Below are 57,671 nucleotides of genomic sequence, written 5' to 3' on the forward strand. Positions count from 1 at the left end.
ACGATCTCACCCTGCACATGGGCTACAGCTACGACACGCCGGCATCCGGCGCGCGCCATATCATGCGTCTCATGCCACTCTCGCTGACGAACCGGCAGCGGCTTGTCGCAGGCTCGATCAGCATTTCGCCGCAGCCGGACGAACAGTCGCATTTCGTCGATTTTTTTCAGCATCCGGCAACGTCCTTCCTGCTGCGCTCGCCGCATGAAACGCTCGATATCCGCATGCAGGCCCGCGTCCAGGTCGAAAGCCAGGTCATATCGGCGGATTTCTCGCCGTTGCTGGCGGATCTGCCGGACGAGGTCTCGGGGATCTGGTCGCTCGATCCTGAATCGCCCCACCATTTCCTTGGCGACAGTCCGCGCCTGACGGAAACCAAGGCGATCAGCGAATACGCAAAAAGCTGTGTCCAGCCATCGCTGACCGTCATGCAGATCGCCTATGCGCTTTGCGCCCGCATCAACAAGGATTTCACCTACGATCCGGAAGCGACGACCGTCGACACGACGCCGCTGGAGTCCTTCAAGTTGAAGCGCGGCGTCTGCCAGGACTTCACGCATGTCATGATCCTTGCGCTGCGCAGCCTCGGTATTCCCGCCGGTTATGTCTCCGGTTTCCTGCGCACCATCCCGCCGCCGGGCAAGGAGCGGTTGGAGGGCGCTGATGCCATGCATGCCTGGGTCCGCGTCTGGTGCGGCGAGATGGCCGGCTGGATCGAGCTCGATCCCACCAATAATATCCCCGCTGGAACCGACCATATCGTCGTCGCATATGGTCGCGACTATGCTGATGTCGCTCCCGTTATCGGTGTGCTCAAGAGCTATGGCAGCCAGCGTTCCGTGCAGGCAGTGGACGTAATTCCGCTCAAATAATCCCGAAACTGGAAAAAACAGCCAGTTGCCGACAATTTTACACACTGGCTTTAGCGGCCATTAAAGTCATCTGGTCCATGAAGAGCCTGATAGGGCTCCTTTGAACCGGTGGACATGATGAACACCCTGCATTCGCTTTTTGATCGCCTGCGGCGCGACCGTGGCGGCAATTTCGGTATCATGACGGCCATCCTGCTGCCTGTGCTTATCGGCACTGCGGGCCTGGCGATCGACTACTCGAATGCGATCCTCTCCAAACGTACGCTGCAGGAAGCCACGGATGCCGGCGCGCTGGCGGCCGCAACCGCACTTGCCAACGGAACGGCGACCAACGCCGCCGCAGCCGAGACCATAGCAAAGGATTTCGTCAGCGGTCAGATGGCCAATTATCTGGATACCTCGGCCATGGACAGCATCAAGGCCGGAACGAGCGTCAAGGTCGATACCAGCACGACAGCAACCAGCAAGAGCTATAAGGTAACGGTCAACAGCTCCTATGCGATCCCCACCACGCCGTTAATCGGCGTTCTCGGCTACAAGACAATGAATATCGGAGCCTCGAGTTCGACTTCGAGCGGCACCAGCGATACCAAGACTGCCCTCTCGATGGAACTTGTGCTCGACCAATCTGGGTCGATGGGCGACAAAACCTCAACTTGCGCCACCTATGATGGCACGAAATGCAAGACTTACGTCATTAAGATCGATGCATTGAAGAAAGCAGCCAGCGCTCTCTTCACGGCATTGAACACCGCCGATCCCGACCACAACCTCGTGCGGACCGGTGCGTATTCTTATAACAACGGCCTAATCTACAAAGATGCGAAAAAGACCCAGATTAAAAGCATGAGTGGCATGGTTTGGGGCACCGCTACGACCTCGACCTATGTTAACAGCATTACCGCAAGCGGCGGTACAGATGCGGCAGAGCCGATGAGGCAAGCGACTCTTTCAATTGCCAAAGCCTCGGACGGTTCGGATGTCGAGAGTCAAGCGCACGCAACCAAGGACAACAAAATCGTATCCCGCTATATTATCCTGATGACCGATGGCGAAATGACCGGCAACACAGGCGTATGGCAAAAGACATATGACCAAAATGTTCGTGACCAGTGCGACGCTACCAAGCTCGCGGGCATCAAGATTTTTACCGTCGCCTTTATGGCTCCGGACAAAGGCAAGCAACTGCTCCAATATTGTGCTTCGCCGGGCGGCAACTATTACGAAGCCGAAACAATGGAAAATCTGGTAGCTTCCTTTACCAGCATTGCAAAGGAAGCAACCAAAGCTCTTACCCTGCTTACAAACTGACCGCCGCAGTCATAATCTACCGCAGCAAAAAGCCGCTCCGGAACAAACCAGGGCGGCTTTTCGTTTAAACTTTATTCGGCCCATCAGATCGGGAAAACCGATTGAAATCAAGTCCCTTGGGCCTGTCGAATATGAAGGTTCCGCAAATTTTTCGTTTGCCCAATTCCCTTGTTGCAAGTGCGTGATAACGGTGCATAAACTGCCCTGTCGGTGCAAGCGACAAATCGATTGAATCAGGCGTAAGATACTGTAACCAAATCAAAATTGGCGAGACCTGACATGAATACTGTTTCGAAGCCGACCATCCTCTCCCCAGCTCCGCGCAGTTCCCGGCCAGAAATCCTCGCTGAGGAAATTATCGAGCGTCTGACCTACCGCATCGGCAAGGATGCCAAGGTCGCAAAGCCGCATGACTGGCTGACCGCAACCATTCTGGTGGTGCGTGACCGCATCATCGACAAGTGGATGGAATCCACCCGCAAGGTCTACGAGACTGGCGCCAAGCGCGTCTATTACATGTCGCTCGAATTCCTGATCGGCCGCCTGATGCGCGATGCCGTGTCCAACCTCAACCTTATGGAAGAGGTTCGCGATGCGCTGGCGTCGCTCGGCGTCGATGTCACCGTCATTGCGGGCCTCGAGCCCGATGCAGCCCTCGGCAATGGCGGTCTCGGCCGTCTCGCCGCCTGTTTCATGGAATCGATGGCCACTGTTGACGTGCCGGCCTATGGCTACGGCATCCGCTACGTTCACGGCCTTTTCCGCCAGCAGATGGCGGACGGCTGGCAGGTAGAGCTCCCCGAAAACTGGCTTGCGCACGGCAATCCCTGGGAATTCGAGCGCCGCGAAAGCGCCTATGAAGTCGGATTCGGCGGATCGATCGAAGTCATTGCCGGTCATGATGAACAGCCGCGCTATGTCTGGAAGCCGGCCGAGCGTGTCATCGCAGCAGCCTTCGACACGCCTGTCGTCGGCTGGCGCGGCAAGCGCGTCAATACGCTTCGCCTCTGGTCGGCACAGCCGATCGACCCGATCCTGCTCGACGCTTTCAACGCCGGCGACCACATCGGCGCGCTGCGCGAGAGCAACAAGGCCGAAAGCCTGACCCGTGTGCTCTATCCTGCAGACGCAACGCCTGCCGGTCAGGAACTGCGCCTGCGCCAGGAATATTTCTTCTCGTCGGCCTCGCTGCAGGACATCCTTCGCCGTCACCTGCAACAGTATGACGACTTCACCTCGCTGCCGGACAAGGTCGCGATCCAGCTCAACGATACCCATCCGGCAGTCTCCGTCGCTGAACTGACCCGCCTGCTCTGCGACGTGCACGGCATGGACTTCGATACGGCCTGGGATATCACTCGCCGTACCTTCTCCTACACCAATCACACGCTTCTTCCTGAAGCGCTGGAAAGCTGGCCGGTTCCGCTCTTCGAGCGCTTGCTGCCGCGCCACATGCAGATCATCTACGCGATCAACGCCAAGATCCTGATCGAAGCGCGCAAGGCGCGCAATTTCTCCGATACGGAAATCCGCTCGATCTCGCTGATCGACGAGAACGGTGATCGTCGCGTACGCATGGGCAACCTCGCTTTCGTCGGCTCACACTCGATCAACGGCGTCTCGGCGCTGCACACCGACCTGATGAAGGTCACGGTCTTTGCAGACCTGCACAAACTCTACCCTGACCGCATCAACAACAAGACCAACGGCATTACACCTCGCCGCTGGCTGCAACAGTGCAATCCGGGTCTCACCAATCTGGTGCGCGAAGCGATCGGCGATGAATTCCTCGATGACGCCGGAAAGCTGCGTGCACTCGACAAATTTGCCACGGACCCGAGCTTCCAACAAAAATTCGCCGCCGTGAAGCGCGCCAACAAGGTGGCGCTATCCAATCTCGTCGCCAGCCGCATGGGCGTGAAGCTCGATCCGTCTGCCATGTTCGACATCCAGATTAAGCGCATCCACGAATACAAGCGCCAGCTCCTCAATATCGTCGAAGCCGTTGCGCTCTACGATCAGATCCGCTCGCATCCGGAGCTGGACTGGGTGCCGCGTGTAAAACTCTTTGCCGGCAAGGCGGCACCAAGCTATTACAACGCCAAGCTCATCATCAAGCTCATCAACGACGTCGCCCGTACCATCAACAGCGACCCGTCGGTCCGCGGCCTGCTGAAAGTCGTTTTCGTGCCGAACTACAATGTCTCGCTTGCGGAAGTCATGGTCCCGGCCGCCGACCTTTCCGAGCAGATCTCGACGGCCGGCATGGAGGCATCAGGCACCGGCAACATGAAGTTCGGCCTGAATGGCGCGCTGACGATCGGCACGCTCGACGGCGCCAATGTCGAGATGCGCGACAATGTCGGCGAGGACAATATCGTCATCTTCGGCCTGCAGGCCGATGAAGTCGCCAAGATCCGCAGCGAGGGCCACAATCCCCGTGCGATCATCGAAGGTTCGCGTGAGCTGTCGCAGGCGCTGGCCGCCATCAGCTCCGGCGTTTTCTCTCCCGATGACCGCAACCGCTACACCGGCCTCATCGACGGCATCTATTCCCACGACTGGTTTATGGTCGCCGGCGATTTCGATGCCTATGCTGCCGCCCAGCGCGAGGTCGACCAGATCTGGACCAACCAGTCCTCCTGGTACCAGAAGACGATCAACAATACGGCGCGGATGGGCTGGTTCTCGTCCGACCGCACGATCCGGCAATATGCAGACGAGATCTGGAGAGCTTGATGAAGCCGCCGAAAGCTGCCCCTGAAGTGAAGCTTCCCTGGGAAATTTCGGCAGACGAAATCGCGGCAATCTTCAGTGGATCGCATGCCAATCCCTTTGCCGTCCTGGGCGTGCACCAGGCCGGCGACACCTTCATCACCAGGTGCTTCCTTCCAGGCGCTGAAGCTGTCACGGCAATGACGCTGGATGGAACACCGATCGGCGAGCTCCATCAGCTCCATCCTGACGGTGTTTTCGGCGGGCAGATTTCCGTGACAAAACTCCAGCCCGTTCGTTATCGCGCCCGGCGCGCCGACGCCGAATGGGCAGTGACGGACCCATACAGCTTCGGCCCTGTACTCGGGCCGATGGACGATTACTACGCCAGGCAGGGTTCGCATCTCCGGCTCTTCGACAAGATGGGCGCCCATCGCATCAAGCATGAAGGCGGGACCGGCATCCATTTTGCCGTCTGGGCACCGAACGCCCAGCGCGTTTCCGTCGTCGGCGATTTCAACAATTGGGACGGACGACGTCATGTCATGCGCTTCCGTTCCGACAGCGGCATCTGGGAAATCTTTGCTCCCGATGTTCCGCTTGGCGTTCCCTACAAATTCGAAATCCGCGGTCAGGATGGCGTCCTTCTGCCGTTGAAGGCGGACCCCTTCGCCCGCCGCAGCGAACTTCGTCCGAAGACGGCCTCGGTGACGGCTGCCGAACTGGTGCAGGATTGGCAGGACGAGGAGCATCTGAAGCACTGGCGCGAAACCGACAAGCGCCGGCAACCGATCAGTATCTACGAGGTGCACGCGGGCTCCTGGCAGCGCCGGCAGGACGGCTCCATGCTGTCCTGGGACGAACTTGCCTCGAGCCTCATCCCCTATTGTGTCGACATGGGCTTTACCCATATCGAATTCCTGCCGATCACCGAACACCCCTATGACCCCTCCTGGGGCTACCAGACGACTGGCCTTTACGCGCCGACCGCCCGCTTCGGCGAGCCGGAAGGTTTTGCCCGTTTCGTCAACGGCTGTCACAAGGTTGGCATCGGCGTCATACTTGATTGGGTGCCCGCACATTTCCCGACCGACGAACATGGTCTGGGCTGGTTCGACGGTACCGCGCTTTACGAACACGCCGACCCGCGAAAGGGCTTTCATCCGGACTGGAACACGGCGATCTACAATTTCGGGCGCACCGAAGTCGTCTCCTACCTCGTCAACAATGCGCTCTACTGGGCCGAGAAATTCCATCTCGACGGCCTGCGTGTCGATGCGGTCGCATCGATGCTCTACCTCGACTATTCGCGCAAGCACGGCGAATGGATCCCGAACGAGTATGGCGGCAATGAAAACCTGGAAGCGGTCCGCTTCCTGCAGAATCTCAATACCCGCATCTACGGCGAGCATCCCGGTGTCATGACCATCGCGGAGGAATCGACGTCCTGGCCGAAGGTGTCCCAGCCGGTCCACGAAGGCGGCCTCGGCTTCGGCTTCAAGTGGAACATGGGCTTCATGCACGACACGCTGAGCTACATGAGCCGCGATCCCATCCATCGCAGGCATCACCATAATGAGCTGACCTTCGGCCTGCTCTATGCCTATTCGGAGAATTTCGTCCTGCCGCTGTCGCATGATGAAGTCGTGCACGGCAAGGGTTCGCTGATCGCCAAGATGCCCGGCGACGACTGGCAGAAATTCGCAAATCTGCGCGCCTACTATGCCTTCATGTGGGGTTATCCCGGCAAGAAGCTGCTCTTCATGGGGCAGGAATTCGCTCAATGGGCCGAATGGAGCGAAAACAAATCGCTCGACTGGAACCTGCTGCAATATCGCATGCACGAAGGCATGCGTCGCCTGGTGCGCGACCTCAACTTCACCTACCGCAGCAAGGCAGCACTCCACGCCCGCGACTGTGAGGGCGACGGCTTCGAATGGCTGATTGCGGACGATTACGAGAACTCTGTCTTTGCCTGGCTGCGCAAGGCGCCCGGCCAGAAGCCTGTCGTCGTCATCAGCAACCTTACACCTGTCTATCGCGAGAACTATTCGATCCGGCTGCCTTCGCCGGGGCGCTGGCGGGAAATCCTCAATACCGATGCCGACATCTATGGGGGCAGCGGAAAAGGCAATGGCGGGCGCGTGCAGGCCGTCGATGCCGGCGGCGAGATAAGCTGCTCGATAACCCTGCCGCCGCTGGCGACGATCATGCTTGAACCTGAGAATTAGTGACTGGTGGGAGGAGAAAATGGTAGAAAAACGCATTCAGCCACTTGCCCGCGATGCAATGGCCTATGTTCTGGCCGGCGGTAGGGGAAGTCGCCTCAAGGAACTGACGGACCGGCGCGCCAAGCCAGCCGTCTATTTCGGCGGCAAGGCGCGCATCATCGACTTCGCATTGTCCAATGCCTTGAATTCCGGCATCCGCCGTATCGGCGTCGCCACGCAGTACAAGGCGCATTCGCTGATCCGCCATATGCAGCGCGGCTGGAACTTCTTCCGTCCGGAACGAAATGAAAGCTTCGATATCCTGCCAGCCTCCCAGCGCGTCTCCGAGACGCAATGGTATGAAGGCACCGCCGACGCCGTCTATCAGAACATCGATATTATCGAGGATTACGGCGTCGAATACATGGTCATCCTTGCCGGCGACCATGTCTACAAGATGGACTACGAATACATGCTCCAGCAGCATGTCGATTCCGGCGCTGATGTAACGATCGGCTGCCTGGAAGTACCGCGCATGGAAGCGGTCGGATTCGGCGTCATGCATGTCAACGAGAAGGACGAGATCTTCGCCTTCATCGAAAAGCCGGCGGACCCGCCGGGCATTCCTGACAAACCGGATTTCGCGCTGGCCTCGATGGGCATCTACGTCTTCCGCACGAAGTTCCTGCTCGATCTGTTGCGCCGCGATGCGGCCGACCCGACCTCGAGCCGAGACTTTGGCAAGGACATTATCCCTTACATCGTCAAGAACGGTAAGGCCGTTGCTCATCGCTTCGCCAAGTCCTGCGTGCGTTCGGATTTCGAGCACGAGCCCTACTGGCGCGACGTAGGGACGATCGACGCCTATTGGCAGGCCAATATCGACCTGACGGCCATCGTCCCCGCTCTCGATATCTATGACAAGTCCTGGCCGATCTGGACCTATGCCGAGATCACTCCACCGGCGAAATTCGTCCATGACGACGAAGACCGCCGCGGCTCGGCAACCTCGTCCGTCGTCGCCGGCGACTGCATCATCTCAGGCGCAAGTCTCAACCGGAGCCTTCTCTTCACCGGTGTCAGGGCCAATTCCTTCTCCAAGCTGGACGGAGCGGTCATTCTGCCCAATGTGAAGATCGGCCGGCGCGCGCAGCTCAAGAACGTTGTGATCGACCACGGTGTCGTCATCCCGGAAGGTCTTGTCGTTGGCGAGGACCCAGAACTCGACGCACGGCGCTTCAGACTGACGGAAAGCGGCATTTGCCTGATCACGCAACCGATGATCGACAAGCTGGATATCTGACTTATGAAAGTTCTTTCGGTCTCGTCCGAAGTCTTCCCTTTGATCAAGACAGGGGGCCTTGCCGATGTGGCAGGCGCCCTGCCCATAGCCCTCAAATCCTTCGGCGTTGAAACCAAGACCCTCATGCCCGGCTATCCCAGCGTCATGAAGATGCTGCAGAACCCGGTCGTCCGCCTGGAGCTTCCGGATCTGCTCGGCCAGCCGGCAAGAATATTGGAGGTGGAGCATCAGGGTCTCGATATCCTCGTGCTTGACGTTCCAGCCTATTACGACCGCCCCGGCGGTCCCTATCTCGATACGACTGGCAAGGATCATCCGGACAACTGGCGCCGTTTTGCCGCCCTGTCGCTGGCAGGCTCCGAGATCGCCGCAGGTCTGCTGCCGGGCTGGCGGCCTGATCTCGTGCATGCTCATGACTGGCAGGCCGCGCTGGTGCCGGTCTATATGCGCTATTACCCGACGCCCGAGCTGCCGAGCATCCTGACGATCCACAATATTGCCTTCCAGGGTCAATTTGGCGCCGACATCTTCCCCGGCTTGCGTCTGCCGCTTCATGCCTTTGCCACCGAAAGTATAGAATACTACGGCACCGTCGGCTTCCTGAAGGGTGGCCTGCAGACCGCCACGGCCCTCACCACGGTCAGCCCCTCCTATGCCGATGAAATCCTGACCTCTGAATTCGGCATGGGACTGGAAGGTGTCATCGCCAGCCGCCGCGACGTGTTGCATGGCATTGTCAACGGCATCGACGCCGACATCTGGAATCCGGCGACCGATCCGGTCGTCCACACGCATTACGGCCCGACGACGCTGAAAAATCGGCTCGAAAACCGCAGATCGATCGAGGAATTCTTCCATCTCGACCATGACGATGCGCCGATCTTCTGCGTCATCAGCCGCCTGACCTGGCAGAAGGGCATGGATCTTGTCGCAAGCACTGCCGACAGGATCGTCGCACTCGGCGGCAAGCTCGTGGTGCTGGGATCCGGCGAGGCAGCCCTCGAAGGCGCGCTGCTGGCCGCCGCCCATCGTAATCCCGGTCGTATCGGCGTTTCCATCGGCTACAACGAGCCGATGTCGCACCTCATGCAGGCTGGCTGCGACGCGATCATCATACCCTCGCGCTTCGAGCCTTGCGGTCTCACCCAGCTCTATGGACTGCGTTACGGCTGCGTGCCGATCGTGGCGCGCACCGGCGGTCTCAACGACACCGTCATCGACGCCAACCATGCCGCACTTGCGGCAAAGGTGGCGACAGGCATACAATTCGCACCCGTAAACGAAGAAAGCATGCTACAGGCACTGCGCCGCGCCATGCACCTTTACGCGGATCAAAAAGTCTGGACCCAATTGCAAAAGCAAGGCATGAAGTCGGATGTCTCTTGGGAGAAGAGCGCCGAACGTTATGTTGCCCTGTATTCAAGCCTCGTCTCGAAAGGCATGTGAGCTAAAATGATCAAGTCCGTTCCCTCCACGCCCTATCAGGACCAGAAACCCGGCACCTCGGGTCTGCGCAAGAAGGTTCCCGTCTTCAAGCAGCCGAACTATGCGGAGAACTTCATCCAGTCGATCTTCGATTCACTGGAAGGCTATCAGGGCAAGTGCTTGGTCATCGGCGGCGACGGACGCTACTACAATCGCGAAGTCATCCAGAAGGCGATCAAGATGGCCGCCGCCAATGGCTTCGGCAAGGTCATGGTGGGCAAGGGCGGCATTCTTTCGACACCGGCAGCCTCTCACATCATCCGCAAGTACAAGGCTTTCGGCGGCATCATTCTCTCGGCCAGTCATAACCCTGGTGGCCCGACCGAAGACTTCGGCATCAAATACAACGTCAACAATGGCGGCCCGGCGCCGGAAAAGATCACCGACGCGATCTTTGCCCGCTCCAAGGTGATCGACAGCTACAAGATTGCCGATTTCGCCGACGTCAACATCGATCGCATCGGCAAGGAAGAGCTGCCGGGTGGAACGATCCTCTCGGTTATCGACCCGGTCGAAGACTATGCCGCGCTGATGGAAGAACTCTTCGATTTCGGCGCGATCCGTAATCTCATCAGCCTTGGCTTCCGCATCGCCTTCGATGCCATGAGCGCCGTAACTGGCCCCTATGCCAAGGAGATCTTCGAGAACCGTCTCGGCTCTCCCTCGGGCTCCGTTCGCAATTTCATGCCACTGCCGGATTTTGGCGGCCATCATCCGGATCCGAACCTCGTTCATGCCAAGGAGCTCTACGACGAGATGATGGGTGAGGATGCGCCCGATTTCGGCGCCGCATCCGACGGCGACGGCGACCGCAACCTCATTATCGGCCGCGGCATCTTCGTAACCCCGTCCGACAGTCTTGCGATCCTTGCTGCGAATGCCAATCTGGCGCCCGGCTATTCCGGCGGCCTCGCCGGTATCGCACGCTCCATGCCGACATCGGGCGCGGCCGACCGCGTGGCTGAAAAGCGCGGCATCGGCATTTACGAGACCCCGACCGGCTGGAAATTCTTCGGCAACCTGCTCGACGCCGGCATGGCGACGATCTGCGGCGAAGAAAGCGCCGGCACCGGTTCGAACCATGTCCGCGAGAAGGACGGTCTCTGGGCCGTCCTGCTATGGCTGAACGTTCTGGCCGTACGCGGTGAAAGCGTGCAGGACATCGTGACCCAGCATTGGCAGACTTACGGCCGCAATTACTATTCCCGTCATGACTATGAAGGTGTCGACAGCGATGCCGCAAACGGCCTGGTGGACAATCTGCGCGCCCAGCTTTCTACGCTGCCCGGGAAGACGTTCGGCGATCTGACCGTCGAAAAAGCAGATGATTTCGCCTATCACGATCCGGTCGACAAATCGGTCAGCGAACATCAGGGTATCCGCGTCCTGTTTGCGGGCGGCTCCCGCGTGGTCTTCCGCCTTTCCGGCACCGGCACGTCTGGCGCAACCCTTCGCGTCTATATCGAGCGCTATGAGCCGGATTCGACTCGCCATAATATCGAAACGCAGGAAGCGCTCGCGGATCTGATCGCGGCCGCCGAAAGCATCGCAAACATTCGTGAGCGCACGGGACGCAACGAGCCGACCGTGATCACCTGATCCCGGGGGGCATATGGGGGGCAACAGTTCCGCGCAGGGCGGCGCCATCGTTTTCGAAACAGGCGTTGAATTTTCTGTCTGGTCGCATCATGCAGCGCAGATTGATCTCTGCCTCTTCGACGATGCCGACAAGGAATATGCAAGGCTCCCCATGGCCCGCGACAGCGACCATGTTTTCCGCCTTTTCGTCGATGGATTGAAGGAAGGCGCCCGCTACGGCTACCGGGCGGATGGTATCTATGCTCCGGACAACGGCCTCTGGTTCGACCCTTCAAAACTGCTGATCGATCCCTATGCCAAGGCAGTCGACGGGCCATTCCACTACGATCCGCGTCTTGGCATCTTCGGTGAAGATACGCAGCATCTGATACCGAAGTCGGTCGTCACCAAGGACGCGCCTGTCAAGATTCAAAAGCCGCTCTTCAAACAGGGCGGCTTTATTTACGAGGTGGCCGTCAAGCCCTTCACCATACTGCATCCGGACGTGCCGGAAGCTCAGCGCGGCACGGTCGCCGCCCTTGCCCATCCCTCCGTCGTCGCTCATCTGAAACGCATCGGCGTCGATGCCGTCGAGCTTATGCCCATCACCGCCTGGATCGACGAGCGCCATCTGCCGCCGCTTGGACTGACGAATGGCTGGGGCTACAATCCTGTTGCCTTCATGGCGCTGGACCCGCGTATCGTGCCAGGAGGTATCGCGGAACTGAGCGACACCGTGGCGAAGCTGCATGAGGAAGGTATCGCCGTCATCCTCGACCTGGTTTTCAACCATACGGGCGAAAGCGACCGCTACGGCACGACGCTGTCACTGCGCGGCCTCGACAATCTCAGCTACTATCGCTACGTGGCGGATCGGCCATCCGTGCTCGTCAACGATACCGGCACCGGCAATACGGTTGCTTGCGACCATCCCCATGTCCAGCGGCTCATCATCGACAGCCTGCGCCATTTCGTCCGCAATGCTGGCATCGACGGCTTCCGCTTCGATCTGGCTCCGGTTCTCGGCCGCACGGCAAACGGTTTCGACCGAAACGGAACGCTGGCTGCAATTCTCGCCGACGATCTGCTCGGCGATCGCATCATGATTGCCGAGCCCTGGGATATCGGTCCAAGCGGCTATCAGCTCGGCAACTTTCCGGCACCGTTCCACGAATGGAACGACCGTGCCCGCGATGACGTCAGGTGCTATTGGCGCGGTGATGATTGGAAGACTGGTTCACTCGCGACTGTGCTCGCCGGCTCGTCGAACATCTTCTCGGCCAATGGCGAAACAGAAACCCGCAGTGTCAATTTCCTCGCCGCCCATGACGGTTTCACGCTCATGGACCTCGTGTCGTACAACGGCAAGCACAACGAGGCGAACGGTGAGAACAATCGCGACGGCCACAACGAGAACCATTCCTGGAACAACGGCGTCGAAGGCGAAACCGCCTATCCTGTCATCCGTGAACGCCGCAAGGCTGATGTCAGGGCGCTGATCTCCACCCTCTTTGCCAGCCGCGGCAGCATCATGCTGACGGCCGGAGACGAAGGTGGTCGCACGCAGCATGGCAACAACAATGCCTATTGTCAGGACAACGAGATCACCTGGGTCGACTGGAAGCAGCTGGACGAGGGCCTGATCGCCCACACAGCCTTCGTCGCAGCGCTTCGCCACCGCTTCTCGGTCTTCTCCGACCTGGGCTTCTTCTCCGGTAACGGCGATGTGGAATGGATTTCGCTCTCCGGCGAGCCGATGACAACAGGCGAATGGGAAACGCCGTCTTTCTCCACCCTCGGCATGATCCTTGCGACCGAGGATCGCTCCAGCCGCAAACAGACCCGCCTCGCCGTCCTGTTCAATCGCTCAGAACAACACCAAGTCTTTACGCTTCCCTCAGCCGGCGAAGCAAACTGGCGGCAGCTTGTACCGGACGGTGCGCGAAAAGTCGGCGGCCGCGCTACCGTTGAACCACGTTCTGTCGCCTTTTTCGTGGAAAATTGATCCACGAAACACGCCAGTGCGAATCATTATCGCAATCGTCATGAATGCGCGATAAGGCTTTGCGGCTACGGCTTTTTACGAGGAATGCATGGTCATGGATATTTCGCTCTCGGAGGTCCGGGGGCTGGTCGGCACGGAAACAGGATTGTCTGACTGGATCCTTGTCGATCAGGAGATGATCGATGCCTTTGCCGGAGCAACCAGCGACCATCAGTTCATTCACGTCGATCCTGTTCGCGCTGCAGCCGAAAGTCCTTTCGGCGGAACCATCGCCCACGGCTTCCTGACGCTCTCGCTGTTGTCGACGATGAATTACAATTGCTTGCCCAAAGTGCGCGAGCAGACGATGGGCATCAACTACGGTTTCGATAAGATCCGCTTCATGTCGCCGGTCAGGAGTGGCACCCGCATTCGCGGCCACTTCGTGCTCGCGGACGCCCGCTTTCGCGGCGCCGGCATGCTGATGACGACCTATGATGTCTCGATCGAAATCGAAAACGAAAAGAAGCCGGCACTGACCGCCCGTTGGATCACCATCATCCAGTTCGACCCGAAAGACCGGCCGGAAGACGCCTAGGTTCTTTGCGGGTCTTAGTGGCTCGCATCCTCTGCGCCTTCGGCGAGCAGTCCAAAAACATACTCCGAAAACGACCGCCAGCATTCCACCCGGAACGTATCGTCCTCGGTGCGGAAGAGCACGATCTCGGCCTTGCCGAAGATTGTCCGCGAGCAAGCGCCCACCGGGAAAATCTCCAGAGAGAGATCCTGCGGGCAGCCGGCCGACAGCGTCACCTCGGCACCCGGCCCGGAAACAATGATACCCACATTGCGGTGAGAAACATCGACCACCGAATGAAGAGTATCCGCGCCGGAAAGAAGCGACAGAAGATCCGAGCCGGCCTCGTCGATAACAAGCCACTCGTCCGGTCCCAGCCAGAGCGCCGAACGTCCTCCGGCACTGCCGGAGGTCTTGGGTGCTGTCGGCAAAGTCACCCCCAGCGCAGAAGACAGCGCGGATACGGATTCGGCCGGCGCACGCAGCGCAATGCGGGTCGCGACTGGTGCTACCGTCAGGCGCACCGTCGCCGAACCGGCAAGGAGACCGGAGAGAGCCGGCTTGCGAATTGCGACCTCAGCCATGGATACGGCCTCCTTCCTTGTCAAAAAACACCAGATCCGTCACCTCGACCGGAATGGTCCGATCCGGCATCGGCACGTAAAGCGTTTCGCCCACCAGATTGCGGCCACCTTCGACCAACGCAAAAGCAATCGAACGACCGCAATTTTCAGACCAGTAGGCCGATGTTACGTGGCCGAGCATCTTCATCGGCTTCGGCTGGTTCGGGTTGGCGACAATCTGCGCCCCCTCCTCCAGCACCAGCTTCGCATCCTTTGTCGCGAGACCGACGAGCTGCTTGCGCCCTTCCTTGACGAGATCAGGTCGCTTCAGCCCACGAATGCCGACAAAATCCGCTTTCTTCTTGGAGACCGCCCAGGAGAGGCCAGCGTCATCGGGCGTCACCGTGCCATCCGTATCCTGGCCGACGATGATATAGCCCTTTTCCGCGCGAAGGACATGCATGGTCTCCGTGCCGTAGACGCAGGCGCCGAGCGGCTCCGCATTGGCCCAGACCGCTTCCAGCACCGACTGCCCGTAATCGGCTGGCACATTGATTTCGAAGCCTGTTTCACCGGTGAAGGAGACACGGAAGAGACGCGCCGGAACGCCCGCCACCTTGCACTCGGCCACACTCATGTGCGGGAAGGCCTCGTTGGAAATATCAAGCCCTTCGACCAGAGGCGCGACGATCTCACGTGCTTTCGGTCCTTGCACTGCGATAACAGCCCATTGCTCTGTGACAGAGGTCAGCCAAACCTTCAGATGCGGGAATTCCGTCTGCAGATAGTCTTCCATGTGGTTGAGAACACGCGGCGCCCCACCGGTCGTGGTCGTGACATGGAAACGGTCATCGGCGAGACGACCGACGACGCCGTCGTCATAAACGAAACCATCCTCGCGCAGCATGATGCCATAGCGGCATTTGCCAGGTTTCAGCGTGTCCCAGGCATTGGTGTACATGAGGTTCATGAATTCGGCGGCATCCGGTCCGACGATCTCGATCTTGCCGAGCGTCGAGGCATCAAAGATGCCGGCGACCTCACGCGCCGTGCGGCACTCGCGGGCAACCGCCTGATGCATCGTTTCACCGGCACGCGGATAGAACCAGGCGCGCTTCCAGTTGCCGACATCCTCGAAGACTGCGCCCTTGGCTTCCTCCCAGCCATGCAGCGGAGTCTTGCGCGTAGGGTCAAACAGCGGCCCACGCGAATGCGCGATCAGTGCACCATAGGTCACCGGCGTATAGGGCGCGCGGAAGGTGGTGAGGCCGACCTGCGGAATATCCTTGCCGAGCGTTTCTGCGGCAATGGCCAGACCATGCATGTTGGACAGCTTGCCTTGGTCGGAGGCCATGCCGTTCGTCGTAAAGCGCTTGATGTGCTCGATCGAATGCATGCCTTCGCGTACCGCAAGGCGGATATCCTTGGCGCAGACATCATGCTGGAAGTCGATGAACGCCTTGGCGTTCGTCTCCGGTCCGGCCCCTTCGGCAGCACCAATCATGCCGCCCGTCCAGTCGAACGCCTGTTCGACGGAAACACCGATGTTGCTGCCGGTCTTTTTGCCGACGGCCTGCGCCATCAGTTCACCGGCGGCGAGCGATTCCTCGACGGTCTGCTGCAGTCCATCCGTACCGTTGCAGGCGCCCACGGAAAGGCAGTCCTGCGCATAGGTGCCGGGCAGGAAACGCTGCGTCTCGGCATCGAAGGCAACCTTGCCGCGCGACTGTGAGAAAAGATGCACGGAGGGTGTCCATCCGGCGCAGACGAGCAGCGCGTCAACGCTGATCTTGCGCGGTGACCCGCCGCCGTTGCGCGCGACCGTCATCGAAGAAATGCGCAGCGCACCCGACGTATTGACGACCGACTGGCCGGTCAGAACATCGATGCCGAGCGCACGGGCTTCAGCGAGCACTGCAGCACCCGGCGCCTGCCTGACATCGACGATCGCGGCAATCGAAATGCCCGCTCGTTTCAGGTCGAAAGCAGCCTCGTAGGCAGAGTCATGGGCCGTATAAACGCCGACCGTCTGGCCGACGGCAACACCATAGTGATTGAGATACATCCGCCCGGCCGAAGCGAGCATGATGCCGGGGCGATCGTTGTTCGGGAACACCATGTGCCGCTCAATGGCACCCGTCGCCAGGATGACGCGCTTGGCGCGGACCTGCCAGAGCCGTTCGCGCGGCAGATCGCGGCCGGGGCGGGCGATATGATCCGTGACGCGTTCGACAAGGCCGACGAAGTTGTGGTTGTAGTAACCGAAGGCCGTGGTGCGCGTCAGGACCTCGACATTCTCTATGGCCTTCAGCCGGGCAAGGGTCTTCTGCACCCAGGCGTAACCATCAAGCCCATCCACCTTCACGCCGGCATCGAAGCGTAACGCGCCGCCGGCTTCCGCCTGCTCGTCGCAAAGCACGACTTTCGCGCCGGCTTCCGCAGCGGCCAATGCCGCCGAAAGGCCGGCAATGCCGGCACCGACGACCAGCACGTCGCAATGGGCGTAGCGGCCGGCGTAGTGATCCGGATCATCCTCAGTCGGCGCGACACCAAGACCTGCAGCACGGCGGATCATCGGCTCGTAGACGCGCTTCCAGGCGGCCCGCGGCCACATGAAGGTCTTGTAGTAGAAACCCGCGGCGAAGAAGGGCGAAAACAGGTTATTGACCGCACCGACATCGAAGGAAAGCGACGGCCAACGGTTTTGCGACTTCACGATCATGCCGTCGAAGACTTCCTGCACGGTTGCCCGCACATTCGGCTGCTTGCGGGCGCTGTCGCGCGCGACATCGATCAGCGCATTCGGCTCCTCGGCGCCCGCCGAAAGAATGCCGCGCGCGCGATGATATTTGAACGAACGCCCGACAAGGTGCACACCGTGGGCAATCAGGGCCGAGGCGACGGTATCGCCTTCGAGCGCCGTATAGCTCTTGCCATCGAAGGTAAAACGCGCAGTCCTCGCGGGCGTCAGCCGGCCCTTGCCGACGATACGGTTCGCGCCGCTCATTGCGCCTCTCCTTCAACAGCTTCATAGGTCTCGACCGGTGCATGCGGCTCGGCCGCTGCGCCGATCTCAGGCTTCGGTTCGCCGGCCTTGTAGGTCATGATGAACTTGTCGCTCACAGTATCGCGTGCCGCATTGAAGAAGCGCCCGCAACCATGCATGTGGCGCCAACGTTCGAAAATCAGGCCTTTCGGGTTATCGCGCAGGAAGAAATATTCCTCGAACTCTTCATCCGAGATCGAAGCGATATTGGTCGGCCGGGCGATATGGGCGTCGCCGGCACCCCGGAATTCGAGCTCCGAGCGCTCTTCCTGACAGTAAGGGCAGTAGATCAGCAGCATGATTGTCCTCGTGTCAGTGCGCAACGGCGGCAGCTGCCGCCTCGTCGATCAGCCGCCCGCTGCGGAAACGCTCCAGCGTCAGTCCGGCATTGAACTTATGCGGCTCGTCGCGGGCAATCAGATGGGCAAAGAGATTGGCCGAACCGGGTGTCGCCTTGAAGCCGCCGGTACCCCAGCCGCAATTGACGTAGAGCCCGGGAACCGGCGTCTTCGACTGGATGGCTGACCGGTCCGGCGTGTTGTCGACGATACCGCCCCACTGGCGCATCATCTTCACGCGGCGGAACATCGGGAAGAGCTCGCAGATGGCGTCGAGCGTATGCGTGATGATCTGCAGGCCGCCGGTCTGGGAGTAGGAATTATACTGGTCCGTGCCCGCACCGATGACGAGTTCGCCCTTGTCGGACTGCGAGATATAGGCATGCACCGTGTTCGACATGACGACGCAGGGGAAGATCGGTTTCAGCGGCTCGGAAACCAGAGCCTGCAGCGGGCTCGATTGCAGCGGCACGCGTACATCCGCCATCTTCATGATTGTCGTCGTGTGGCCGGCAGCAGAGACCGCGACCTTCTTTGCGCCGATGAAACCCCTGCTGGTCTCGACGCCGGTCACGCGACCGTCCGGACCGCGGCGGATGCCGGTGACTTCGCAATTCTGGATGATGTGAACGCCACGGTCGGACGCCGCACGCGCATAGCCCCAGGCAACCGCATCGTGACGCGCGGTACCACCGCGGCGCTGCAAGGCAGCCCCGTTGATCGGGTATCGTGCCGTCGCCGAAATATCGAGCGGCGGACAATAGGCCTTGGCCTGCTCCGGCGTCAGCCATTCATTGTCGATGCCATAGAGCCGGTTGGCATGGATATGCCGCTTGAAGCTCTGCTGGTCGTGCACATTGTGCGACAGCATCATCACGCCGCGCGGCGAATACATCACATTGTAATTGAGCTCCTGCGACAGCCCTTCCCAGAGCTTCATCGAGTGCTCGTAAATGTGCATGCTCTCTTCATAGAGATAGTTGGAGCGGATGATGGTGGTGTTGCGGCCGGTATTGCCGCCTCCGAGCCAACCCTTTTCCAGGACCGCAACATTGGTGATGCCGTGTTCCTTGGCGAGGTAATAGGCTGCGCCGAGCCCGTGGCCGCCGCCGCCAATGATGATGACGTCATATTCGGGTCGCGGCTCCGGCGAAGTCCACTGCTTTTCCCAGCCCCTGTGCCCGCGCAGAGCCTCCCGCGCTACGGCAAAAACCGAATATTTCCGCATCCGCCATGATCTCCTTCAGGCAAAGGCATTTTCGTCGTGGCCATACAAATCGCAAATCGAATTGCGGCACAACGGTTCTTTTGCGACGTGAAAGAGCTTTTGTTTTGACACGACGCGCAGCATATCGCTTCTATTGGCGCGATCTCCCTTCGCGGCTGCGGCATAATCCTTTTCTCACCCAACAGGGCAGGCAGAACGAGCCTGCCGCAAATGTTAGTATCCCCTTATGTGGGGTGTTAGATGTTGGGTTGGCGTAGCATATGGATCGCGGGCTTCTGCTTCGCGCTGTTAGGCGCATGGCCTGCGGCTGCCGCTGAACCTGTCGGCCAGGCGACCCTCATCAGAACCGAAGTGACGGGACAGGGCGGCCCGATCATCGTCAATGATGAGGTCCATCGGGACGAGCGCATCCGCACATCTCCATCGGGACTCGGCCAGTTCATTTTCCGCGACGGCACCAAGCTTGCCGTCGGCTGGGGCTCGTCAGTCGTCATCGATAAATATGTCTTCGACGATTCCGATTCCGTCAAACGCCTTTCCATCAAGGCGGCCAAGGGCACGTTCCGCTGGGTCAGCGGCAACTCGAAATCCTCCGCCTACCAGATCCAGACGCCTGCGGGCACCATTGGCGTACGTGGCACCGCTTTCGATTTTTATGTCGGCCCGGACGGCACCACCGCAGTCGTGTTGCTGAACGGCGCGGCCACCTTCTGCGGCCCGGGCGGCTGCCGGCAGTTACAGCAACGTTGCGATTGCGTCATTGCGAGGCCGAACGGCAATATGACGGATGCGCAACCCGTCAATACCAGCGTTCTGCAGAGACTGGGCAACCAGCGCGCCCTCCCATTCCTCTCCGGCAATCAGAGTTTGACGGGCGGCCTCGGTCTGCTCGGCGGCTGCCGGATGGCCTCGGTTGATCCTGATCGCAAAGACCGGCCTCGCCGGGAGCTCCGGCTGCGTGATCCGGATCCGCAGCCGCCTCAACAATCCCCGCGGCGGGATGACCCACCAAAGCAACTGCCAGAAAAACCGCATCATGATAAGCCCCACCATGACAAGCCCCACCACGATAGGCCGAAGGGTGGCTGGCACGACAAACACGACAGGCACGGCTGGAAGGACCGGGACGACAGACACGACCACCATCACGATCATGGAAGACCGGACCGGCACGAAGGGTTCGGTCGATCGGACAGACATGATGGACCTGATAGGCCGAGCCGCACGGAAAGAACCGACAACCGCCAGGACCGCAACCATCAGGACAGATCGAGCAGGCAGGAGACAAGCAGCGGTCAAAACCAGACTGCCGGCAGCGACCAGAGCGGGCGAAGAGATCGCGACCGTAACCACGATCGGGATCACGGCTGGGGCGGAAAAGGAAACCGGGACCGAAACGGTGGTCGGAACCACAATCGCTGACTGGCTACTCGACGGCCTGCTTTTCCGGCAGGCCGATATCCTCTCGAAAATGATCGTTTCTGGCCGATATGCGCTCATAGAATTCGGTAAGGCCGGCCATGACCTCTAGGCCGGCGAGTTTCGCGGCGCCAATCAGCTTGCGACTGTTCCGCGAACGCTCGCGCAAGGCACCCATCACCTCCTCATGGGCGAGATGAAGGGCACCGAATTGCGGCGAGGCAGCAACCTTCTCGTCGCCGACCACAGCAAAGATCTGCGTCCGGTTGCTCTTTCCCTTGAGCGGAAGGGCGCCCGCCTCCAGGAGCGCCGCGCCGCTTTGCGCCCGCGCCGTGGTGTCGGAGATTAGGATATCGAAGCCGACGTCCTTGCAGCAGGATTCGATACGCGCCGCAACATTCACCGCATCGCCCACCGCCGAATAGTTGAAGCGTGTCTTCGCGCCCATATTGCCGACACAGGCGAGACCGGTATGGATACCGATGCCTATCCTGACCTGCCGGGCGCTGCCGAAACCGAAAGCGTCTTGAGCGTTGAGTTCATCAAGCGTCTCGCGCATGGCAAGTGCCGCCCGAAGCGCCTTTGCCGCATGATCGGAAACATCGACCGGCGCATTCCAGAAGGCCATGATGGAATCGCCGATGAATTTATCGAGGGTCCCCTCATTCCCGACGACATGGCGGCTGAGTGCATCAAGCAGCGTGTTCAAAAACTGGACGACGGCAATCGGCGTGAGCTTTTCACTGATCTCGGTGAAATTCCGGACATCGACGAACATCATGGTGAGCTCACGCTCGTCCCCGCCGAGTTTCAACGCATCGGGCGTATGCTCGATGCGATGCAGCAGCGAAGGCGAAAGGTAATGGCCGAAGGCGCGCCGCACCTCCCGTCGCTCCCTGTCGATGACAAGGATACGGAACGATGTTGCCGCAAAATGCGTGATGGAGCCGCTGAGAATGGGCGCCAGCGGATCGAAGAGCAGACCCGCATAAAGAAAAGAGAACCACGATGCGACAAGTGCCATCGCGGTGATTGCCAGGCCGCAGACAAGTGCCACTGCCGGACTGACGAAGGTCGTGATGATGACGAGCATGAAACCGAGCACGGCGATGGACAAGATCTCCAGCCCGTCGGCCCAGTCCGGCCGTGACAGGTAACGGCCTGAAAGGATCTGCTCGACCGTCTGTGCCTGCAGTGAGACACCCGGCACGTTCTCGCCGAGTGCTGTGGTGCGGATGTCCTGCAGCCCGACCGCCGATGTGCCGATGAAAATGATGCTGCCGTCAATCTGTGCAGCAACGTCAGGGGCCACTCCACCGGCAGCAAGGATCTTTCCGGCCGAGACATAACGCTCTGCCCGGTTCGGCGTCACATAAAGCCAGATCTCACCGGCAGCCGTCAGCGGAACGATGAAGTCGCCGATCTTCGCCGATGTAATGATCCCTGCTTGGTCTGGCGCGCCGGCCAACACATAAGTGGAGGCACCCTGCGCGACCCGCAGCGCTTCGATCGCAAGATTGGGATAAAACTGCTCGCCATCGCTGAGGAACAGCGGCACCGCGCGAACGACGGATGAAGGACTGCCGGGATTGAGACTGACATGACCGAGCCCTGCGGCTTTCGCCTCCAGCCCCGGCCGGAGCGGCGTCGAAGCGCCGAGATACGGAGGTGCGGCGAGCGGGCTTTCACCGGTAAAGGCAAAGCCGGCCTTCACTGGCGGCTTGTAATTGCCCTCGTTTGAAAGCCCGAAGCCAAGAACGACGGGCTTTCCTTCGATCGATTGCGCGAATATCTCGTCATTGTCGGGCAACTGTGCCGCCAGAGACGGATCGATCCCTTCGACCTCCCGGATGACATTGCGTGGGGACATCCGGTCAGGTTCGGCAAAGATGACGTCGAAGGCGATGGCCGCCGCTCCCATGTCGGAGAGACGGTTGACCAGCATGGCCAGCCTGTCGCGTGGCCACGGCCACTGACCGAAGTCCCGCAGGGAAGCCTCGTCGATATCGACCACCCGGACCGGCATTGCTTCGAAACTGCGCGGCACGATGCGCTGATACTCATCGAAGGTAACGTCGCGGATCTGCTTCAATACGGGCGGATCGCTTGCCCGGAACATCGTAAGCGCAGCCACGATGATGAGGCCGATCAGCACACCGATCTGCTGCAATCGCGTCATGCGTTTCCGACCTCCCCTCGAGACGGCCCCGGGGCTTCCCGCCGCAGGCAAGCTACGCTTGTTTGACGCCAAAGACCATTCGTTCATGCGCACAAGCTGACAAACAAGCCGAACGACAACCCAGCACGAAATTACTTCCAGATTTGGTCATCGCTTTTGGCCTGACCTTTGAGCGCCGGCCTTGCCGCGCCTGCGGCGAAATGTTTTTGTGTCTCAGGGATTTGATAATTCAATCATTGTCGAGGGGATGAGCCATGGCAGATCCGCAAGGAGCGACCACGGCAAGAACTGCGGAAAATTCGGCCTCTGCCGCCCGCAGAAGCGGCTATTGGCTGATCGCCGTCGTGCTGGCGATGCTGGCGGGGCTGCCACTCGCTGTCTGGCTGGATATTAGCGACCTCTCTGAAAGCGCGCTGCGCCGGCAGGCGCGGGACATGAGTTCTCTCGTCACCAGCATACGCTCCTATTATTCGGCGAATGTCGTCGGCAGGGTCCTCGCCGCCCATCAGGCTGGCGATGTCAGCGGCACGGTCGTCTCGCATAACTACGCCAACATTCCAGGCGCCATTCCACTTCCCGCCACGCTTTCGCTGGAACTGGGCGATGTCATCAAGGAGCAGCAGGCCAACATCACCTATCGCTTCCTCTCTGACCTGCCCTTCAAGAATCGCGCGCCTCACGATCTCGACAAATTCGAGACCGCATCACTCACATCCCTGCGCGCCAATTCCAGCCAAACACTGACTGACCTCACCCGCGTCGGATTCACAGATACGTTGCGGCTCATCACGCCTGTGATCATGGGCCAGGCTTGCGTCGCCTGCCACAACACGCATCCTGAAAGCCCGAAAAGGGATTGGAAGGTAGGAGATGTGCGCGGCATTCAGGAGGTCATCATCCGCCAGCCCTATGCAAGCAATGTTCTCGCCTTCAAATATCTGCTCTGCTATTTCTTCTTCGTCGCCATCATCGGCATCAGCTTCATTTTTCTGCAGCGCCAGCAGACGCGCGTCATCCACAGTGCCAATCGCGACCTCGAAGCGGCGAACGAATTCCTCGCCAGCGTCTCCCTGAAGATTTCCCGCTATCTGTCGCCGCAAATCTATAAGAGCATCTTCAGCGGCCAGAAGGATGTGGTTGTCCATACCGAGCGAAAACGCCTGACGATCTTCTTCTCGGACATCAAGGATTTCACCGCCACGACCGAGCGCCTGCAGCCGGAGGCGCTGACGGAAATGCTGAATGAATATCTGACCGAAATGTCTACGATTGCACTCAAGCACGGCGGCACGGTGGACAAGTTCATTGGCGATGCCATGCTGGTCTTCTTCGGTGATCCGGAAACCAAGGGGGCAGAGGAAGACGCAAAGGCTTGCCTGCGCATGGCAGTCGACATGCAGCGCCGGCTCGGCGAACTGAAGGAGAGATGGCGTCGGAACGGGACGGAAGAGCCCTTCGTCGTTCGCATGGGAATTAACAGCGGCTATTGCAACGTCGGCAATTTCGGCAGCAGCGACCGCATGGACTATACGATCATCGGTGCCGAAGCGAACCTCGCCGCACGTCTGCAATCGATCGCCCAGGGTGGAGAAATCGTCGTCAGCTACGAAACCTATGCGCTGGTGAAGGATATCGTCGATGCCCATCCTTTGCCGCCGATCACCATGAAGGGCATTCAGCGGGAGATCATACCCTACGCCGTGGACGGACTGATGCTCGGCGTCGATCACAAGAGCCGCGTTCTCAGCGAACATCTCGCAGGACTGGACCTGCATCTGGACACGGCTCGGCTTGAGCCGGCGGACCGCGCCCGTGTTGTCGCCACGCTGAAGGAAGCGATCGCCGCTCTGGACGAAACGAAGCCCGAGAAGGCCCGCCCCTAGCTCCTTATAGGCACGGGCGGGATTTTTCCGCGCGGGCGCATATCCCGTCTGGACTTCATTCCGTCGATCTGATATCCCGCAACACCAATCGCAAGGCCGCGGCCGCGCGAACGTTATTTTTTTGCCCCAGGCGCTGCGCCGCCTTTCGGCATCAACCAAACCAAAGGAACGTGATTCTCGTGCAGGTACTTGTCCGCGATAACAATGTTGACCAGGCTCTCCGCGCTCTCAAGAAGAAGATGCAGCGCGAAGGCATTTTTCGCGAAATGAAGATGCGCGACTACTACGAAAAGCCGTCGCAGAAGCGTGCTCGCGAAAAGGCCGAGGCTGTTCGTCGTGTTCGCAAGCTGGCCCGCAAGCGCGCTCAGCGCGAAGGTCTGGTTGCACGCTAAGGCGGTGCCGTCGTTTTTTCGACGTTTTCAGATGCATGTGTGGCGGGGGCGATAGGTTTCGCCGCCGCCTTTTTTAATTTGCTGCTGAAGATTGCATATCCGTTTTGCCGGATATGGTGCATGGGGGAAAGCGAGCCCGAATGGCTGTCATAAACTTCTATCCGTCCCGCTCGTCGCGTTCGCAGAAATCGGCCGTATTTGCCTCGCTGGCACTTGCCGCGGCGCTCGGCCTTGCCGGTTGCGAAACGACCAACACGTCGGATGCTGTGATCCGCATCGACAAGGCGCAGGGCTCACAGGAAAACATTGCGTCGCTCACGGCCGTCATCAACGCCAATCCGCGCGATCCGGAAGGCTACAATGTTCGCGGTTCCGCCTATGGTCGCGCCGGCGAATTCCGCAAGGCGCTCGACGACTTCAACACCGCGCTGCAGATCAACCCGCGCTTCTTCCAGGCCTATGCCAACCGCGCGCTGGTGTACCGCAACATGGGTCAGCAGCCGCAGGCGATCGCCGACTACAATGCCGCCCTGCAGATCAATCCGAGCTATGACGTCGCCTATATCGGTCGCGGCAACGTCTATCGCATGGCCGGCCAGGACGATCAGGCCTTCAATGATTTCTCAAAAGCGATTCAGCTCGGCACGACCGACGGCCGCGCCTATCACAATCGCGGTCTGATCTACCAGAAGCGTAATCAGCAGGACAAGGCGATCGACGACTTCTCGAAGGCGATCTCGCTCTCGCCGAACTCGCCCGAGCCCTATAATGGCCGCGGCATTTCCTATATCGCGCTGAACGACAACGACAACGCATTCGCCGACTTCAACCACGCGATCGAGCTCAACGGCAATCTTGCCGAATCCTGGGCAAACCAGGCTCTCGTCTATGAGCGCCGTGGCGAAAAGGACAAGGCAATCCGCTCCTATCGCCACGCTGTCGGTCTCGATCCGAAATATCAGCCGGCAAGGGACGGACTTGCCCGCGTCGGCGGCACGACCGGCTAACGGACTCGAAAAGGGAGGGCGACGATGACGGCGAAACCGCATGTGATCGTCGTCGGCGCAGGCATAATTGGCGCCTCCATTGCCTGGCATCTCACACGCAAGGGTGCAACGGTCACCGTCGTCGGCGAGGAGCTTGGCGGCGTGGCAACGCCCTGTTCCTTTGCATGGATCAATGCAAGCTGGGGTAATCCCGAATTCTATTTCCACTTTCGCCGCCGCGCGATGGCCGAGTGGAAGCGGCTGGCGCGGGAACTGCCCGGCCTGCCGCTTGCGTGGTGCGGCGGTCTCTGCTGGGATATGCCCGCAGCCGATCTCGAAGCCTATGCCGACGAACACGGCCGTTGGGGCTACGGTATCAGCCGGCTGAACCGGCAAGAAAGCACGCTGATCGAACCCGGCCTTGGCGAATATCCTGATTTCGCCCTCCATGTTGCAGAAGAAGGCGCGGTGGAGCCTGTTGCCGCAGCACGTTTGCTGCTCGCGGATGCCAAAGCGCATGGCGCGACGTTCGTTCATGCCACGGTCAACGGCCTGCTCCAAAGTGCTGGGCGAATCGTCGGACTTGTCACCTCGGAAGGCATGCTCGAAGCCGATCATGTCGTACTGGCCGCAGGGGCAGGCGCAGTTCCGATCGCCGCCTCGGCAGGAATAACGTTGCCGCTGTCAGCACCCGCCGGTCTGATCGTACACTCCCGTCCTGTCTCCAAACGCTTGAACGGTCTCGTCATGACACCCCGTCTGCATATGCGCCAGACGGCGGAAGGCCGCATCATCGCTGGCTCGGATTTCGGTGGCGGCGATCCGGGTGAAGATCATCGGGCAAGTGCAGCGGAACTCTTTGCACGCGTGAAAGCGACGATCTTGGACAATGCCGATCTGAAGCTCGATTTCTTCACGGTCGGTTTTCGCCCGACTCCTGCCGATGGTTTTCCCATCATCGGCAATACTGGCTTGCCGGGTCTCTATGTAACGGTGATGCATTCCGGCGTCACGCTTGCTCCGCTTGTCGGCCTGCTTGCCGCCGACGAGCTTCTGTCAGGCAAGAATGACGAAAGCCTTCTGCCCTTCCGATTGCAACGCTTCGCCGACCGGTAGCAGTTCATTAAATATTGACGATTTTGCACCTGACTATTTTAGTAGGTTGCAACCAAATGCCCCGCCCCCTAACATGACCGTGCTTTGATGGCAGGCTATTGGGCGGTACGGATGTAAGGGGCGTTTGCGAGCGATGCAGATTCTTGCTTTCGTTGGACTCTGCGAAACCGAGCTTCCCCAGCATCCCACCCCGGCAGTTCGGGGGCGACATCGATGAGGTTCGCCACACGTCTTTTTCCGAAAGCTTCGATCGGGACATATCTCATCGCCATGGCAGTGGCGATCGCCTTGCCGATCTTCGCTTTCGTTGCCCTTCTTCTCATGCAGCTGGAGGACAACCAGCGATCTACGCTCAAGCGTGAAACCGCACAGGATGCGCTCGCCCTCTCACGCACCATCGACCGCCAGCTTCAGGATATGGCAACGACATTGCGGCTGCTGTCCTCCTCGCCGGAGCTGGAAAGCGGCGACTATGAATCTTTCTACAATCGCACGGAAACCGCGCTGCGCGGCGATACGCTTTATGTGATTGCCGTCGACAGGACCGGGCAGCAATTTCTGAATACCCGTCGCGCCTTTGGCACGCCGCTCGGCAAGACGACGAACATCGCGGCTTTGGAGGCCGCGATGAAGTCCGGGCGGATCGAAGCCTCCGACGTCTTCATGGGCGCAACGAGCGGCATGTGGGTCTATAACGTCACCCTGCCGCGCGATGACGATCCCGTCTCCGCATTGATCATCACCCAGAATGCCAACGACCTCGCAAGACTCGTCACGACAGAGGGCCTTGCCTCCGGCTGGTCGGCGGCGGTCATCGATCAGGGAGGCCATGTGGTAGCGAGCCGAGGCCCTGCCAATCTGCAGCCTGGCGAACCCTTCGACCCGCGCATTCTGCCCTCGCTCGTCGCATCCAGCGGCGTATTTGAAGACAGCGATATTCTTCCGCATGCCCTGTTGGGCTATGCGCAAATTCCCGGCTGGTCCTGGAAGACGGTGGTATGGGGGCCGATTGCCACCGCACAGGCACCGATCCTCAGCACCTGGCGCTTCCTTCTGATCGGTGGCCTTGTGCTGCTGCTCGTCGCCGTGCTTGCCACCTATGCCGTTGCCCGGCAGGTCCGCTCCACGATCCGTGAAATTGCCGACATGGCGAACCGGCTTGGCGAAGGTCACATCGTTTCGCCGGTCGAAACCAGTGTCATCGAGGCCAACCAGGTGGCCATTGCATTGTCCAATGCCTCTTTCGACCGCAGTCAGAGCGAGGACCGGCTGCGCTTCGTCATGCATGAGCTGGTCCATCGCACAAAGAACCTGCTGACGCTCGTTCTCGCCATGATGCGACAGCTCTCCAAGCAGGCAGACAGCGTCGAGACATTTCGCCTGGCCGTCGCCCATCGCCTCGAAGGGCTCGTCCGCTCGATTGAGCTTCTGACAGGCGAACAGTGGTCCGGCGTCTTGCTGCATCGCGTCATCGATATTCATCTCCAGGCTTTTCCCCAGGCCCGCGAGCAGGTGGAGATCGAGGGCAAAGATTTTATCCTCAAACCCGATGCCGTGCAGAACCTCGGCCTCGCGCTGCATGAACTCGCCACCAATTCGGTAAAATACGGAGCGCTCTCCGTGCCACAGGGTCGCGTACGCTTCGAATGGCAGCCGGCAGAGGACAATATGCTGCGCTTCACCTGGACTGAAAGTGGCGGGCCGCCGGTCAAACCGCCGGCGCGCACCGGTTTCGGCACGACCGTCATCAAGGCACATGCTGCTTCCGCTTTCCGGGGCAAGGTCGATGTCGACTTCCGTCCCGAGGGTCTCGTCTGGACCCTAACAGCCCAGCGTGGGACGATGGAGCGCGACTAGCGCAGCCGGAACAATCACTGCAACCACCCGTTTCGAACAGGTCATTCGAAAGGAGAAGGACCATGTTCAAGCAAACCGTGATTGCTGCGGCAATCGTTTCGGCCGCAGCCTGGGCCAGTTCGGCCGCAGCAGCCGACTATATTTCGCTTGGTCGGCTCGTCTGCGGATCGGATGGCGGCCAGGGACTGATCGTCACATCCGAGAAGAATCTGATCTGCACCTATACGCCTGCTTCGGGCGGCCCTAAGGCAGTCTATGCCGGCAAGATCGAGAAATTCGGCATCGATATTGGCCAGACCGGCAAGAGCGTAATGATCTGGCAGGTGCTCGCAAAGACCGGCACCAATATCCCGGATTTCGCGCTCGCCGGCGAATACTACGGTATCGGCGCAGACGCCAGCCTCGGTGCCGGCGGAGGTGCCAAGGTCATTGCCGGCGGCACGAACAAGGCCTTCATGCTGCAGCCGCTCAATGTGCAGGCCCAGGAAGGTCTCAATCTCGCCGTCGGCGTCGAGAAGATGACGCTTGTACCGGGCGAAATCTGACGGTTTGCAACAATAGGAGAAAAGCCCGCGAAAGCGGGCTCCTCGGTCAGTGCGCGATTGCCTTGTTGATCTCTTCGGTCACCTTCTTGGCGTCCCCAAGCAGCATCATCGTGCCGTCCTTGTAGAACAGCGTGTTGTCGATGCCGGCGTAACCCGAGCCGAGCGAGCGTTTGACGAAGAGGCAGGTCTTGGCCTTGTCGACGTCAAGGATCGGCATCCCGTAGATCGGCGAGGTCTTGTCGTCACGCGCGGCCGGATTGGTGACGTCATTGGCGCCGATGACATAGGCAACGTCAGCCTGGGCGAATTCCGAGTTGATATCCTCAAGCTCGAACACCTCGTCATAAGGCACATTGGCTTCCGCGAGCAGCACGTTCATATGGCCAGGCATACGGCCTGCGACCGGATGGATCGCGTATTTCACTTCCACGCCGTTTTTCTTGAGATTGTCGACCAGCTCGCGCAATGCATGCTGCGCCTGCGCCACCGCCATGCCATAGCCCGGCACGATGATGACCTTGGAAGCGTTCGCCATCAGGTAGGCAGCGTCCTCCGCCGAGCCGAGCTTGACGGTCTTGTCCGAATTATCTGTCGCATTGCCGCCCGTCTCCCCACCAAAACCGCCCAGGATCACGGAGATGAAAGAGCGATTCATGCCCTTGCACATGATGTAGGACAGGATCGCGCCCGAAGAACCGACCAGTGCGCCGGTGATGATCAGCGCCAGATTGCCGAGCGTGAAGCCGATGCCGGCAGCAGCCCAGCCCGAGTAAGAGTTGAGCATGGAAACGACAACCGGCATGTCGGCGCCACCGATCGGCACGATGAGCAGCACGCCGAGAGCCAGCGACAAGGCGACGACGGCCCAGAAATCGAAATGGCTTTCCGTTACCGCCAGCCCGACGATGAAGAGCACGATCAGGGCAAGCAGAGCGATGTTGATCACATGACGGAAGGGTAGCAGGATCGGCTTGCCGGACATGCGCCCGTCGAGTTTCAGGAAGGCGATGATCGAGCCGGTGAAGGTCAGCGCACCAATCGCCACGCCGATCGCCATTTCGATACGGGCTTCAGTGTGGATCTGGCCAATCTCGCCAATGCCGAAAGAGCCCGGCGTATAGAGGGCTGATGCGGCGACAAGAACCGCCGCGAGGCCTACCAGCGAGTGGAAACCGGCAACAAGCTGCGGCATCGAGGTCATCGCAATGGTGCGGGCGATATAGGCACCAGCGCTGCCGCCGATGGCAAGGCCGAGAATGATGAGCACGAAGCCGCCAAAATTCGGCGTCGCCAGCACCAGCGTCGTGAGGATGGCGATCCCCATGCCGATCATGCCGTAGAGATTGCCCTTGCGGCTGGTGGCAGGATGCGAGAGCCCACGAAGCGCCAGGATGAACAGGACGCCGGAGACAAGATAGAGGAAGGCTGCGATATTGGTCATTCGTGCGGCCTCACTTGTCCTTCTTGCGGTACATCGCCAGCATGCGCTGCGTGACGAGGAAGCCGCCGAAGATATTCACAGAGACAAGCACGAGCGCCACGAAACCGAAGCCGGTGGCAAGCCCGCTGCTCGAGATGCCGACGGCAAGCAGAGCCCCGACGACGATGACCGAGGAGATCGCGTTGGTGACGGCCATCAGCGGCGTATGCAGCGCGGGCGTGACCGACCAGACGACATAGTAGCCGACGAAGATCGACAATACGAAGATCGCGAACTGGAAGACGAAAGGATCGATCGCCCCGCCAGTGGCAGCACTTGCCGCTTCCGGCGCCTGGGCAGCGGCGGTGATGACCGCGGTAACGGCCTGGTCGAGCTGCTCCAGAGCCTTGTCCATTGCTTCACTGGCCATCAGTTATCCCCCTTCTTGGCGCCGCCGAATGCCGGATGCACGACATCCCCCGCATAGGTCAGCATCGTCGCCTTGATGAGCTCGTCCTCGAGGTTGAGCACAACCGATTTCGTTTCCTTGTTCACCATCGTCTCCAGGAAAGTGACGAGGTTCTTGGCGTAGAGCGCTGAGGCGCTGGCCGCCACACGGCCCGCCATGTTCGGAAAGCCGATCACCTTCACACCTTCGACATCGGCGACCTGTCCTGTAACCACGCCTTCAATATTGCCTCCACGCTCGACCGCAAGATCGACGGCAACTGCACCGGGCTTCATCGAAGCGAGCATCGCGCGCGAAACGAGCCGCGGCGCCGGACGCCCGGGAATGAGAGCCGTGGTAATGACAATGTCCTGCTTGGCGATGTGCTCGGCCACGAGTGCCGCCTGCCTGGCCTGATAGTCGGCCGACATTTCCTTGGCATAGCCGCCAGCCGTTTCTGCCGCCTTGAACTCGTCATCCTCGACGGCGATGAACTTCGCGCCAAGAGATGCAACCTGTTCCTTTGCCGCGGGGCGAACGTCGGTTGCCGAAACGGCGGCACCGAGACGGCGCGCCGTCGCAATCGCCTGGAGGCCGGCAACGCCTGCACCCATCACGAAAACCTTGGCGGCAGGAATAGTACCCGCTGCCGTCATCATCATTGGCATGGCGCGGTCGTAAACGACGGCTGCCTCGATAACCGCTTGATAACCTGCAAGATTTGCCTGCGATGACAGCGCGTCCATCGACTGCGCACGCGTAATGCGCGGCATCAGCTCCATGGCGAAGGTGGAAAGACCTGCCCGCGCCATCGCGGCGACCGCCTCGTCATTGCCATAGGGATCCATGATGGCAATGACGACAGCGCCGGTCTTATAGCCGGCGATCTCGCTTTCGCTCGGCCGGCGAACCTTGAGGATTACATCGGCGGACGCTGCATCCGCAAACGTGCCGGTTGCGGCGCCGACGGCCTCGAATTCACTGTCCGGAATGCGCGAAAGCGCCCCGGCGCCCGCTTCGACGATGACATCGAAGCCGAGCGCCTTTATCTTTTTCACGGTTTCGACGGACGCCGCAACGCGCGTCTCATCGCCCGTGATTTCCTTGGCTACGAAAACGATATTGGCCAACTGCCCCCTCCTCCGGGTCAGCTGGGCCGTGGCAGGCTGCTTGCCTGCACGGGCCAAGCATCTACATCACAAAATTCGGAAGACCGGGCCTTCCCGCGGGCCGCGTTTAGCGGAGCAGGAAGATGCCGGCGACGAGGATGATGAGGAAGACGAGGATGCCGCCGAGGAAACCGGCACCGCCGAAGAAACCGGCAGTCATGGCAAGCATCAGGGCGATCAGAAACATCGTGCCGTATTTCGTGCCGGCAATGAACATGTCGTACGTCTTTTCATGTTCCTTGTAGTCCATCGGCGCGCCGGTCTCGACCGGTCCGGTATGATGTTCGGCCATGAATATCGTCTCCCTGAAATGCCTTAGCGCTGCCTGATTCCCCCGCGTCAGCGAGGCAAATCCCTCTCCGCAGGGATTACACAATGACGGGCGAAAGCGCAATGCATGAGAATGCCGCAGGAACGCCTTCGCCGGAGGCGGAAAAGGCGCTCCCTTCAGGAATCAAAGCGGCAGGTCAGTTCCAAGCTGGCCTTCCGGTACGAAGCGCGCGGTCGGGACGATAGTGAGAGAAGGCAGCGTGTTTTCCGGGCCGCGCGCGAACATCATCCGCTGCTCGCTGGCGCTGGAAATGAAGAACGGATAACGCGTGAGAAGCTTGCGGCCGACCTCGATGACATTGGTCGCCATCAGCGTCATATCGATCCCGTAATTCTTGGCCCTCTGGCCCGGCACGACGGTGTCGGCGTAAAAGACACGCTTGTAGAAGGCCGCATGCGGAGGACGAACGAACTGCAGCACCCGGTGCGCACGGAAATGCGCCGCGGCGACAATGCTCGGTCGCAGCGTCAGGTATGGGATCCAGGTCAGATCGGCCGTCAGCTCCGGATCAGCAGCAAAACGCGCCGGATCGATCAGGCTGAGACCGGCATCCAGCAACGCGTCGATCGCTTCTGGAAAGGCGCCGGCCGACTGACTGACGCGATGCTCAGGCGTCACATGGTGGATGCGGATCGTACTGACCAGCTCGCCGTAATAATAGAGCCCGAAAACATAGGCATGGCTGTCGAAATCGGTGTCGTCGAGCAGTCCCTTCGGTGCCAGGGCAAGCGTGTCGTGCGCCTTGTAGGCCTTGTAACGCAGCCTCTCGACATCCTCCATGTCCTCGGTGCTTTCGACGCGGCGATATTCGACATTATCAAGAATTTCGAGAACCTTCTTCGAAAAGTCACTCGTACTCAAAGGGACAGACGACATGATGGACCCCGTTGTTAACGGGTCATTAATCATACCTCGCTCGATAAAGCGCAAGATTTGAAGAAAATTTTGGACGTATTTGAATTATTAAGGTTAACGGCCGCGACTATGCCCCCGGTCACACCGACAGGTAGCGGCGGATCAGGCGACCTTGGTGCGGCGACGCGGTGCCGTGCGGCGGTTGAGAGCCTGGGAGAGGATGCCGATTTCCTTCGAGGGGACCGGCGGGGAGAAGACGTAACCCTGAATGAGATCCGTGCTGCGGTGCTTGTTGAGAAGCGCCAGCTGCTCCGGCGTTTCGACACCCTCGACAACGATCTTGAGACCGAGCTCGCGGGCAAGGTGGACCGTGCCGCGCAACAGTTTCAGGCGACGCGTATCTTCGACGATGTTACGCACGAAGGAGCGATCGATCTTGACGATGTCGAGCGGCAGCGTGTCGAGATAGCTGAGGCTGGAGAAGCCGGTACCGAAATCGTCGATGGCGATGGTGATGTCGCGGCTGCGCAGTTCAGCGAGGATCGCGCGCACCACCGCCGGCTCGTCGATCAGGCTGCTTTCGGTAATTTCCAGATGCAGGCGTGATGCCTCCAGACCGGAATGCGCCAACGCGTCCGAAACAACCGACAGGATGTCCGCGTCGCGCAGGTCGCGTGCTGAAAGATTGACCGAAACGGAAATATGATCCGGCCAGCTCATGCATTCTTCGCAGGCCTTGAAGAGCACGAAGCGCGTAATCTGCGAGATGATGCCCATCTCTTCGGCGAGGCGGATGAAGACGTCGGGCGGAATGGAGCCCTTTTCCGGATGTACCCAGCGAGCGAGTGCTTCAGCGCATTCGATGCGCAGGCCATCAGCCCTGAACATCGGCTGGAAGACGAGGTGTAGCGAATTTGCGGCCACCGCCTCACGCAGGTCCGCCTTGAGCTTCTGCTGCTCGATATAGCGGCCATCCATTTCGCGCTCGAAACCGGTAATGCCGCCCTTGAAGCGCGACTTGCTTTCGAACAGCGCAAGGTCGGCTTTGACGCTCCATTCGTCCATGGCAAAGGCGTCGCTCTCGAGGACGGCGTACCCGGCACTGAGCGAGACGAGGAAGGTTACTTCGTCAACTTCATATTGCCCCTGGATCGTCGCATGCAGCTTGCGGATGTCGGCGTCCAGCATCTGTCGGTCACGCGCATGCGGGAAGAAGAGGATGAATTGGTCGCCCATCAGGCGGCCGACGATGGCGTTGCCGGCCATCTCCTTGACGCGCATGGCGATGGCGCAGAGCAGATGGTCGCCGGTTACGTGACCCCGCATGTCGTTGACATGCTTGAACTCGTCGATATCGAGGATCATGAAGCCGACAGGACCGCGTTTCTTCGAATGTCTCGCCAGATAGTCCTGCACAAGGTGACCGAAATGCTCGCGGTTCGGCAGGCCGGTCAGGGCGTCGAAGCGCACCATGTGCAGGATCTTCTGCTCGGCCTTCACACGGCTCGAAACGTCTTCGAAGATCAATACCGCGCCACCATCTGCGCGCCGGCTTGCCGAGAATTCCAGCGACAGTCCCTCGGGGAAATGGATGAGCGTACGCGAAAGGCTGCCTTCGGCCACCTGTGTCAGTTGCCGCAGGATAAGCTCCGGCTGCGAAGCGTCCATGAAGCTGTACCGCGCGCCATAACGCAACACAGCGCCGAGATCGCGATCTTTCAGTCGGTCGGGTGCGCCAATTTTCAACAGTTCGCAGGCCTTGCGATTGATGACCTGGATCCGGTTCTCTTCATCGACCATGACGAGGCCGTGCGGCATATTATTCAGCGCCGTATCAAAGCGCTCGGCGATCGAGGCGATCTCGCGACGTGCGATCACGTTCTCATAGAGGAACTCGCGCACGCCGGTGGCCATGGCCCGCGTCGTCAGCCAGAACGGAATGAGGAAGACCGAAAGGATGCCGCGGTAGAAATCGAGCGTCATCACGCTGCAGATGATCATCGGCAGGCAGCAGGAGAAGGTCTGCAGGTCGACCGCCATGCGTGAGCCATAGTTGCGGCCGACGACCGAAACCATCGTCGCCATGGTCACTGCAATGCAGGCGAGCTCGGCAAAGGAATCACGCGTGAAAAAGATGGCATACCCGCTGCCGATGCCGAGAAGCGTGGTGATGCCGGCCGCGCCGACCACGAGAATCTTCTCCCAGCGCTCGATCTCGGCAAAAGAGAGCTTCTCCTTGTCCACCTTGTCGAAGAGGCGGAAAATCGCCATGCGGGCGCAGAATACCACGATGACGGCAACAGCCAGGAATATATAGACGGGAGACTCGGTCTTGGCGGCGACAGCCAGGAAAGTGGCGGAGTGTACGATGACGCCAGCCAGAAGCGTCATGCGATTCCCGGACAGGGAATTCACAAACGACAGATACACATCCTTAGGGACCCTATTCGGGTTATGTGGCTTCATCCATACTTTCCCTGTGCGCGGGAAATGTAAACCGAACCCTTTAAAAATTGATTTCAAACGGTTCAAACATTTGGTCAATTTTTCTAAAACCATAGGATGAACTACTCATCCATGGCGCGATATTGCAGCTTTACGGCGAGGATTTTGAAAAATATATCCAAGCCTGAGTTGCCGGAATTTTCATCGGCATCACCGGTGCTGGCCGCATAAGACTATACTCCAAGGCGGGCCATTTATCCTTCCAATTTCAAAAACCCTGGTTTACACCGATTGAAGGGGAGAACTGCCGAAAACGGCAAGACAATAAGGGGAGGCGAATGTCGGTATTCCTGGCCGTCAGCCGGCTGATCGACTCGATCAGTGAATTCTTTGGAAAACTATCAGAATACATGGTGCTTCTCTGCTGCCTGATCAGCGCCGGCAATGCGATTGTACGTTATGCATTCAACTATAGCTCGAACGGTTGGCTCGAGATCCAGTGGTATCTCTTCGCCTTCGTCGTGGTACTCGGTGCCTCGCATGCGCTGCGCAACAACGAGCATGTCCGCGTCGATTTGATCTATGGGTCGGTTTCCGAAAGAGGGAAGATCTGGATCGACATCGTTGGTCTCATCCTCTTCCTCATTCCCGTCTGCATCTTCCTCACCTGGGTCTCGTGGCCCTTCTTTGCGCTTTCCTACCGGCAGGGGGAAATATCGGGCAACGCTGGCGGACTGATCCGCTGGCCCGTCAAGCTCGTTCTTGTCGCCGGTTTCGCGCTGCTCTCCCTTCAGGGCGTTTCGGAGCTGATCAAGCGGATCGCAGCCGTTACCGGCCATATCAGCATCGATACGAAATACGAAAAGCCGCTGCAGTAACGCGCGCCTGGAGGAACAGATTTGTTTGATTTCGGCATCATTCCGCCGGCCATGTTCCTGGGCATGGTCATTTTCATGCTCTACGGCTTTCCGGTCGCCTTTTCGCTGGCCGCCGTCGGCCTGTTTTTCGGCATCATCGGCATCGTCACCGGCCATTTCGACGAGGCCCTGCTGCAGGCCCTGCCGCTGCGCTTCTTCGGCATCGTCTCCAACGATCTCTTGCTTGCCATTCCCTTTTTCACCTTCATGGGCGCGGTGCTGGAGCGTTGTGGGCTGGCCGAAGATCTGCTTGAAGGTACCGGCAAGCTCTTCGGTGGCGTCCCCGGTGGCCTGGCCTATGCTGTCATCCTTGTCGGCGCCGTGCTTGGCGCTATCACCGGCACGGTTGCCGCCTCGGTCATCACCATGGGCGTGATTTCGCTGCCGATCATGCTGCGCTACGGCTACAACCCGCGCCTTGCCACCGGCGTCATCGCCGCCTCCGGCACGATCACCCAGGTGATCCCGCCCTCGCTGGTCCTTGTCGTTCTCGCCGACCAGCTCGGCAAATCGGTTGGCGACATGTATCGCGGCGCGATCGGCCCCTCGATCCTGCAGGTGGCGATCTTCGTCCTCTTCATTCTCGTGCTGTCGATCGTTCGACCGAAATCGATGCCGCCGCTGCCAAAGGAGGTGCGTGGCGATTTCAACTGGGCGCTGCTCATGAAGGTCCTGATGGGCATGGTGCCTTCGATCGTGCTGATCTTCCTGGTTCTCGGCACGATCTTCATGGGCCTTGCGACGCCAACGGAGGCCGGCGCGCTCGGCGTCGTCGGCGCCATGGCGCTCGCGGCCATGAACCGGCGCCTCACCTGGCCGCTGATCCGCGAGGCGATGACATCGACCACGCACATCACCTCCATGGTGGTGATGATCCTGATCGGCTCCACCTGTTTCAGCCTGGTCTTCCAAGGCATGGATGGTTCGCGCTGGATCGAGCACATGCTATCGGGCATCCCAGGCGGCCCGGTCGGCTTCCTGATCTTTGTCAACATCTTCATCTTCGTGCTCGCCTTCTTCCTCGATTTCTTCGAGATCGCCTTCATCGTCATCCCGATGCTCGCCCCCGTCGCCTCCAATCTCGGCATCGACCTGATCTGGTTCGGCGTGCTGATCTGCGTCAACATGCAGACGAGCTTCATGCACCCGCCTTTCGGCTTCGCGCTCTTCTATCTGCGTTCGATCGCCGGTCGCGAGGTCAAGACCTCGGATATCTACATGGGCGCGCTCCCTTGGGTCGGCATGCAGCTGATCCTGGTGGCGATCGTGATCTTCTGGCCGCAATCGGTGACCTACTGGCTGGACCACGGCCCGAAGGTCGACCCGAACTCGATCAAGATTGAAGTCCCGGGCTTCGGCGGCCAGCTCGGCCTGCCGCCATTGGGAGCACCAGGCGGCGGCGGTTCCCCGCAGATTCCGGGTCTGACCTTGCCGGCCTTGCCGAGCGCGCCCCCGCCTCCCCCCGCACAATAAGGAAAACAAAAGCCCCGGATCTTCATCCGGGGCTATCTTTTTGATATCGCTGAAAAAAGAAAGTCTCTTAGATTTTACCGGCCCGTTGCTGGATCATCATGAACGTATCGAACGTGTATTCCGAGAGCTGCATCCAGAGATAGGCATCCCGCTTGAAGGCGGTCTGATCATCGTAGATCTTCTTGAAATACTGGTTCGTGCCTGAGATTTCACTGTAGATGCCGGTCGCGGCCTGGAAGCAGGCTTCCATGATCTCCTGGCTGAACGGACGCAAGGTCGCGCCTTCGGCAACAAGCTGCTTCAGTGCGCCCGGGTTCTTCGTGTCGTATTTTGCCAGCATATTGGTGTTGGCGAAGGCGCAAGCGTCTGTGAGCGCTGCCTGATAGTGCTTTGGCAGGTTGCTCCATTTATCGAGATTGAAGAAGGCATGCACCGTCGGGCCGCCTTCCCACCAGCCCGGATAGTAGTAGTACTTCGCCACCTTGTGGAAGCCGAGCTTCAGGTCGTCATAGGGGCCGACGAATTCCGCTGCATCGATCGTTCCCTTTTCCAGCGCCGGATAGATGTCGCCGCCGGCGATCTGCTGCGGGATTACGCCAACCTTCTCCATGACGCGACCGGCGAGACCGGCAATACGCATCTTTACGCCCTTGAGGTCGTCGAGCGTATTGATTTCCTTGCGGAACCAGCCACCCATCTGCGCGCCGGTATTGCCGGCCGGCAGGGCATACATTCCCTGCGTGGCATAAAACTCGTTCATCAGGGTGGTGCCGTTGCCCTCGTAGAACCAGGCATTGGTCAGGCGGCTGTTCAGCCCGAACGGGATAGCCGTTCCGATAGCGTAGGTCGGGTCCTTGCCGACAAAATAATAGGAGGTGGTGTGAGCTGCCTCGACGGTACCAGCCGCCACCGCATCAACGGCCTGAAGGCCGGGCACGATTTCACCGGCTGCGAAGGGCTGGATCGTAAAGTTACCGTCGGTGGCAGCGGCAACATGCTTGGCGATATCGTCGGCGCCGCCGTAGATCGTGTCCAGGCTCTTCGGAAACGACGAGGTCATGCGCCAGGCTATCTTCGGGTTTTCCTGCGCAATTGCAGGGGCTGCCAAAGCTGTTGCGGCAACGGCACCGGCGCTCGCTGTTCCGGCCTTTTTCATAAATGAACGACGATCCATCAAAAACCTCCCGTATAGATGGCACTGCGTGGTCAATCCTCACCCCTACCCGCAGTAATGGCAAAGCTAAGCATGGCGGAAGAAGCGTTTCAAGCTTTAGTCTATTAGTCTTTGGGATCACGACACTTCTGTGGCGCAAGCCACACATCCATCGAAATCAGCGGCTTAGCTGCATCCTGCCGGCCGCTTACGCGATGAAGCGACCGAGCTTGCCTTCAGGGCAAACGGTCAATGATGATCGTCATCCTCATCGTCATGCTCATGTTTCAGCCATGTGCAGAGTTCGGCCGGAAGCAGTTTTTCGTAGGCATCGTCGCTGCCGACAAATTTTCCGAGGTCCCGGACGCTGACGAAGCCGACATTCGGGAAATGCTCGGCGGCGTTGCGCAGGAATTCGAACTTCTCATCGCCGATACCGACCATCACGTAGTAGATCTGCGATTCAGCCCGTTCGGCCTTCTGCAGCAATTCCCAGGCAGCGTCCCGGTCGGCATTTTCCCCGTCCGTCAGGAAATAGTTGATTGCCGGCGTGCCTGATCGCGTTTCTTCACCGAAGGCATCACGCCGCATGCCGAAGATCATGCCCAGCAGGCCGCCTGCCCATTCTTCTTCCATCAGACCATAGGTCATCAGATTCGACCGGATGACTGGACCGTAGTCCGTGCCGCCCCACAGGATCGACTCCAGTTCTTTGTTGGCGACGATTTCACGCTGAACGTAACCGTCGTAATTCTTGGCCGTGGCCGGCGTCAGAGACGCCATGTTCTGCCTGTTGGAAAACACCCAGGTATCGATACGCCCGTCATCGTCGAAATACAGAGCAACGGGAAGAATGCGCTCCAGCGCGGCCTGCACAGCGCCGGATTTGAAAAGCTCGCTCATGGAGCCAGAGACGTCGATGTTGATGCCGACCTGCGCCGGTATGCGCTCGTGAATGCCCTGCTTCTGCAAAACGAAACCGACACGGCGAACCTCTTCCTCCGGTTTCTGCAATTTGAATGTCGTCACGGCCTGTTCCTCTCCAGTTTGAATTTGCCAAGTATCCGGGTGTGAAGATTGCGAAGCGGCGTGCGTGTGCTTGCCAGCTCCGCCGATTGAGCTGTCAGCGCCGCGGAGTAGGCAGCATGCCAGGCCGGCAGGTCTTCCTGCAGCAATCCCTCCGCTGCGCGGGCGAGCGCGTCGATTTCCTGCGAGACCGCTGCAACGGTCCAGATGCTCATCTCGACGGTCGCTTTCGTCGCTGAAAGGCTTGATGTCCGCGTTTCCAGGGCTTCAGCCTGCGAGGCATAATGAGCCTGCCGCTCGCGCTCGGGCAGTTGAAGGCTGCCGATGTGATGGACGAGGAATCGACCGGCAAGAATATGCGCAGCAAGATTGTTCGCGAGCGTCTTATAGGCCTTGCCGACAGCGCGCACCTGATTGGCAACGGCAACGATGTCGGGCGCAAGCGCATCGAGCTCCGCCACCGATTTTCGCACCTCCGGATAGAGGCGCGAAAAGAGGCCTGCCGGGTCACGGGGCGCCGCGAGAGCTTTGACAGTGTCGAGAAAACCGCCACGGACCGCAAATACCCTGTCAGGATCGAGTTCCGTCAGGCGCTGCAGCAGGTCGGCGGAGAGCTGCCGTCCCCGCGCCAAGACGTCACTGCTGACGATCTTGAGTTCGCCGTCCGCCAGCCTGCCATGCTCGGTCTGCAGAAAAGCACCGAAACGAACAACGTCATCGAAATAATGATCGTCGAGATTGATGCTGTCGACGATCCGCAACGCCGCTTTCGCAGCCGCCTCCGTTACGCTCGCATCCATGTCCTGAAGCTCAGCCACGCTGCAGGAGATGCGGCGCCTGATCTCTCCCGCGGCAAGAACCCGAGGGCGGTCGCCCTTGGGTGTCGGGGCTCGGGGCGCACCGAACAGCACTTTCGGCTGCCGGCTCCCGCCCTTCTGATCGGCAACAGGCTCGGGCGCGGCGCTTTCCGGAAAAAGCACCCTGGGTGATCCGCCCGGCTTTTTCTCCGGCGGTTCATCTGCCTTGCCGCTGGTCAAGCAGAGCCTCCGCTCAGCCGAGATAGGCCTGGATGACGTCGCCGAGACCCGCGTTCGATCCCGCGCCGACGGCATAGAATTTCCAGGATCCATCCGCCTGCTTCAGGAAGGATGCGACCTGGATCGTCGTCTTGCCGGCAAATTCCGCCGTCAGCTGATAGCGGCAAAGTTCGTCGTCCATCGCATCACAGACTTCGATATAGGCGTTCTTGACCTTGCCGAAATCCTGCTTCTTGCGCGCGGCGTCATGGATCGTTGCCCAGACGGCGAGTTCGGAGATTTCGCGCGGCAACTTCGCCAGCACAATCTTGAACTCCTCGCGAAAACCCTCGTCGTGATGGCCCCCGCCATGATGGTCTTCGTCACCATCATCGTCATCAGGCTCCGGCTTCGTGAGAGCGCCGCGTCCGGTGCGGTCGTCGCGCTCGTGCCACATCGAGCCGTCATCCGTCTGGAAGGATCCATCTGCATTCTTGGAAAGCGAGCCTTCGGGATTGCTGGAGCTGCGCACGAACGCGTAGCACAGCGCATGCGACCCATCATTATAGAGCCGTGCCCTGTTGGAATCGCCGCCGGGATGAACCAGCGCGAAACAATGCACGTCGAGATCGAAGGCCGGGCCGGAACCTTCCGGCGGATCCCAGACCAGTCCGGAATGAACGAGCTGGATCTCCTTCTGGATCTGGAACGACTGACCTTTGTTGAGATTGAAGGTTGCCATGCGCTTGTCTTTCTCCTGAGATCTCAGATCGGGCGGGCAGTCACGATCTGGCGTGCTTGTTCAAGCTTGGTGCGGGCGGCGGCATAGCGCTCCTTGTTGCGTTCGCCTTCGGCGACGACCTTGTCGGCGATTGCTCGCAGTCGCTGCGCGGTCCCGAGCACGAGATCGGCATCGGCAAGCCGGGTTTCACCGGCCGCCTTGACGGCATTGACCGAAACATCTTCGAGCACTTGCGAGCCGTATTGCTGCAACGAAGCGCGCAATTCGCGCCGCATGGCATTGATCTGCTGAATCGACTGCATCTGGAAAAGCGCGTGCAGCCTGATGAGGATCGACTTGATATCGTTGAACTCGGCATTGGCGGAAGTGACGGTATCCGCAAGGGTCGCCAAGGCCGCACCCCGCGCAATGCCGATCGAGTCGAGATCCGTCGGCGCCTTGGCATAAGCCGTTTCGAGAACGAGCACACGGTTCTGGAAGATGTCGAGCTTCTGCGAGAAGTCGCGGGCTTCCTGAACCTTCAGCGGATCCCCGGAGACGGCCTCCTGCTTCAGCCGTTCGAGCTCCCGCATTGCGTCTGCGAGGATATGTCGGCCCGCCTCGACAAAAACGCCGAGTGACACGATGGTATCGCGATATCCTTCTGCCAGCGTGCTCATGCGCGACACTTCGAGGATAAGCTTGCCGCTCTCCTCGTCGATCTGTGCTTCCATCGGCTTGATGAGATCGCCGAGCGACTTGGCCTTGCTCTGCAGCATGCCGCGCACTTCGTCCGTCACCGTCTTCAGCCGTTTGGCAGGATCACCGAGGCCGATCGCCATCAGCAGGCGTTCGAAGAAGCCGCCCTTCAACTTCTCCCGGATGCTTGCTTCGAGCTCCTTCAGATCCGCATCTTTCACACCTTCCCTGATCGTTCGGAAGAGTTCGAAAAGCACGGGCGACTGGGCGTTGGTAATCTGCGAGAGGATCGTATCAAGCTTGGCGCCGAAGCTGCCGATCGCCTCCTGGCCGAAAGTGATCAGCGTATGCGGCTCTGCAGTTGCCAACCGATAACGTTCTGCCAGATTACTGACATCGCCTGCCTTTTCCGGTGGAAGAACGACCGTGACGATAGCGGGCGGGCCACCCGCCGCGACCGAGGGCATCAGGTCAGTTTTCGTCTCGAGTGCCGTCGTCTTCGGTTCCGACATGGCGTCAGTCCTCTTAGTCCCCTTTCCGATACGACCCAAGAGGTCGCGCGAAAGTTACGAACACAGGTTGCATAAATCGGCTGGAATGTAATTCAAGGGATGACACTCGGCAACACGATCTCTCAGAATATCGGATGTGTTTGCAGACATTCCAAAAATCGTCGCACCTGAAACTTGAAGAAACCAGAAAACTTTATATTCAATTACTTAGCCAGATCCGAACAAGCGCTGGACATTCCCGCCGCCGCAATTTGGCCACCGCCTGCATCCAAACGTTGACTTGCTGGCCATTCTGGCCGCAGAAACGTCCATTATAATTTCTCCGGGGCGAAAATGACGAAACCGATCGTTGCGATTCCTGCCGATATCCGCAGTCTAGATGGCGCGACGTGGCATGCCGCCCAGCATCAGTATCTGCGCGCAGCGCTGAATGCTGCCGGTGTGATGGCCTTCATCATCCCGGCCTTCGAGGAAGGTTATGATACGGACGCAATTCTGGATCGTGTCGACGGCGTACTGGTTTCCGGCTCGGCCAGCAATGTGCATCCCTCGCTCTACGGCATCGAAGCCACCGATGCCGATGGCCCATTTGACCCGGCCCGTGACGCAACGAGCCTGCCGCTGATCCGCCGCGCAATCGACCGCGCCATCCCGCTTCTGGCGATCTGCCGCGGCATTCAGGAACTTAATGTTGCGCTGGGTGGCTCGCTCGCCAGCGAAATTCAGGAACAGCCCGGCATATGGGATCATCGCAAGCCCGATGTGACCGACCGCGACGGCATGTATGCGATCCGCCAGAGTGTCTTCGTCAAGGAGGGTTCATGCATCGCTGGCATCATTGGCGCCGGCGAAATCCGCGTGAACTCATTGCATCGCCAGGCTATTGCCAAGACCGCGCCCCGACTGCAGGTCGAAGCCACGGCAGAGGACGGGACCATAGAAGCAGTCTCCGTCATCGACGCCAAGGCTTTCGCCGTCGGTGTGCAATGGCACCCGGAATACTGGGCCGAAACCGACAAACCGTCCAACAGGATCTTCACGGCATTCGGCGACGCTGTCAGAGATTATGGGGCCGGCAAGCTGCCGTCACGGCCGGCGCAGGCAATCGCCTGAAACGAAAAGGCCGCCGGATCTTTCCGACGGCCTTTCTTCTTCCAGTCTATAGGCTCAGCGACCGCCTTCGATCTTGCGGTGACGCTGGTTGGTACCGTTGACGCCATAGGGATATTGCCCCGGCGTCGGCGCACTGATCTCGTTGAGCCTGGTCGTCTCTTCAGCCGAAAGCACCAATTCCGCAGCGCCGAGATTGTCGGCGAGCTGTTCTGATGTGCGGGCGCCGAGAATGACCGAGGTCACGGCCGGACGCGCCGCGACCCACGAAAGCGCAACCTGCGCCATGCTGACGCCCCGCGTCTTGGCGATCTCCTCGACCGTCACGATAATATCCCAGGTCCGTTCCTGGGCATTGCGGGCCGCATAGGCCTCGCCGCCGCGATTGGGATTTTCGCCGAGGCGCGTCGCACCCGTTGGCATCTCGTCGCGCCGGTATTTGCCGGTCAGCCAGCCGCCACCAAGCGGCGACCAGGGCAAAAGGCCCATGCCGGCATCCTGGCAAGCATCGACGATCTCGAGTTCGATGTCGCGCATCAGCAGGTTATATTGGGGCTGCAGGGTCACCGGGCGCGTGTAACCCTGTGCCTTGGCGACTTCAGAGGCCTTGGCAATGTGCCAGCCAACGTAGTTGGAGAAACCGTAGTAGCCGATCTTGCCGGCACGGACGGCATCGTCGAGGAAGCGAAGGGTTTCCTCGATCGGTGTCAGCGCATCCCACGCATGCATCTGGTAGAGATCGATGTGCTCGACACCGAGACGGCGCAGCGAGTCGTTCAGCGCCTGATTGAGGTGGCGACGTGAAAGGCCGATATCGTTCGGCCCGTCGCCCATCGGGAAGCGGCCCTTTGTGGCGATGACAGCCTGCCGTGCCTGTGTGGGGCGGGCCTTGAGCCAGCGGCCGATGATCTCCTCCGATGCACCCGCGCTGTAGACGTCTGCCGTGTCGATGAAATTGCCGCCCCAGGCGAAGTAATCGTCGAGGATCTTGAAGGAAGCTGCCTCATCGGACTCCTTCCCGAACGTCATGGTACCCAGGCAATATGCGGTGACGATGGCCCCGCTGGGACCGAGCTTGCGATAATCCATTTCTGCCTCCTTCAGAAGTGCCGGCTGCCGGCGGCAAAATGCGCCGGGCGGAGCAGACGCTCCCCGATCAAATCGCTATGTGTGTGCTTGAGACGGCGAGATGCCGCCGATGATAATCGCGGTCGCTGGGAATGACGCGGCCGGGGCTAACCATAGCCAATCCTTCCCCGCTGACCAAGTACGAAACTGGAAAAAGACCAAGGGCAAAATAGGAATAAGCGAAAACACTCCCTTCGCCTTCACGAAAGGAGTGCGTAGAGGCCTATTGCTTGACCGGCGTTTCAGCGACCGGCGTCACCGGCTTGCCCTGCTCGAACCAGGAAATAAGGTTTTCCGCCACCAGATCCGCCATGGCATTGCGCGTTGGGATGGATGCCGAGCCGATATGCGGCACCAGCACCGTGTTCGGCGCAGAAAGCAGACCGGCCGGCACATTCGGCTCGTCATAGAAGACGTCAAGACCGGCGCCACCGATCGTGCCTGCATTCAGCGCCGCGATCAGATCATCCTCATTCACCGTCCAGCCGCGGCCGACATTGACGACGATGCCGTCAGGTCCAAGCGCGGAAAGGATGTCTGCATTGACCGTCTTATGCGTCTGCGGTGTCTTCGGCACGATCGCGACCAGCGTATCGACAGCTTCCGCAAGCCCCTTCAGCGTCGGGTGATAATCATAGGGCGCATCGGCATGACGCGAGCGCGTGTGGTAGCTGATCTTTACCTTGAAGGGTTCCAGCCGCTTTGCGATCTCAAGGCCGATGCGGCCCAGGCCATAGAGCCCGACATGCCGGCCTTTCAACGAATAGCGCGTCAGCGGATAGGCAGAGCCCGGCTTCCAGTTGCCGTCCCGCAACCAGGCTTCAGCCTTCGGCAGTTCGCGTATGGTGTTGAGCAGAAGCGCAATTGCCGTGTCTGCCACCTCATCATTGAGCACGTCGGGCGTATTGGTGACGATGATGCCCTTCGAACCTGCGAGCTTCGCATCGATACCGTCATACCCCACGCCGAAGCTGGCGACGATCTCAATGTTCGGCAGTTGCTCGAACCATACCGCCGGGAAGGCGCCACTGAGTGCCACGCCGCGGATGCGTTGCGCCGTCCCGGCATCAAGTTTCAGCGTCTCGTCACGCTCGACGCTGATCACCTCGAAGCGATCCTTCAGCTGGGCGAGAACGCGATCATGTATCTTCCCGGGAACGAGAACGGCAATACGGGACATGGCTTTTCCTCTTGGCTTCGGCGGTCAGGAACGCGGCCGATAAGGGCTGGTGGACTGGCGGATACGCATTTCCGGCTTGATGAGATGGATGCCGTCAGGTTCATGGCTGCCGGCAAGTCGATCAAGTAGGGCGCGAGCCGCAAGACGTCCAACCTCTGTCTGGCCGTTCCAGACAGTGGTCAGTGCAGGTGTCGCGATCGAGGCCTCTTCCAGATCGTCATACCCGGTGACCGAAATATCGCTGCCGGGCACGAGACCGGCGCGGGCGATACCGTTCATCAGTCCGATCGCGACCAGATCGTTCCAGCAGACCGCGGCTGTCGGCTTTTGCGGCAGGGACAGGAAATGCACCGCGGCCTCGAAACCGCCCTGCTTCGAGCGCGGGCCAGGAATGCGCAGGTTCGGGTCTACCTCGATACCGGCCTTGCGCAGCGCATTGACGTAACCTTGGTAGCGGTCACGCCCGGTCGAGGTCTGGTCCGTGCCGCCGATCATGGCGATCGTTCTGTGGCCAAGACCGATCAGGTGGTTGGTGGCAAGCGAGATACCGTAGCTGTCGTCGCCGCGGTAAGTCGGCACATCCTGGCTGTCCATCGAACGCGCAACCAGGATCGCCGGCATGCCGTTCTCTTCTGCGAGTTGGATGTCCTCGGGGGGCGTGCCGATAGCCGGCGACATGATGACCCCGTCACCACCGAGTTGCAGCAGGGTTTCGATGAAAGTGCGCTGCTTCTCGACGGAATCGTAGTGATTGGAGAGAATGAAAGTGTGGCGGCTGCGGTCGAGTTCGCTTTCGATCGCCTTCAGGATTTCCCCATAGAACGGGTTCATGATGTCGTGGACGACAACGCCGATAATGCCGGAGCGCGACGTACGCAGGCTCGCGGCACGGCGATTGTAAATGTAACCGAGCGCACGCGCCTGTTCCTTGATCTTCTCCCGCGTATTGCCGGCTACAAGGGGACTGTCACGTAAGGCCAGGGAAACGGTCGCTGTTGAAATGCCGAGCGTTTCGGCGATCGTCGAAAGCTTGATCTTCTGCGCCACGTCTCCTCCTCCAGGCAACGCGTGAAGCCGATAAGAGGCTGCCGCAGTGCAGCGGCAGCCTTAAAAAGTTTAATTAAAAGATTTAAGCGGCGCAGGCAATTCGCCTTTTGAGGAAATTTTCAATCTTCCTCATCTTCGTCGACATGTATGGCTTCCGCCTGCAGATTGGCATCGATCGCCTTCAGCAGTCGCACCAGATTGCGGATCTCCTTTTCGGAGAAATCGAGCGTCGCCAGCTTGTCGCAGGAGGAGGCGGCAAGCTCGATCGCCTGCACGCTGCCGCGGCCGAGTTCGGTGAGATAGACCTTCGTGAGCCGGGCATCCTCGGCATCGGGCTTGCGCTCGAGGAAGCCTTGGGCCTCCATGCGGCCGATGGTGCGCGTCATGGTCGGTGCCTTCACGCCAAGCTTCTGGGCAAGCCCGCCGGCGGTCATCCCGTCGCTTTCCGCAAGGGAAAGGATCACGCCGTCTTGGCCGGCATAGAGACCGCTTTCGAGCAGGTTGCGCGACAGAACCGTGCGCATGGAGCGGGCAGCCTGCGTCAAGGCCGGCGAAAGATCGACGATCGTGTATTCGGTCTGATCCTTCTTTTTCTTGTGCTTCTTGCCGTCCTTATGCTTCTTGCCCATTGCCATCCCTTTGATCTTTAAGCACTGCCCAGGCTGCGCTATGACATTGCCCATCATCTCGTCATAAACAAGAGGCAACGCCCGTGTTGGTTCCGTCGTTCCGTTTCGAGGACAATGATCCGGCGCTCGCTCCTGAGGCCCGCCACCACTGGATCGCGGTCCTGCCGCTCGGCGCCCATGAACAGCACGGCCCGCATCTGCCCTTCGAAACCGACACATTGATCGCGCAGGGTATCGTCAACCGGCTGAAAACCGCCCTGCCGGCCGGCCTGCCTGTTACCGTACTCCCTGTCGAATCGGTCGGCTACTCCTTAGAGCACACGGATGTTGAAGGAACGAAGACGCTCGCTTTCGATACAGCCGTCAAACGCTGGCTAAAGATCGCGGAGGAGCTTTCAACGATCGGAATCCAGAAGTTCGTGATGCTGAACGCCCACGGCGGCAACTCGCCACTGATGACCATCGTGGCTACGGAAGCGCGGGTGCGGTTCAACATGCTGGCGGTCGCGACCAGCTGGACCCGCTTCGGTGTCCCGGAGGATGTAATTTCTCCCGGCGAAAAGGCAATCGACATCCACGGCGGCGATATTGAAACATCGGTCATGCTGGCTCTCTACCCCGCTAAAGTGGACATGGGCAAAGCGGCGGTCTTCCCATCCCGTCAGACGGAGTTTACCGAACGCTTCAAACATCTGCGTGCATACGGCCCGCATGCCTTCGGCTGGAAAATGTCCGATCTCAATCCGCAGGGCGTGGCCGGCAATGCCGCAAAGGCGACCGCAGCCAAGGGCGAGGCTCTGATTACCCATGCCGTCAGCGGGCTCGTGGAACTGCTGCAGGATGTCGATGCCTTCGACGCGCAGACGCTGCGCTGACCGTCCTACTTTCCCACCGGGCAATGTGATCTTATAACATACAAAACCCTTTGAACTGCCGCTTCCAAGCGCCTATATGAAACCGACCAATTCCGGCCCCGACGTTGCCCTCGGGGTCAAGGCCCTATTCCTAGAGGTTCTCATGACCGACGCGATCCAGACACAGCAGAAGCCCATTCCCGTTACCGTGCTCACCGGCTATCTCGGCGCGGGCAAGACGACGCTGCTCAACCGCATCCTTTCCGAAAATCACGGGAAGAAATATGCGGTCATCGTCAACGAGTTCGGCGAGATCGGCATCGACAACGACCTGATCGTCGAATCCGACGAAGAAATCTACGAAATGAACAATGGCTGTGTGTGCTGCACCGTCCGCGGCGACCTGATCCGTGTCGTCGAAGGCCTGATGCGCCGTCCCGGCCGCTTTGACGGCATCATCGTCGAAACAACTGGCCTTGCCGACCCGGTGCCGGTTGCCCAGACCTTCTTCATGGATGACGATGTCCGCGCCAAAACCGAGCTCGACGCCGTTGTTGCCCTCGTCGATGCCAAGCATCTGCCGCTGCGCCTCAAGGATAGCCGTGAAGCCGAAGACCAGATCGCCTTCGCCGACGTCGTCATCATCAACAAGACCGATCTCGTGACGCCGGAGGAACTGGCGCTGATCGAGGATATCGTGCGCGCCATCAACCCCGCCGCCCGCGTCTACAAGACGAGCCGCTCCGGCGTCGATCTCGCCCGCGTCCTGGACCAAGGCGCCTTCAACCTCGAGCGCGCACTGGAAAACGATCCGCATTTCCTCGAGCACGGTCATGACGATCATGTCTGCGGCCCGGATTGCGATCACCATGATCATGACCATCATCATCACGATCATGACCATGACCACCATCACCATGGCCAGATGTCGGCCATCCACGACGTGACGGTGCAGTCCGTTTCGCTGCGCGGCGGCGAGATGAACCCCGAGCGTTTCTTCCCTTGGATCCAGAAGATCACCCAGACGCAGGGTCCGAACATCCTTCGTCTCAAGGGCATCATCGCTTTCAAGGACGACGCCGAGCGTTATGTCGTCCAGGGCGTACACATGATCATCGAAGGCGACCATCAGCGTCCCTGGAAGGATGGTGAAAAGCACGAGACCCGTCTCGTCTTCATTGGCCGCGATCTCGATCGCGCAAAGCTCGAAGAATCCTTCAAGGCCTGCGAGGCTGCCGCCTGATGCCAACAGTTGCACCGCTTGATCTCGACGGCCACGTTCTGGCCGTCGAATTTTTAGGTGATGTCCCTTTCTTTGCGAATGCCAGCGGTACCTTTCACCGGCTCGAAGGCAGCGACAAGGTCATCGAAGCCCATCAGGGCATGCTGACGGCGATCCGCGATCCCTACAGCGAAAGCCTGATTTCGGGCGGCGAGGACGGCAAGGTGCTGCGCATCGATGCCGGCGGCAATGTCAGCGAGATCGCGTCGGCGCCGCGCAAATGGATTTCGCAGCTCGCGGCTGGCCCGCAGGGTGCGGTGGCCTATTCCTACGGCAAGAGTACGCTCGTACGTCTCGCCGATGGCGTGACCAAGGAATTCCCCGAAGAGCGCACAGTCGAAGGCATCGCCTTCGCGCCGAAGGGCATGCGCATTGCAGCCGCCCGCTATAACGGCGTCTCGCTGCACTGGGTGGGCACAAACGCCAAGCCTGTCGATCTCGAATGGAAGGGCGCCCATACCGGCGTAACCTTCTCGCCAGACGGCAACTTCCTCGTCACGTCCATGCAGGAAAATGCGCTGCACGGCTGGAAGCTCGACGTCAAGTCCGGCACCGAAGCCCGTCATATGCGCATGACAGGCTATCCGGCCAAGGTGAAGTCACTGTCCTGGTCCGCCAAGGGCAAGTGGCTCGCCTCCTCCGGAGCGCCGGCCGCCATCGTCTGGCCTTTCCAGGGCAAGGACGGCCCCATGGGCAAGGCGCCGCTGGAGCTCGGCACCCGGGCCAACATCATGGCGACCTCGGTAAAATTCCATCCGGCCGAGGATATCCTCGCCATCGGTTTCATCGACGGCATGATCCTCGCCGTCCGTCTCGCTGACAGCAAGGAAGCACTGCTGCGTCGCCCCGGCAAGGGCGCCATCACCGGCATGAGCTGGAGCAAGAACGGCAAGTTGCTTGCCTTCGCCTCCGAAGCCGGTGATTGCGGCGTGGTGGATATCGCGGCGGACTGATTGCCGTGGTGGTCGAAATCGCGGCTCTGAATGCGGGACATGCTTATCAGGCGGCCATGGTGCGGCGCATCGCACTATGGCACGCATTGCCGCAGCTTCCGGATTTGCATACGCCTGTGGAAGACGAAGCTTTCTGGCGAACGAATTTGCTGATGAAATGCACAGTCCTCGGCGCCTTTATCGATGATCGGCTTGCTGGCGTTATCGCCTACGGAAATGGCTGGATCGAGCAGCTCTATGTTCTGCCCGATGTTCAGGGCATCGGAATTGGCACAAGGCTTCTTTCCCTGGCAGTAAGGGATATGGACGACGTCCGCCTCTGGACCTTCCAGCAAAATCGCCGCGCTCGCGCCTTCTACGAAGCACGTGGTTTTTCATCCGTCGAGGAAACCGACGGCAGTGGCAACGAGGAAAGAGAGCCTGACATGCTCTACCATTGGCATCGCCTGCCGGAACCAGTGTATAGTGCTGATAGCCTCCGCAACTGACACTTGGCTGCGCACCGATTGCAGGAACAAGGATCCGAGAATGCAAGCTTCGAACAACGCCGCCGCCAAAGAGTTGGGCGCATTCGCGTCGGTCTGGTCGGCAATCCGTGCCGAAGCAGTCGATCTCGCCGCGCGCGAACCTACGCTGCGGACTTTACTTGAAACCCAGATCATCGGTGCAGAAAGCGACGCTGACATCATCGCCAGCGTGATCTCCGCACGCCTTGCAGTGGCGAAGGTCGACGCCGAAGATCTCTTCGGCCTGTTTCACGGCATCTTGCTGGACCATGTCGATATCCGCGCCGCCATCGAAGCAGATCTTCTGGCCGTGCGCGAACGCGACCCGGCCTGCACCACCTATCTGCATGCGCTGCTGAACCTCAAGGGCTTCCACGCCCTGCAGACGCACCGCATCGCCCATGCGCTCTGGATCAATGGCCGCTTCGAGATCGCCAGCTGGCTTTCCAACCTTGCTTCACTGGTCTTCGGTCCCGATATCCATCCAGCGGCAAGGATCGGCTCCTCGATCATGCTCGACCACGGCTCGGGCATTGTGATTGGTGAAACAGCTGTCATCGAGGACGAGGTCTCGATCCTTCAGAATGTCACGCTCGGTGGCACGGGCAAGGAAACGGGAGACCGCCATCCGAAGATCCGGCATGGCGTCATGATCGGCGCTGGTGCAAAAATCCTCGGCAATATCGAGATCGGTGCCTTCAGCAAGATCGCGGCCGGCAGTGTCGTGCTGAAGCCGGTGCCGGCCCATTGCACGGTCGCAGGCGTTCCGGCTGTCGTCGTGCGCATCCATCGCAATGATGAGATCCCGGCCGAGACCATGGACCAGAACATCTGACACGCCGACCGAGTTTAAGCAGCTTGCTGGCTTTCGCTTGACACTTCGACCCGGTTGCGACCCTCGCGCTTCGAGCGATAGAGCGCCTCATCCGCCATTTGCGTCAGTCGCTCGAAATCCACGGTGTTTTCGCAGCGCGTCGCAACACCAATGCTGAGCGTCGGAAAGATCGCAAGATCCGGCAGCTGCATCACCGTTGCCGCGAAGGAAAGACGGATGCGATTGGCAATTGCGACTGCCTCGTCCCGATCGACATTCCGCAGCACTGCCAGGAACTCATCCCCACCCTGTCGCGCAAGCAGATCGGCTGACCGCAGGATGGCCTTCGACACGTTCGCGAAAAGCCGCAAGACCTCGTCACCGGCGGCGTGACCGTGCCGGTCGTTCAACTGCTTGAAATTGTCGACATCGATGATGAGCAATGAGACCGGCTCACTGGCAAGCGACGGCACATGCTGGGCAAGGCCGCTGCGGTTGAGCGTCCCGGTGAGCGGATCGTGATGAGCAAGCTCGATGAGCTGATTACGGCTCCGCTCGGCCGCCATCAGCACCATGGCCATACTGCGCAGCATGATGAAGGCCACGGCCGATACTGCCATCCAGCTATGGATGACACTGCCCCCGAATGGGTCCGGCCCACCGATATCACCGGTGGCGGCCAGAAAACTACGAACCGCGAAGATGGCTGCAGTCGCAACATAAAGTCCGCAAAGAATAGCAGCCGAATAGAGTTTCTCACGGCGGGCGATACCTGCTGCCTCCCTGACGATGGTGAGGTCGCAAAGACAGCAGATTACCGAAACATAGAGCAGGCGCTCGGATATCGCCGCCGGATCGCTGATAAAGAGGGCTACCGGCAGGCTGCCGAAGACGATCACGATCCAGGAATAGCGCCGGTCGATCGGATGTCCCGCAAAGGCGCGGACAGCAAAGAACATCAGCATGTAGCCAACGATGGTCAGCACGTTGCCCGCATCGATGGAGACATAATAGGGAACGAGATTGCGCAGCGCGACGAGGAAGGAGCCGATGCCGACGAGCAGGTTGCTGGCGCCCCACCACAGCGGCCAGCGTTCGAAACGGCCGGTCGCATAGGCGGCGAACTGGAGCGCGCTCAGAACAACGCAGCTCACCGCAACGATGAAATAAATTGTCCGCAGATCCAGCAGCATCGAGCCTGTCCCGAAGTCCCACGCCGCGAACCCTACAAGAAGCGATTTGCAGTTTGATTGGACGCTTCGCTAAAAATTTAGCGACCGGCAGTTTTTTGCGTCAGGCGGTGTACACCATGCCGGTGATCTGCACCGTCAGGCTGTGCAGCAGCCATTGCACGCCGATGGCCCGCTCAGCGATTCACACGGACGGGAAACTTCACGATCCATGCACTGGCCACTTGCAGTCCCTCAAAGCGGCACGACATAGTGCAGCACAAGCCAAAACGCACATCTGGAGGAGACAATATGGCACGCGTCGTCGTCATCGGAGCAACAGGACATGTCGGCACCTATCTCGTGCCCCGCCTTGTCGAAGCCGGTCATGAGGTAGTGGCGATCAGCCGGGGCGCGGCCACGCCCTACAAGGCGAGCGACGCGTGGAACCGTGTCGATATCAGGCGCATGGATCGTGCGGCGCTCGAGGCGGAGGGCCGCTTCGGCCACGAGGTTCGTGCGCTGGGAGGCGAGATCGTCATCGACATGATCTGCTTCACGCCTGACAGCAACAAACAGCTCGTGACTGCCCTCGAAGGCCATGTCAGCCATTTTCTTCATACGGGTACGATATGGACGCACGGTTTCTCCACAGTCGTGCCGACCCCGGAGGAGGCGCCGAAGAAGCCTTTTGGTGACTATGGCGTGAATAAAGCCGCGATCGAATCCTATCTGCTCGGGATGGCGCGGGAGAGAAATTTCCCTGTAACCCTTATCCATCCGGGCCATATTGTCGGCCCTGGCTGGAACCCGCTGAACCCGGCAGGTCATTTCAATCCCGACGTTTTCGCGACGCTGGCGCGCGGCGAAATACTGGCTCTGCCAAATTTCGGCATGGAAACCGTGCATCACGTCCATGCCGACGACATTGCCGAACTCTTCATGGCGGCCATCGCAAAACCGCAGGCCGCATTCGGCGAGGCATTCCATGCAGTTTCGGAAAAAGCGGTAACGCTGCGCGGTTATGCCGAAGCCATGGCCGCCTGGTTCGGCAAGGAAGCCAGGCTGGAGTTCCTCCCTTACGAAGCCTGGGCGGAAAGACAGTACCCGGAAGAGGCGAAAGCCACCTGGGAACATATTGCCCGCAGCCCCAACTGCTCGATGGAAAAAGCCCGCCGGCTACTCGGATTCACGCCGCGGCACAGCTCGCTGCAAGCGGTGCAGGAAGCTGTCCGCTGGCTGATCGACAATGGCAGGGTCGACGCAAAGGCTCCCTGAGCGATCAGAACGCCTGAAACAAAAAAGCCCCTCCCGGAGATGGGAGGGGCTTGCCGGTCAGGCCGCCTTCCTGACCGGTGCACTGGCCAGCATGCGCCCCGACGGGACGATCATACCGGCTGCGCCGCCAAGCCAGCCCTCGACGAGCTCAAGCGCCAGAAAGCGCGAGCGTTCGAAGGGGCCGGGCATGACGAGGTGACGAGCCTTCTCGGCGGAAAAGCCGAAACGCTCGTAATATTCCGCATCGCCGACGAGCAGGACTGCGCCGTGACCACGGTTCTTTGCTTCGAGAAGTGCTGCGCGCATCAGCGCCGAGCCGATGCCCTTGCCGCCATGCTTGCCGTCGACCGCGAGCGGGCCGAGCAGCAGTGCGTCGAGGGCCGAGCCTTCCTGGTTGATACCGGCCTCAACATTCCACAGACGAACCGTGCCGATCACACGGCCGTCGCGATCGCGGGCGACGAGCGCCAGGCCTTCGGCCGGCACGCGGTTGCGGCGGATCGCTTCCGACGACTTCTTGCGGCGGTCCGGACCCATGACGCGATCGAGCAGGGTTTCGCGAGCGACGACGTCGGACGGATTTTCCACGTCGATGGTGAAAGTAACAGGCGCAAAGAATGCGCGGACAGAATCAAGAACAGCGGCCATCTTGGCCTCCCGTACCCAATACCGTTATCAGCGGTGACTTCGGAGAATTGTGAATTTGCCGCCCCGGCTGGTCACGGGGCTGGCGGAAACAAGACCTTAGATGACGTAGGCCTTCAGCGGCTCGAAGCCGTTGAAAGCGACCGCCGAGTAGGTCGTCGTGTAAGCGCCGGTGCCTTCGATCAGAACCTCGTCGCCGATCGTCAGAGACATTGGCAGCGGATAGAGGTTCTTTTCGTACAGCACGTCGGCCGAGTCGCAGGTCGGGCCGGCGATCACGCAGGGCTCCATCTCGTCGCCGTCACGCTCGGTGCGAATCGGGTAGCGGATGGCCTCGTCCATGGTTTCGGCGAGACCGCCGAACTTGCCGATGTCGAGGAAGACCCAGCGAGCGTCGTCATTGTCAGACTTCTTCGAAATCAGAACGACTTCAGCCTTGATCACGCCTGCATTGCCGACCATGCCACGGCCCGGCTCGATGATCGTCTGCGGGATCTGGTTGCCGAAATGCGTGCGCAGCGCCTGGTAGATCGACTTGCCGTAAGCTTCTGCCGACGGAACGTCGCGCAGGTACTTGGTCGGGAAGCCGCCGCCCATGTTGACCATCTGCAGGTGGATACCCTGCTTGGCAAGCTGGACGAAGACGCGCTTGGCATCGGCCAGAGCCGAATCCCAGGCATCGACCTTGGTCATCTGCGAACCGACATGGAACGAGACGCCGTAGGACTGCAGGCCGAGCTGATGAGCGTAGACGAGAACGTCGACGGCCATCTGCGGAACGCAGCCGAACTTGCGCGACAGCGGCCATTCGGCACCTTCGCCATCCGTCAGGACGCGGCAGAACACACGAGCACCGGGAGCAGCACGGGAAATCTTCTCGACTTCTTCATGGCTGTCGACTGCGAAGAGGCTGACGCCGAGTGCATGCGCACGGGCAACGTCGCGTTCCTTCTTGATCGTGTTGCCGTAGGAGATACGGGCTGCAGTCGCACCGGCTTCGAGCGCCATTTCGATTTCCGCGACGGACGCGCAATCGAAGTTGGAGCCGAGGCCTGCGAGCAGCTTCAGGACTTCCGGAGCCGGGTTTGCCTTGACGGCGTAATAGATCGCGCTGTCCGGCATGGCGTGACGGAAGGCGTGGAAATTGTCTTTGACGACGTCGAGGTCAACCACGAGGCAGGGACCGTCGGGACGTCGGGTTGCGAGAAAGTCGCGGATGCGCTGGGTGGTCATATCGATTCCCTCTTCCAATTCCAGAGCTCCGGCGTCAACCGGAGGACAAAGGGCATGCAAGAACCGCTCAG

48 protein-coding genes (1 of these 48 cut by a window edge) are annotated in these 57,671 nt (G+C 59.9%); 25 read left to right on the top strand and 23 right to left on the bottom strand.

Annotated elements, in window-relative coordinates; genetic code table 11:
• The 9 genes from FHT93_RS29225 to FHT93_RS29265 all read left to right on the top strand — a co-directional run.
• Positions 1 to 872: the 3' portion of a transglutaminase family protein gene (locus tag FHT93_RS29225; RefSeq protein WP_112968775.1), read on the top strand. It extends 16 nt beyond the left edge of the window; 872 of the gene's 888 nt are visible here — the last part of the coding sequence; the start codon falls outside the window, past its left edge; it ends in the stop codon at positions 870 to 872.
• A 117-nt stretch (positions 873 to 989) separates the two neighbouring features.
• On the top strand, positions 990 to 2,183 hold the full coding sequence (locus tag FHT93_RS29230) for a TadE/TadG family type IV pilus assembly protein (protein ID WP_113015566.1): 1,194 nt from the start codon (positions 990 to 992) through the stop codon (positions 2,181 to 2,183).
• 279 nt (positions 2,184 to 2,462) lie between these two features.
• The gene (locus FHT93_RS29235) at positions 2,463 to 4,922 is read left to right on the top strand and encodes a glycogen/starch/alpha-glucan phosphorylase (protein ID WP_113015495.1); all 2,460 of its coding nucleotides are present in this window, start codon (positions 2,463 to 2,465) and stop codon (positions 4,920 to 4,922) included.
• Positions 4,922 to 7,129, top strand: a complete 2,208-nt coding sequence (gene glgB, locus FHT93_RS29240) for a 1,4-alpha-glucan branching protein GlgB (protein ID WP_113204547.1) — start codon at positions 4,922 to 4,924, stop codon at positions 7,127 to 7,129. Before FHT93_RS29235 ends, glgB begins: the two co-directional genes overlap by 1 nt.
• A gap of 19 nt (positions 7,130 to 7,148) precedes the next feature.
• Positions 7,149 to 8,411, top strand: coding sequence for a glucose-1-phosphate adenylyltransferase (gene glgC / locus FHT93_RS29245; protein ID WP_112544185.1), 1,263 nt, complete (start codon positions 7,149 to 7,151; stop codon positions 8,409 to 8,411).
• A 3-nt stretch (positions 8,412 to 8,414) separates the two neighbouring features.
• The gene (gene glgA, locus FHT93_RS29250) at positions 8,415 to 9,857 is read left to right on the top strand and encodes a glycogen synthase GlgA (protein WP_183850738.1); all 1,443 of its coding nucleotides are present in this window, start codon (positions 8,415 to 8,417) and stop codon (positions 9,855 to 9,857) included.
• Between the two features lie 6 nt (positions 9,858 to 9,863).
• The gene (locus FHT93_RS29255) at positions 9,864 to 11,495 is read left to right on the top strand and encodes an alpha-D-glucose phosphate-specific phosphoglucomutase (RefSeq protein ID WP_183850740.1); all 1,632 of its coding nucleotides are present in this window, start codon (positions 9,864 to 9,866) and stop codon (positions 11,493 to 11,495) included.
• 13 nt (positions 11,496 to 11,508) lie between these two features.
• Positions 11,509 to 13,479: a glycogen debranching protein GlgX gene (gene glgX / locus FHT93_RS29260; protein WP_183850742.1), complete on the top strand. Its 1,971-nt coding sequence runs from the start codon at positions 11,509 to 11,511 to the stop codon at positions 13,477 to 13,479.
• Positions 13,480 to 13,567: 88 nt separating this feature from the next.
• Positions 13,568 to 14,056 carry a MaoC family dehydratase gene (locus FHT93_RS29265; protein WP_112968770.1) on the top strand — a complete coding sequence of 163 codons (489 nt, stop codon included), beginning with the start codon at positions 13,568 to 13,570 and terminating at the stop codon, positions 14,054 to 14,056.
• A gap of 14 nt (positions 14,057 to 14,070) precedes the next feature.
• Here the strand turns inward: FHT93_RS29265 and FHT93_RS29270 are convergent, their stop codons facing one another.
• Genes FHT93_RS29270 through FHT93_RS29285 form a run of 4 tightly spaced genes read right to left on the bottom strand, consistent with a single transcriptional unit; the run spans position 14,071 to position 19,210 of the window.
• Positions 14,071 to 14,619: a sarcosine oxidase subunit gamma gene (locus FHT93_RS29270; RefSeq protein WP_183850744.1), complete on the bottom strand. Its 549-nt coding sequence runs from the start codon at positions 14,617 to 14,619 to the stop codon at positions 14,071 to 14,073.
• The gene (locus tag FHT93_RS29275; protein ID WP_183850746.1) at positions 14,612 to 17,605 is read right to left on the bottom strand and encodes a sarcosine oxidase subunit alpha; all 2,994 of its coding nucleotides are present in this window, start codon (positions 17,603 to 17,605) and stop codon (positions 14,612 to 14,614) included. Before FHT93_RS29275 ends, FHT93_RS29270 begins: the two co-directional genes overlap by 8 nt.
• On the bottom strand, positions 17,602 to 17,943 hold the full coding sequence (locus tag FHT93_RS29280; protein ID WP_112544212.1) for a sarcosine oxidase subunit delta: 342 nt from the start codon (positions 17,941 to 17,943) through the stop codon (positions 17,602 to 17,604). Before FHT93_RS29280 ends, FHT93_RS29275 begins: the two co-directional genes overlap by 4 nt.
• Positions 17,944 to 17,956: 13 nt before the next feature.
• Positions 17,957 to 19,210 carry a sarcosine oxidase subunit beta family protein gene (locus tag FHT93_RS29285; RefSeq protein ID WP_112544214.1) on the bottom strand — a complete coding sequence of 418 codons (1,254 nt, stop codon included), beginning with the start codon at positions 19,208 to 19,210 and terminating at the stop codon, positions 17,957 to 17,959.
• A 240-nt stretch (positions 19,211 to 19,450) separates the two neighbouring features.
• Between FHT93_RS29285 and FHT93_RS29290 the strand changes: the two genes are divergently transcribed.
• A complete protein-coding gene (locus FHT93_RS29290) occupies positions 19,451 to 20,632 on the top strand; it encodes a FecR domain-containing protein (protein ID WP_112544216.1) in 1,182 nt (393 codons plus the stop codon).
• A gap of 4 nt (positions 20,633 to 20,636) precedes the next feature.
• On the opposite strand, the gene FHT93_RS29295 is transcribed toward FHT93_RS29290, so the two are convergent.
• A complete protein-coding gene (locus FHT93_RS29295; protein ID WP_183850748.1) occupies positions 20,637 to 22,808 on the bottom strand; it encodes an adenylate/guanylate cyclase domain-containing protein in 2,172 nt (723 codons plus the stop codon).
• A 254-nt stretch (positions 22,809 to 23,062) separates the two neighbouring features.
• On the opposite strand from FHT93_RS29295, the gene FHT93_RS29300 reads away from it, so the two are divergent.
• The 6 genes from FHT93_RS29300 (at position 23,063) to FHT93_RS29325 (ending at position 29,587) form a co-directional block, all read left to right on the top strand.
• Complete coding sequence (locus FHT93_RS29300; RefSeq protein ID WP_112544218.1) at positions 23,063 to 24,691, top strand: adenylate/guanylate cyclase domain-containing protein; 1,629 nt, start codon at positions 23,063 to 23,065, stop codon at positions 24,689 to 24,691.
• Positions 24,692 to 24,870: 179 nt separating this feature from the next.
• A complete protein-coding gene (gene rpsU / locus FHT93_RS29305; protein WP_003585885.1) occupies positions 24,871 to 25,083 on the top strand; it encodes a 30S ribosomal protein S21 in 213 nt (70 codons plus the stop codon).
• Between the two features lie 140 nt (positions 25,084 to 25,223).
• Entirely contained in the window at positions 25,224 to 26,090 is an 867-nt protein-coding gene (locus FHT93_RS29310; RefSeq protein ID WP_112544219.1) for a tetratricopeptide repeat protein, read from the top strand.
• 24 nt (positions 26,091 to 26,114) lie between these two features.
• Positions 26,115 to 27,185: an FAD-binding oxidoreductase gene (locus FHT93_RS29315; protein WP_183850750.1), complete on the top strand. Its 1,071-nt coding sequence runs from the start codon at positions 26,115 to 26,117 to the stop codon at positions 27,183 to 27,185.
• A 213-nt stretch (positions 27,186 to 27,398) separates the two neighbouring features.
• Entirely contained in the window at positions 27,399 to 29,042 is a 1,644-nt protein-coding gene (locus FHT93_RS29320; protein ID WP_112968762.1) for a sensor histidine kinase, read from the top strand.
• A gap of 62 nt (positions 29,043 to 29,104) precedes the next feature.
• The gene (locus FHT93_RS29325) at positions 29,105 to 29,587 is read left to right on the top strand and encodes a DUF992 domain-containing protein (protein WP_112968761.1); all 483 of its coding nucleotides are present in this window, start codon (positions 29,105 to 29,107) and stop codon (positions 29,585 to 29,587) included.
• A 46-nt stretch (positions 29,588 to 29,633) separates the two neighbouring features.
• Here the strand turns inward: FHT93_RS29325 and FHT93_RS29330 are convergent, their stop codons facing one another.
• From FHT93_RS29330 to FHT93_RS29355, 6 genes are all read right to left on the bottom strand, one after another.
• Positions 29,634 to 31,028, bottom strand: coding sequence for an NAD(P)(+) transhydrogenase (Re/Si-specific) subunit beta (locus FHT93_RS29330; RefSeq protein ID WP_113211917.1), 1,395 nt, complete (start codon positions 31,026 to 31,028; stop codon positions 29,634 to 29,636).
• Positions 31,029 to 31,038: 10 nt separating this feature from the next.
• On the bottom strand, positions 31,039 to 31,437 hold the full coding sequence (locus tag FHT93_RS29335) for a proton-translocating transhydrogenase family protein (protein ID WP_112544227.1): 399 nt from the start codon (positions 31,435 to 31,437) through the stop codon (positions 31,039 to 31,041).
• Complete coding sequence (locus tag FHT93_RS29340; protein WP_183850752.1) at positions 31,437 to 32,585, bottom strand: Re/Si-specific NAD(P)(+) transhydrogenase subunit alpha; 1,149 nt, start codon at positions 32,583 to 32,585, stop codon at positions 31,437 to 31,439. The genes FHT93_RS29335 and FHT93_RS29340 overlap by 1 nt, the downstream gene beginning before the upstream one ends.
• Before the next feature lie 106 nt (positions 32,586 to 32,691).
• Positions 32,692 to 32,916, bottom strand: coding sequence for an aa3-type cytochrome c oxidase subunit IV (locus tag FHT93_RS29345; protein WP_112544230.1), 225 nt, complete (start codon positions 32,914 to 32,916; stop codon positions 32,692 to 32,694).
• Between the two features lie 162 nt (positions 32,917 to 33,078).
• Positions 33,079 to 33,831 (bottom strand): hypothetical protein, encoded by a 753-nt coding sequence (locus FHT93_RS29350; protein WP_183850754.1) that lies wholly within the window; start codon positions 33,829 to 33,831, stop codon positions 33,079 to 33,081.
• Positions 33,832 to 33,972: 141 nt separating this feature from the next.
• The gene (locus FHT93_RS29355; protein WP_112968758.1) at positions 33,973 to 36,276 is read right to left on the bottom strand and encodes an EAL domain-containing protein; all 2,304 of its coding nucleotides are present in this window, start codon (positions 36,274 to 36,276) and stop codon (positions 33,973 to 33,975) included.
• Between the two features lie 317 nt (positions 36,277 to 36,593).
• Between FHT93_RS29355 and FHT93_RS29360 the strand changes: the two genes are divergently transcribed.
• Positions 36,594 to 37,133, top strand: a complete 540-nt coding sequence (locus FHT93_RS29360; RefSeq protein WP_113211914.1) for a TRAP transporter small permease subunit — start codon at positions 36,594 to 36,596, stop codon at positions 37,131 to 37,133.
• A gap of 21 nt (positions 37,134 to 37,154) precedes the next feature.
• Entirely contained in the window at positions 37,155 to 38,645 is a 1,491-nt protein-coding gene (locus FHT93_RS29365) for a TRAP transporter large permease subunit (RefSeq protein ID WP_112968757.1), read from the top strand.
• A 67-nt stretch (positions 38,646 to 38,712) separates the two neighbouring features.
• On the opposite strand, the gene FHT93_RS29370 is transcribed toward FHT93_RS29365, so the two are convergent.
• The 5 genes from FHT93_RS29370 to FHT93_RS29390 form a co-directional block, all read right to left on the bottom strand.
• On the bottom strand, positions 38,713 to 39,819 hold the full coding sequence (locus FHT93_RS29370) for a TRAP transporter substrate-binding protein (protein ID WP_112544238.1): 1,107 nt from the start codon (positions 39,817 to 39,819) through the stop codon (positions 38,713 to 38,715).
• A gap of 228 nt (positions 39,820 to 40,047) precedes the next feature.
• Positions 40,048 to 40,827 carry a VWA domain-containing protein gene (locus FHT93_RS29375; protein ID WP_113117250.1) on the bottom strand — a complete coding sequence of 260 codons (780 nt, stop codon included), beginning with the start codon at positions 40,825 to 40,827 and terminating at the stop codon, positions 40,048 to 40,050.
• Complete coding sequence (locus FHT93_RS29380; RefSeq protein ID WP_183850756.1) at positions 40,824 to 41,861, bottom strand: hypothetical protein; 1,038 nt, start codon at positions 41,859 to 41,861, stop codon at positions 40,824 to 40,826. Before FHT93_RS29380 ends, FHT93_RS29375 begins: the two co-directional genes overlap by 4 nt.
• A gap of 13 nt (positions 41,862 to 41,874) precedes the next feature.
• On the bottom strand, positions 41,875 to 42,582 hold the full coding sequence (locus FHT93_RS29385; RefSeq protein ID WP_007817429.1) for a TerD family protein: 708 nt from the start codon (positions 42,580 to 42,582) through the stop codon (positions 41,875 to 41,877).
• Positions 42,583 to 42,605: 23 nt separating this feature from the next.
• Positions 42,606 to 43,772, bottom strand: coding sequence for a toxic anion resistance protein (locus tag FHT93_RS29390; protein WP_183850763.1), 1,167 nt, complete (start codon positions 43,770 to 43,772; stop codon positions 42,606 to 42,608).
• Positions 43,773 to 44,105: 333 nt separating this feature from the next.
• Between FHT93_RS29390 and FHT93_RS29395 the strand changes: the two genes are divergently transcribed.
• Positions 44,106 to 44,885, top strand: a complete 780-nt coding sequence (locus FHT93_RS29395; RefSeq protein ID WP_183850765.1) for a gamma-glutamyl-gamma-aminobutyrate hydrolase family protein — start codon at positions 44,106 to 44,108, stop codon at positions 44,883 to 44,885.
• 54 nt (positions 44,886 to 44,939) lie between these two features.
• On the opposite strand, the gene FHT93_RS29400 is transcribed toward FHT93_RS29395, so the two are convergent.
• The 4 genes from FHT93_RS29400 to FHT93_RS29415 all read right to left on the bottom strand — a co-directional run bounded on the left by FHT93_RS29400 (position 44,940) and on the right by FHT93_RS29415 (position 48,866).
• Positions 44,940 to 45,971: an aldo/keto reductase gene (locus tag FHT93_RS29400; RefSeq protein WP_113015479.1), complete on the bottom strand. Its 1,032-nt coding sequence runs from the start codon at positions 45,969 to 45,971 to the stop codon at positions 44,940 to 44,942.
• 262 nt (positions 45,972 to 46,233) lie between these two features.
• Positions 46,234 to 47,190 (bottom strand): 2-hydroxyacid dehydrogenase, encoded by a 957-nt coding sequence (locus tag FHT93_RS29405; RefSeq protein ID WP_183850767.1) that lies wholly within the window; start codon positions 47,188 to 47,190, stop codon positions 46,234 to 46,236.
• A 24-nt stretch (positions 47,191 to 47,214) separates the two neighbouring features.
• Complete coding sequence (locus FHT93_RS29410; protein WP_112544249.1) at positions 47,215 to 48,237, bottom strand: LacI family DNA-binding transcriptional regulator; 1,023 nt, start codon at positions 48,235 to 48,237, stop codon at positions 47,215 to 47,217.
• Between the two features lie 119 nt (positions 48,238 to 48,356).
• The gene (locus FHT93_RS29415) at positions 48,357 to 48,866 is read right to left on the bottom strand and encodes a MarR family transcriptional regulator (RefSeq protein WP_112544251.1); all 510 of its coding nucleotides are present in this window, start codon (positions 48,864 to 48,866) and stop codon (positions 48,357 to 48,359) included.
• Positions 48,867 to 48,949: 83 nt separating this feature from the next.
• Between FHT93_RS29415 and FHT93_RS29420 the strand changes: the two genes are divergently transcribed.
• From FHT93_RS29420 to cysE, 5 genes are all read left to right on the top strand, one after another.
• Positions 48,950 to 49,741 carry a creatininase family protein gene (locus tag FHT93_RS29420; RefSeq protein ID WP_183850768.1) on the top strand — a complete coding sequence of 264 codons (792 nt, stop codon included), beginning with the start codon at positions 48,950 to 48,952 and terminating at the stop codon, positions 49,739 to 49,741.
• 142 nt (positions 49,742 to 49,883) lie between these two features.
• Complete coding sequence (locus FHT93_RS29425) at positions 49,884 to 50,963, top strand: GTP-binding protein (RefSeq protein ID WP_113211906.1); 1,080 nt, start codon at positions 49,884 to 49,886, stop codon at positions 50,961 to 50,963.
• Entirely contained in the window at positions 50,963 to 51,955 is a 993-nt protein-coding gene (locus FHT93_RS29430) for a WD40 repeat domain-containing protein (RefSeq protein ID WP_183850770.1), read from the top strand. The genes FHT93_RS29425 and FHT93_RS29430 overlap by 1 nt, the downstream gene beginning before the upstream one ends.
• Positions 51,956 to 52,011: 56 nt before the next feature.
• Positions 52,012 to 52,443, top strand: coding sequence for a GNAT family N-acetyltransferase (locus FHT93_RS29435; protein ID WP_183850896.1), 432 nt, complete (start codon positions 52,012 to 52,014; stop codon positions 52,441 to 52,443).
• Between the two features lie 40 nt (positions 52,444 to 52,483).
• Positions 52,484 to 53,296 carry a serine O-acetyltransferase gene (gene cysE / locus FHT93_RS29440; protein ID WP_183850772.1) on the top strand — a complete coding sequence of 271 codons (813 nt, stop codon included), beginning with the start codon at positions 52,484 to 52,486 and terminating at the stop codon, positions 53,294 to 53,296.
• 14 nt (positions 53,297 to 53,310) lie between these two features.
• Here the strand turns inward: cysE and FHT93_RS29445 are convergent, their stop codons facing one another.
• The gene (locus tag FHT93_RS29445) at positions 53,311 to 54,468 is read right to left on the bottom strand and encodes a GGDEF domain-containing protein (protein ID WP_183850774.1); all 1,158 of its coding nucleotides are present in this window, start codon (positions 54,466 to 54,468) and stop codon (positions 53,311 to 53,313) included.
• A 288-nt stretch (positions 54,469 to 54,756) separates the two neighbouring features.
• Here FHT93_RS29445 and FHT93_RS29450 point away from each other — a divergent pair, with 288 nt between their 5' ends.
• Positions 54,757 to 55,722, top strand: a complete 966-nt coding sequence (locus FHT93_RS29450) for an NAD-dependent epimerase/dehydratase family protein (RefSeq protein WP_183850776.1) — start codon at positions 54,757 to 54,759, stop codon at positions 55,720 to 55,722.
• A 57-nt stretch (positions 55,723 to 55,779) separates the two neighbouring features.
• On the opposite strand, the gene FHT93_RS29455 is transcribed toward FHT93_RS29450, so the two are convergent.
• The gene (locus tag FHT93_RS29455) at positions 55,780 to 56,370 is read right to left on the bottom strand and encodes an N-acetyltransferase (RefSeq protein ID WP_183850778.1); all 591 of its coding nucleotides are present in this window, start codon (positions 56,368 to 56,370) and stop codon (positions 55,780 to 55,782) included.
• A 96-nt stretch (positions 56,371 to 56,466) separates the two neighbouring features.
• Complete coding sequence (gene odc2, locus FHT93_RS29460) at positions 56,467 to 57,600, bottom strand: ornithine/lysine decarboxylase (protein ID WP_112544264.1); 1,134 nt, start codon at positions 57,598 to 57,600, stop codon at positions 56,467 to 56,469.
• Positions 57,601 to 57,671: the final 71 nt, after the last annotated feature.

This window comes from Rhizobium sp. BK379, assembly GCF_014193955.1.
Classification (GTDB): Bacteria; Pseudomonadota; Alphaproteobacteria; order Rhizobiales; family Rhizobiaceae; genus Rhizobium.

Bases quoted from the DNA above. Each gene is read 5' to 3' on its own strand.
- FHT93_RS29355 (WP_112968758.1), bottom strand. From the start codon at position 36,276: ATGAAGCCACATAACCCGAATAGGGTCCCTAAGGATGTGTATCTGTCG.
- FHT93_RS29235 (WP_113015495.1), top strand. From the start codon at position 2,463: ATGAATACTGTTTCGAAGCCGACCATCCTCTCCCCAGCTCCGCGCAGT.
- FHT93_RS29325 (WP_112968761.1), top strand. From the start codon at position 29,105: ATGTTCAAGCAAACCGTGATTGCTGCGGCAATCGTTTCGGCCGCAGCC.
- FHT93_RS29275 (WP_183850746.1), bottom strand. From the start codon at position 17,605: ATGAGCGGCGCGAACCGTATCGTCGGCAAGGGCCGGCTGACGCCCGCG.
- cysE (WP_183850772.1), top strand. From the start codon at position 52,484: ATGCAAGCTTCGAACAACGCCGCCGCCAAAGAGTTGGGCGCATTCGCG.
- FHT93_RS29395 (WP_183850765.1), top strand. From the start codon at position 44,106: ATGACGAAACCGATCGTTGCGATTCCTGCCGATATCCGCAGTCTAGAT.
- FHT93_RS29295 (WP_183850748.1), bottom strand. From the start codon at position 22,808: ATGACGCGATTGCAGCAGATCGGTGTGCTGATCGGCCTCATCATCGTG.
- FHT93_RS29320 (WP_112968762.1), top strand. From the start codon at position 27,399: ATGAGGTTCGCCACACGTCTTTTTCCGAAAGCTTCGATCGGGACATAT.
- FHT93_RS29270 (WP_183850744.1), bottom strand. From the start codon at position 14,619: ATGGCTGAGGTCGCAATTCGCAAGCCGGCTCTCTCCGGTCTCCTTGCC.
- FHT93_RS29360 (WP_113211914.1), top strand. From the start codon at position 36,594: ATGTCGGTATTCCTGGCCGTCAGCCGGCTGATCGACTCGATCAGTGAA.
- FHT93_RS29385 (WP_007817429.1), bottom strand. From the start codon at position 42,582: ATGGCAACCTTCAATCTCAACAAAGGTCAGTCGTTCCAGATCCAGAAG.
- glgB (WP_113204547.1), top strand. From the start codon at position 4,922: ATGAAGCCGCCGAAAGCTGCCCCTGAAGTGAAGCTTCCCTGGGAAATT.
- glgC (WP_112544185.1), top strand. From the start codon at position 7,149: ATGGTAGAAAAACGCATTCAGCCACTTGCCCGCGATGCAATGGCCTAT.
- FHT93_RS29315 (WP_183850750.1), top strand. From the start codon at position 26,115: ATGACGGCGAAACCGCATGTGATCGTCGTCGGCGCAGGCATAATTGGC.
- FHT93_RS29285 (WP_112544214.1), bottom strand. From the start codon at position 19,210: ATGCGGAAATATTCGGTTTTTGCCGTAGCGCGGGAGGCTCTGCGCGGG.
- FHT93_RS29445 (WP_183850774.1), bottom strand. From the start codon at position 54,468: ATGCTGCTGGATCTGCGGACAATTTATTTCATCGTTGCGGTGAGCTGC.
- FHT93_RS29400 (WP_113015479.1), bottom strand. From the start codon at position 45,971: ATGGATTATCGCAAGCTCGGTCCCAGCGGGGCCATCGTCACCGCATAT.
- FHT93_RS29455 (WP_183850778.1), bottom strand. From the start codon at position 56,370: ATGGCCGCTGTTCTTGATTCTGTCCGCGCATTCTTTGCGCCTGTTACT.
- odc2 (WP_112544264.1), bottom strand. From the start codon at position 57,600: ATGACCACCCAGCGCATCCGCGACTTTCTCGCAACCCGACGTCCCGAC.
- FHT93_RS29350 (WP_183850754.1), bottom strand. From the start codon at position 33,831: ATGTCGTCTGTCCCTTTGAGTACGAGTGACTTTTCGAAGAAGGTTCTC.
- FHT93_RS29300 (WP_112544218.1), top strand. From the start codon at position 23,063: ATGGCAGATCCGCAAGGAGCGACCACGGCAAGAACTGCGGAAAATTCG.
- FHT93_RS29435 (WP_183850896.1), top strand. From the start codon at position 52,012: ATGGTGCGGCGCATCGCACTATGGCACGCATTGCCGCAGCTTCCGGAT.
- FHT93_RS29425 (WP_113211906.1), top strand. From the start codon at position 49,884: ATGACCGACGCGATCCAGACACAGCAGAAGCCCATTCCCGTTACCGTG.
- FHT93_RS29230 (WP_113015566.1), top strand. From the start codon at position 990: ATGAACACCCTGCATTCGCTTTTTGATCGCCTGCGGCGCGACCGTGGC.
- FHT93_RS29335 (WP_112544227.1), bottom strand. From the start codon at position 31,437: ATGGCCAGTGAAGCAATGGACAAGGCTCTGGAGCAGCTCGACCAGGCC.
- FHT93_RS29310 (WP_112544219.1), top strand. From the start codon at position 25,224: ATGGCTGTCATAAACTTCTATCCGTCCCGCTCGTCGCGTTCGCAGAAA.
- FHT93_RS29415 (WP_112544251.1), bottom strand. From the start codon at position 48,866: ATGGGCAAGAAGCATAAGGACGGCAAGAAGCACAAGAAAAAGAAGGAT.
- glgA (WP_183850738.1), top strand. From the start codon at position 8,415: ATGAAAGTTCTTTCGGTCTCGTCCGAAGTCTTCCCTTTGATCAAGACA.
- FHT93_RS29290 (WP_112544216.1), top strand. From the start codon at position 19,451: ATGTTGGGTTGGCGTAGCATATGGATCGCGGGCTTCTGCTTCGCGCTG.
- glgX (WP_183850742.1), top strand. From the start codon at position 11,509: ATGGGGGGCAACAGTTCCGCGCAGGGCGGCGCCATCGTTTTCGAAACA.
- FHT93_RS29405 (WP_183850767.1), bottom strand. From the start codon at position 47,190: ATGTCCCGTATTGCCGTTCTCGTTCCCGGGAAGATACATGATCGCGTT.
- FHT93_RS29280 (WP_112544212.1), bottom strand. From the start codon at position 17,943: ATGCTGCTGATCTACTGCCCTTACTGTCAGGAAGAGCGCTCGGAGCTC.
- FHT93_RS29390 (WP_183850763.1), bottom strand. From the start codon at position 43,772: ATGTCGGAACCGAAGACGACGGCACTCGAGACGAAAACTGACCTGATG.
- FHT93_RS29345 (WP_112544230.1), bottom strand. From the start codon at position 32,916: ATGGCCGAACATCATACCGGACCGGTCGAGACCGGCGCGCCGATGGAC.
- FHT93_RS29430 (WP_183850770.1), top strand. From the start codon at position 50,963: ATGCCAACAGTTGCACCGCTTGATCTCGACGGCCACGTTCTGGCCGTC.
- FHT93_RS29450 (WP_183850776.1), top strand. From the start codon at position 54,757: ATGGCACGCGTCGTCGTCATCGGAGCAACAGGACATGTCGGCACCTAT.
- FHT93_RS29255 (WP_183850740.1), top strand. From the start codon at position 9,864: ATGATCAAGTCCGTTCCCTCCACGCCCTATCAGGACCAGAAACCCGGC.
- FHT93_RS29370 (WP_112544238.1), bottom strand. From the start codon at position 39,819: ATGGATCGTCGTTCATTTATGAAAAAGGCCGGAACAGCGAGCGCCGGT.
- FHT93_RS29330 (WP_113211917.1), bottom strand. From the start codon at position 31,028: ATGACCAATATCGCAGCCTTCCTCTATCTTGTCTCCGGCGTCCTGTTC.
- FHT93_RS29265 (WP_112968770.1), top strand. From the start codon at position 13,568: ATGGTCATGGATATTTCGCTCTCGGAGGTCCGGGGGCTGGTCGGCACG.